This window comes from Micromonospora sp. NPDC049151, from assembly GCF_040648395.1.
Taxonomy (GTDB): Bacteria; Actinomycetota; Actinomycetes; order Mycobacteriales; family Micromonosporaceae; genus Micromonospora.
On the sequence record NZ_JBEZDP010000014.1, the window covers coordinates 56,082 to 112,369 of the forward strand.

Genomic DNA, 56,288 nt, shown 5'->3' on the forward strand with positions numbered 1-56,288 from the left:
TGACGAAGTTGCGGTCGGGGCTGGAGACGATGACGTCCGCGGCGACGATCTTCATGCCGATGCCTTTCTCAGGGGTGATGTCAGCGCAGCGTGCTGCCGGGCTGCACGTCGTTCAGGAGAGACAGTTCGTCGCGGCGGGGCAGCGACTCCCAGTCGCCGTTGCCGCCGACGGCGAAGGCGCCCAGGGTGACCGCGCGGCGCAGCCGCCCGGCCAGGTCGAGACCGTCGAGGTGGCCGGAGAGGTAGCCGGCGGTGAAGGCGTCCCCCGCGCCGACGGTGTCCACCGCCGTCACGGGCACCGCCGCCGCGTGCCGCACGCCCTCCCGGGTGTACGCGCGGGCGCCGTCGCCGCCGAGCTTCACCAGCACCGTCGACACGCCCCGGTCCAGCAACTCGGCGACCGCCGTCGGCTCGTCCGCGCCCGGCGTGCCGACCAGGTCCAGTTCGTCGGCGGAGGCGACCACGACCGTGGCGTGGCCGACGATGTCGGCGAGCGCGGCCCGCGCCGCGTCCCGGCTCCACAGTTTCGTCCGGTGGTTGACGTCGAGGCAGACCAGCGTCCCGGCCCGGGCGGCGGTCTCGGCCGCCCACCGGGTGGCCTCCCGGGCGCCGTCGGAGAGCGCCGCGGTGATCCCGGTCAGGTGCAGCACCCGGGCGCCGGCGGCCAGGGCGGGCCGCAGGTCCTCGACGGTCACCGCCGAGCCGGCCGAGCCGGCCCGCTGGTAGATCACCCGGGTCAGGTCGGCGGTCCGCCGTTCCAGGAACATCAGTCCGGCCGGGCGGTCCGGGTCGCGGACCACGTGCTCGAGGCGTACCCCCTCGGCGCGCAGCTGCCGGAGCAGGAACTCGCCGAGTTCGTCGGCGCTGACCCGCCCGGCGAAGGCCGCGCGGTGGCCGAGCCGGGCCACCCCGACGGCCACGTTGGCCTCCGCCCCGGCCAGGTGCGGGGTGAGCGCGCCACCGGTGACGATGGGCCCGGCCGTGCGCAGCGACACCAGGGCCTCGCCGAAGGTGAGCAGGTCGACGGCGGTCATGACGCGGTGGCCGGGTAGCCGCCGGCGCGCGGACGCGTGGCGGACGGGCGGGTGCCGCGCGGCCGCGCGGCGGGCAGGCCGGCGGCGCTCATGCGACGGCGGCGAGGTAGGCGCGGGCGCGCTGGCGCAGGGCGTCGAGGTCGCCGCCGGAGGCGGCGTCACCGACCAGCGGGCCGCCGACGCCGACCGCGATCGCGCCGGCGGCGAAGTAGCCGGGCAGGTCGGCCAGGCCGACACCGCCGACCGCCACGAACGGGATGTCCGGGAACGGGTCGCGCACCGCCTTGAGGTACGCGGGGCCACCCACCGACGCCGGGAACAGCTTGATCGCCGACGCGCCCAGCCGCATCGCCGTGTACGCCTCGGTCGGGGTGAACGCCCCGGCGGCGACGGGCAGGCCGAGCCGCGCCGCCTCGGCGATCGACTCGACCACAGCGGGCGTCACCACGAACTGCGCGCCGGCCGCCGCCACCTCGGCGACGTCCGCGGCGGTGAGCACCGTGCCGGCGCCGACCAGGGAGCCGGCCGGCGCGACAGCGCGCAGCGCCTCGACGGCCCGAGCCGCGTCCGGCGTGGTGAGGGCCACCTCCACGACCCGTACGCCCTCCTCCAGCAGGGCGGTGCCGGCGGCGATCGCGCCGGCGGTGTCGGTGCCCCGGATGACCGCGAGGATCCGGGCGGCGGCGAGTTCGGTGACGAGATCGACAGTCATGTTCTTCACCATTCCGCGTAGGAGCCGTCGGCGTGCCGCCAGGTGGGGCTGCGCCAGGCGTGGCCGCGCTTGTCCGCCGTCCGCACCGCGTGTTCGTCGATCTCGATGCCGAGGCCGGGCGCGGTGAGGCGCTCGACATACCCGTCGACGAAGGTCAGTGGGGTCTTGTCGAGGCAGTAGTCGAGCACCTCGGCGCCGAGGTTGTAGTGGATGCCGATGCTCTGTTCCTGGATCAGGTAGTTGGGCGTGGCGAAACCGACCTGCAGGCAGGACGCCAGGGCGATCGGGCCGAGCGGGCAGTGCGGGGCGAGCTGGACGTCGTACACCTCGGCCAGCGCGGCGATCTTGCGAACCTCGGTGATGCCGCCGGCGTGCGACAGGTCCGGCTGGGCGACCGCGATGCCGGCCTGCAGCACCGGCAGGAACTCCTGCCGGTTGTAGAGCCGTTCCCCGGTGGACACCGGGGTGGTCGTGGCGCGCACGAACTCGCCGATCAGGTGCGAGTTCTCCGGCACCACCGGCTCCTCCAGGAAGAACGGCCGATACGGCTCGAGCAGCGGGGCGACCCGCCGGGCGGTGGCCAGGCTGAACCGGCCGTGGAAGTCGACGGCGACGTCCCGCTCGTCGCCGAGCACCTCCCGGGCGGCGGCCACCCGCTGGACCACGCCGTCGAGCTCGGCGACCGAGGCGACCGGGCTCATCCGCCCGGACGCGTTCATCTTCACAGCGGTCAGGCCCGTCTCGACGGCGGCGCTGATCTGGTCGCGCACCTCGGCGGGCTCGTCGCCGCCGACCCAGCCGTAGACCCGGATCCGGTCGCGGACCGGTCCGCCGAGCAGCTGGTGCACCGGGGCGCCGAAGTGCTTGCCGGCGATGTCCCACAGTGCCTGGTCGAGCCCGGCGACGGCGCTGGCCAGGATCGGTCCGCCCCGGTAGAACGAGGACTTCGTCAGCACCTGCCAGTGGTCCTCGATCCGCAGCGCGTCCCGGCCGACCAGCAGCTCGCTGAGCTGCTCGACGGCGGTGCGGACGGTCTCGGAGCGGCCCTCGCAGGTCGCCTCGCCCCAGCCGACGATCCCGTCGACCGTTTCGACCCGGACGAACAGCCACCGCGGCGCGACGAGGAACGTCTCCACCCGTGCGATCGTTGTCATGGCGTCCTCAGCCCTTCGTGGCGCCGGCGGTGAGACCGGAGACGATGTACTTCTGCACGAACAGGGCGATCACCATGATCGGCAGAGTGACCACGGTGGCCGCGGCCATCAGGCCGCCCCAGTCGATGCTGGCGTAGCCGACGAAGTCGAAGATCGCCACGGGCAGGGTCTTCGTGTCCGCACCGGAGAGCACCAGGGCGAACATGAAGTTGTTCCAGGAGAAGATGAAGGACAGGATGCCGGCGGTGGCGACGCCGGGCACGGACAGCGGCAGGGTGATCCGCCGGAACGCGCCGATGTGGGTCAGCCCGTCGACAAGCGCTGCCTCTTCCAGGTCCTCCGGCAGGCTGTCGAAGAAGCCCATCATGATGTAGACGATCAGCGGCAGCGACACGAACATGTGGCTGAGGATCAGCACGGTGTACCCGCCGACCATCTGCAGGTTCGAGAAGACGTAGTACCAGGGCACCAGGAGCGACACGCCCGGGATGATCCGGGCCATGAGCACCACGAGCGCGGACTTCTTCATGTTGAACCGGCTCATCGAGTAGGCGGCCGGCACCCCGAGGACGAGCGAGAGCAGCGTGGCGGCGAACGCCACCCACAGGCTGTTGCCGATGAACTGCACGTAGTTGGCCTGCTGGAGCACGTTGTCGTAGTTGTCCAGGGTGGGCGAGAAGACGAAGGCCTTGCCGGTGTCGTAGATGTCGACGTTGGTCTTGAACGACGCGGCGATCATCCAGAGCAGCGGCGCGATCAGCCCCAGCACCACGACGGTCAGGGCAACCGCCCGGAAGACCTTGAACGGCTTGCCCGGCTTCATCGGTCCAGCCCCTTCTTGCGGTAGGTCAGGGCCCACATCACCCCGATGATGATCAGGAAGAAGATGATCAGGACCGTCGACGAGAGGCCGTACTCGTTGTAGTCGAAGCTCAGCCCGTACGCGTAGACGTTGAGCGTCTCGACCTCGTGGAACGACCCGCCGCCGCGACCCTTTGTGGCGTAGAGGATGTCGAAGGTCTTCAGCGCGTCGATGCCGCGCAGCAGGATCGCGACGATCACCGTGGGCATCAGCAGCGGCAGCGTGACGTGCCGGAACCGCTGCCAGGTGCTGGCGCCGTCGATGAGGGCGGCCTCCTGCGGCTCGTCCGACAGCGACGTGAGGCCGGCGAGCAGGATCAGCACCACCATCGGGGTCCACTGCCAGATGTCGATGAACATCGTCGTCGGCAGTGCGCTGTTCTGACCGGACAGCCAGGGCTGCGGGCCGATCCCGACCCAGCTGAGCACCTGGTTGGCCATGCCGATGGTGGGGTCGAAGATCAGCCGCCACATCATGCCGACCGCCACCGGGGTGGCGACCAGCGGCAGCAGGATGGCGACCCGGACCCAGCGCTCACCGCGGAACGGCCGCCACAGCAGCAGGGCGATCGCCATGCCGAGCGCCACCTCGACGGCGAGCACGACGCCGGTGAACAGGACGGTGCGCCACACCGCCGGCCAGAACCGGTCGGTGTCGGCGAGCACGTCCAGGTAGTTCTGGAACCCGATGAACTCGCTCTCGGCGCGGACCGAACCCTCGGCGTCGGTGAGGCTGAGGTATCCGGTCCACGCCACCGGAAAGATGATCAGCACGGCGACGAACGCCATGGCGGGAGCCGCGAAGAGCCATTTGCGGTGCGCGTTGGCCCAGCGCGACCAGCCCGACTCCGCCGGGGCCGCGCCGGCGTTCGACGGACTGGTGACTGGTGTGGTGACGGCTGACATGAGGTCTCCGAGTGCTCAGGGCCGGGACCCGGCGCGGGGACGGCGGAGCCGGTGGGCCCCGCCGTCCCGCGGTCGGGTTACTTCGCCTCGTCGTCGAGGAACTTCTGGAACGCCTCGTTCGCCGCGTCCGCCGAGGCGGCCGGATCCTTGCCGGTGATCGCGTCGACGATCGGCTGGCCGACGATCTCGCGGGCCTGGGCGACCTTCACGACGAGCGGACGGTCGTGGCCGACGCCGTTGTCAGTGCTGGCCGTGGTGGCCTCGGCGAGGTCCTTCGGGTAGGTGGCGATGGCCTGCGGGTTGGCCCAGACCGAGGCGCGGGCGCCGGGGACGCCGGCCTCCTGCTGCGCCAGCGACTGCTCCTTGCCGGCCGCCCACTCGATGAACTTCCAGGCGTTGTCCTTGTTCTTCGACTGGTCGTTGATGCCCAGCGCCCAGGACGGGATGTTGTAGGGCTTCGAGCCGGCCGGGCCGGCCGGGAAGGGCGCGAAGCCGACGGTGTCGGAGACCTTCGACTTGGCCGGGTCGGTGGCGTTCTTGTAGAGCGAGTTGGCCTCGGTGTAGAAGGCCGCCTTGCCCTGGGTGAAGATCGCCATGGCCTCGGACCAGCTCATGTCGGTGCTGACGTTGTCCGGGCCGTGCTCGCGCAGCAGCCCGCCGTAGTAGGCGTACGCCTGCTTGGCCTGGTCGGTGTTGACCGCGGCCTTGCCGTTGGCGTCGACGAAGTCACCGCCGAAGCTGAACAGGAAGCTGGAGAACTGGGTGACGGCGGCGGCCTTGCCGGTGCGGGAGACGAAGCCCGCAACGCCCGGGTTGTCGGCCTCGACCTTGGCGGCCTGCGCCTTGAGCTCGTCCAGGCTCTTCGGCGGGGCGTCGAAGCCGGACTTCTTCAGCAGGTCCTTGCGGTAGTACAGCACCTCCGACTCGGTGATGATCGGCACGCCGACCACCTTGTCGTCGTAGGTGGTGGCCTGCACCGGGCCGGCCTGGAAGTCGCTGAAGTCGAAGGCGCTGTCCGCCTTGGACCGCTCGGTCAGGTCGGCCAGGTACTTGTTCTTGCCGAACTGCTTGCCCTCCTGCAGCGGCCGGTACATCATCACGTCGAGGTCGCTGGATCCCGCGTTCAGCTTGACGTTGTACTGGTCGGACAGCTGGTCCTCACCGAGCTGGGTGACCTCGACCTTCAGGCCGGTCTGCTTCTCGAACTCCGGCAGCGCCTTCTTGACGTTCTCCGTCCAGACGTGGTTCACCAGCGTCACGCGCACGGTCTTCGAACCGCCGCTGTCCTCTCCACCGCCGCAGGCGGCCAGGCCCATGGCGACCACCACGGCCAGAGACGTACCGATTATCGATCGACGTCGCACGCCATCTCTCCATTTCTCGTGGTCGCCGCCCCGGGGGAAGAGCGCCACAACGCTGTAACGTCCGCTTAACTACGGGATGCTAGGTCGAAAAAGCTGATTTATTCAAGGGGTTGACCGAACTGATATGATCGTTGGCGTGGAACCGTACTCCTCCGGGGGCGTCGGCACCCAGCCCGCTCCGGCCGAGGTCGGGTTGCACGCCCGCGTCCTCGAGCACCTCGGCACCGCCATCTGCGGCGGAGAGTTCGCCCCCGGGGCGGTCCTCAACATCGACGACCTGGTCGACCGGTACGAGGTCTCCCGCTCGGTGGTCCGCGAGGTGCTGCGTGTCCTGGCGTCGATCGGGTTCATCGAGACCCGCCGACGGGTAGGGGTGACGATCCGGCCCGCGCACGACTGGAACGTCTTCGATCCGCAGGTGATCCGGTGGCGGCTGGCCTCGGCCAGCCGGCTCGCCCAGCTCCGGTCCATCACCGAGCTGCGCACCGCCATCGAGCCGCACGCCGCCCTGCTGGCCGCCGAGCGGGCCGGTCACGACGAGGCCAGCGACCTCGTCGGCCTGGCGGCGAAGATGTGGGCCGCCGGCAAGGCCGGCGACGAGGAGCGCTTCCTGCGCCTGGACATCGAGTTCCACCGGCGGGTGCTGCTCGCCTCCGGCAACGAGATGTTCGTCCGGCTGCAGGACCTGGTCGCCGAGGTGCTCACCGGCCGGCACAAGCACCACCTCATGCCGCACCACCCGCACGAGCAGGCGCTGCGCCTGCACGCCGAGGTGGCCCAGGCGATCCAGCGGCACGAGGGCGAGCGCGCCAGGCTGGCGATGGTGCAGCTCATGGAACAGGCGTTCGAGGAGATGCGGTCCCTCTGGGAGCAGACCGCCGAGCCCCGCGCGATGAGCTGACCCGCCCCGGCGGGTTCAAGCTCGGAGAACCGGCCCGTGCCGACAGGCCTACTACGCCAGGCCGGGCACACATGGTGTCTCTCCGTGGCGGGGCGACGCTCTCAGCGCAGGCCGCCCGGTCCGACCAGGCCCGTCTCGTAGGCGACGATGACCAGTTGCGCCCGATCACGTACCGCCAGTTTGGTCAGCAACCGCCCGACGTGCGTCTTCACGGTGGCCAGGCTGAGACCGAGGTGCCCGGCCAACTCCGCGTTGGACAGGCCCCGGCCGATCAGTGTGAGTACTTCCCGTTCCCGTTCGGTAACCCCCTCCAGCTGTCGTGGCAGCGGCCGGGCCGGCTCCGGCCGACGCGCGAACTCGTCGATGAGCCGGCGGGTCACAGTCGGTGCGAGCAGTCCTTCGCCGGCGGCCACCACCCGGATGCCGGCAAGCAGGTCCGCCGGTGGGGTGTCCTTGAGCAGGAAGCCGCTGGCTCCGGCGCGTAGGGCTCCGTAGACGTATTCGTCCAGGTCGAACGTGGTCAGGATGACGACCCGGGTGCCGGCCGTGGCGGGGTTGCCACAGATCCGCCGGGTCGCCTCGATACCGTCCATCTCTGGCATCCGCACGTCCATCAGCACCACGTCCGGCCGGTGTTCGGCGGTCAGAGCCACAGCCTCGACGCCGGTGCCGGCCTCACCGACCGTGGTGAGGTCCGGGGCCGAATCGACCAACAGCCGAAAACTGCCGCGTAGCAGCGCCTGGTCGTCGGCGATCAGCACCCGGGTCACGCGGTCGCCCGGTAGGGCAGGCTGGCCGTCACCGCGAAGCCGCCGCCGGAGCGTGGCCCGGCACGGAACTCGCCCCCGTGCAACGTCACCCGTTCCCGCATGCCGATCAGTCCGTGTCCCTCCCCGCCGATCAGGACCGGACGGTCGCCGTCGTCCATGACCTCGACCCTGACCTCGCCGGGCGTGACGGTCACCGTCGCCCGGCAGACGGCCGGTGCCGCGTGCTTCACCACGTTTGTCACCGCCTCCTGCACGATCCGGTACACCGCCAGGCCCACTGACTCCGGCACCACGCCGGGCGAATCCTCCCGACGTACGTCGAGCCGTACGTCGACACCGCCCATCGCCGCCTGCTGCGCGAGTACGGGCAGCGCGTCCAGCCCGGGCGGCGGGGCGTACGGGGTGTCCTCGCGCAGCGCGCCGAGCACCCGGCGTACGTCGGTCAGGGCGTTGCGGCCGGTCTCCTCGATCACCCGCAGGGCGGCCCCCGCCTCGCGGGGATCGGTGTCGGCGACGTGGTTGGCGACGGCCGCCTTCACCACGATGAGGCTCAGCGTGTGCGCGACCACATCGTGCAGCTCGCGGGCCACCCGCAACCGCTCCTCGGCGGCGGCTCGGCGGACCAGGTGCTCGCCCTGGCGGGCGGCGACGCCCCGTCGCTCGCGGACCAGCCAGCCGATCATCCAGGCGGGCGCGATCATGGCGGCGGCGTAGACGACCCCACCGGTTCGCGACCAGAGGTCGCTCTCGGTCAGCGCCAGGGCGACGCTCACCAGCGCGAGGCAACCGGCGGCGCAGAGCATCGACCGGGGCGTACGTGTCGACACGGCCATCGTGTAGAGGGACAGACCGATGGCGAGCCCCGGAGCGGCAGCGGCGTAGCCCGGGATCACACCCGTGATCAGTGCGACTGCGGCGACGGAGCTGATCACGACGGCGACGGTGATCGGCCACCGCCGCCGGACGGCCAACGGCAACCCGAGGGCCATCCCGACGAGCACCGACACCCAGAGCGGTTCGCGCACCCCACCGTGCAGCGGTGACTCCAGTGCCGCGTACGGGCCGAGCAGCGTGCCGATCGCCAGGGCGAGTACGGCGTCCACGGCGGCCAGTTCCGCCGGTCGCAGCCGCCGGATCGGCAGGATGGCGGTCACCTGCCGAAGCGTATCGGCCGGCCGGCCGGGCCGCGTCCACCTGCGGTCGGTCATCCTCGGGTACGACGTCTGACGCTTTCCGATCCCCGGATCCCCTCAGGGGCGGGTCGAAGAGTGTCCACACCGGCACGACGCGCCGCACCCGCCGTGACCGGCACCCTGGCGGTCATGACCACACAAACGGTGATCCTCACCGGGCTGCGCGCGGTGTACGGCACCGGAGCCCGCCGGGTGGCGGCGCTCGACGGCGTGACGACCAGCTTCGCCAGCGGCACCTTCACTGCGGTGATGGGCCCGTCGGGCTCGGGGAAATCCACCCTGCTGCATTGTGCGGCCGGGTTGGACAAACCGACAGTGGGGACCGTCGAGATCGACGGCAGGCGCCTCGACGATCTGGGGGAGGACGAGCTGACCCGGCTGCGCCGCGACCGGATCGGCTTCGTGTTCCAGGGGTTCAACCTGGTGTCCACGTTGACCGCGGCGCAGAACGTCGAGTTGCCGCTGCGGCTGGCCGGGCGCCGTCCCCCGGTCCGGGACGTCGTCGCCGCGCTCGACGCCGTGGGACTGGCCGGCCGGTCCGGGCACCGGCCGAGCGAACTGTCCGGCGGTGAACAGCAACGCGTCGCCGTGGCCCGGGCGTTGATCACCCGCCCCGCGGTGGTCTTCGCCGACGAACCGACAGGGGCCCTGGACAGCGCGGCATCCCGGCAGGTCCTCCGGCTGCTTCGCGCACTCGTCGACGATCACCGGCAGACGGTCGTGATGGTGACCCACGATCCCACCGCCGCCGCGTTCGCCGATCGGGTCCTCCTGCTCGCCGACGGTCGCGTCGTGGACGAGATGACCGGCGGGATCACCGCTGCGGCCATCGCCGCGCGGATCGCCGAGGCGGAGATCACGGCGGGAAGCGCCGTGGAGCCGTCGTGCTGAGCGTCCGGCGGTCGGCCGGCGCGTTTGCGGCCGTCGCCATCGGCGTCACACTGGTCGCGGCGGCCACCCTGCTGCTCGCCTCCGGCCGCCCGCGGGTGCCCGACCGGCTGGCGAACGCGGCGGTCGTGGTGCAGAGCCCCGAGGCCGGTGCGCCGGCCGACTCGTTCGCGCCCACCCGGCCATGGTCCGCCGCCAGGTCGGCGGAACTCACCAGCAGGCTGGCCGAGGTGCCGGGCGTCACGGCGGCGGTGCCCGACCGGACCTTCTACGCTCAGGCGCTCGTCGACGGCCGGCCCCCGGGCACCGATGCACAGCGGGAGGACGCCCATCAGGGGCACGGCTGGTCCAGTGCCCGGTTGGGCGGACTCCGTCCCACCGCCGGCGAGCCGCCCCGGCGGGCCGGCGAGGTGGTCGTCGACCGCACGCTCGGGCTGCGTCCCGGCGGGCCGGTCACCCTGCTCACGGCGGCGGGTGCGCAGCCGTACACCGTCACGGGTCTGGTCGATGCGCCCGGCCTCTACGTCGCGGACGAGGTCGCGGCCGTGCTCGCGCCCGGAGTCCGGGCCATCGGCCTGCTCGTCGCACCGGGCGCCGACCCCGAGGTGGTTGCCGATACGGCTCGCGGTCTCCTCGGCCGCGACGGGCGGGCGCTGACCGGGGACGACCGTGCCGCGCTGGAACCCCGGGGGGATGCCCGTACCCGCTGGATCGGCATGCAGGTGCTTACCGCCACGGCGGCTCTCGCCGGCTTCGTCACGGTCTTCGTGGTCGCCTCCACCTTCGCGTTCACCGTCGCGCAGCGCCGCCGTGAGCTGGGCCTGCTGCGCGCCGTCGGCGCCACCCCGCATCAGGTCCGCCGCATGGTGTACGCCGAGGCGCTCGTCGTCGGCGCCTCGGGCGGGACTGTCGGACTGCTGGTCGGCGGTGGGCTTGCGCCGCTGCTGGGCCCGCTTCTCGTCGACGCCGGCTTCGAACCGTCGAGCTTCCGGGTCGGGTACGAGCCCTGGCCGGTCGCGCTCTCGCTTGTCGCCGGGCCGGTGATCTCGCTGCTGGCTGTCTGGTCGGCCTCGCGCCGGGCGGCGCGGGTTCGACCGCTTGAGGCGTTGCGCGATGCGGCGGCGGAGCAGCGACCGATCGGGCGGCTGCGCATCGCCACCGGCGCGCTGCTCGTCGCGGTGGGGGGCGCGCTCAGCGTCGGGACGGCGACCGCCGACGAGGCCCGCGTCGCGGCGCAGTACGCCCTGTACGCGGTGATGGCCTTGGTGGCCGGTGCCACCGTGCTGGCGCCGGCGGCAGTCGGCCCGGTGGTGCGGATGCTGCGGTCGCCGGTGCGCCGACCGGGTGGCGCGATCGGGATGCTGGTCCGGGCCGGGGCGTTGACCGCGACCCGGCGGACAGCCTCGATCGCCGCCCCGGTGCTGCTCACTGTCGCGTTCGCGGTGCTGGTCTCTGGAATGGTGCGCACCACCACTGCTGCCTACGCGGCGGGCCGGGCCGACAACGTCAACGCCGGCTGGGTCGTCGTGCCCGACCGCGCGCCGGGCCTGTCGGACCAGGCCGTCGCGACGACCGGGGGTGCCGCCCTGCTACCGACGACGGTCTTCGATGCCAACCCGGACTCGTCGCCGGAGAACCGGCCACTGACCGCGCTCGGCGTGGACCCGGCGGGCTTCACCGCCGCGAACCGGGCGCTCACCGTCGTTGCCGGCTCACTGGATGACCTGAGCGGTGGTGACACGGTGGTCCTCCCCGCCTCGGCGAACCGGCAGCCGTCCGAGCCGTACGCGCTTGTCTTCGCCGATGGCGAGCGCGTGTCGCTGCGCGTCGTCGCGGTCGTCACCGACGACTCGATCCCCGGCGACCTGCTACTGCCCCGGTCGCTGGTGCGGGCGCACGACCCCTCGGCGCTCACCTCCGCCGTGTACGTCCAGGACCGGGTCGATCCTCCGGTCGGAGCGCGGATCGTCGACGTTTCGGCGTGGGCGGCCGAGGCGGACCGCGCCGAGGATCGCCTCGTCTGGCTCTTCACCCTGCTGCTGATCGGTGTGTCGGCCGGCTACGGGGCGGTTGCGGTGGCGAACACGCTGCTGATGGCCGCTGCCGGCCGGGTGGCTGATCTGCGGCTGATCCGGTTGGCCGGTGCGACCCGGAAGCAGGTCATGTGGCTGGTCACTGCCGAGTCAACCCTGGTGGTCCTGATCGGCGCGCTGCTCGGCGGGGCTGTCGCCCTCGTCGGTCTGCTGAGCATCCGTGCCGGCCTGGCCGAGCAGGTCGGCGTACCGGTCGACCTGGTGGTGCCGTGGCCAGTGGTCAGCGGGGTGGTGGGGCTCTGCCTGCTCCTGGCGGTGCTGGCGAGCGCACTGCCGACCTGGCGGTCACTGCGTCACCGTCCCGCGCGGTCCCCCGTCGGCGTCTTGGGGTAAACCCTGTACATCGTCCTTCGGATGGCGGTCGGGCCGCTACCCGCCCCCTGACGCGAACCGGGTTCGTATGCTCCGGGTGTGCTCCTGGGCTGGGAGAACGGCGGTCCGGGCAACGTGGGTGAACGCCTGTCGCTCCCTGCCACCCCAGGTGAACCCCCAGGTCGCTAGACTGGGCCCTCGCGCCCTCGTAGCTCAGGGGATAGAGCATCGGTTTCCTAACCCGACGCTCCGTGTGTAGCCGCAGGCCGATGACCTGCGGCTTCTCTCTTTCCAGGCTTTCTGCGCCGGTCGCACCCGCGCGCCGTTGTGATCGCCTGCTGAAGCCCAGCAGAAGTGCATAAGCGCTGCTCAGTGCCACTTTCCCGTGGGCCGCGGTGTCGGTCTCGCGCGACGTGCTGCGCCCCGACTGTACGTCCGGCCTCATCGCGGCTTGGCTCGTCTTTATTGCCAAAGCTTGGCAACTACGTAATCCTGGCAGCAGTGGGTCGGCGCTCCGGCAACGCGATGATCTGCACCACCGCCGGGGCGCCCGCCCAACTCTGCGCCGACGATGGTGCGAGGAGCTGCTGGTGGCCGTCTACTCTCTGCCCGACATGCCGTACGACTACGGTGCGCTGGAGCCGGCGATGTCCGGCGAGATCCTGGAGCTGCACCACAGCAAGCACCACGCCGCGTACGTCAGGGCAGCAACGAAGCCCTAGAGCAGCTGGCCGAGGCCCGGGACAAGGGTGACTTCGCGGCGCTGGTCGGGTTGGAGAAGACGTTCGCGTTCAACCTCTCCGGGCACGTGCTGCACTCGATCTTCTGGAACAACCTGTCCCCGCACGGCGGCGACCGCCCCGACGGTGAGCTGGCTGCCGCGATCGACGAGCACTTCGGCTCCTTCGACGGCTTCGCTGGCCAACTGTCGGCGGCGACGAAGGGCGTGCAGGGCTCCGGCTGGGGTGTCCTCGCCTGGGAGCCGCTGGGGCAGCGGCTGATCGTGGAGCAGGTCTACGACCACCACGGCAACGTCGGGCAGGGCTCCACGCCGCTGTTGGTGTTCGACGCGTGGGAGCACGCCTACTACTTGCAGTACCGCAACGTGCGCCCGGACTACGTCGACCGGCTGTGGAATCTCGTCGACTGGGCCGACGTGACCGCCCGGTTCGAGGCCGCCCGCGCCGCCGCGCCGAAGCTCTGACCGGCGTGACCGGTCCGTCGCCGCCGACCTCGTGCAGCGCGCCGCCGGGGTCATCGCCGCCCGCCACCGCGGTGATCTCGCCGGCGCGGAGGCGCTGCTGGCCTCGTTCGACACCGACCAGGCCCGCACGCTCGGCTTCTACCTCCTCGCTGACCTCGCCCTCGGACTGGTCCGCGCGCAGACCGGTCAGTCCTGGACGACCTGGTCCGGGAACTCACCCTGCTCGTCGCCACCACACCACCGCCCTCGCCCGGTTGAGGGCATGCCCACTCCCCTGACGGCTGGGGAGCGGCCTGCGAGCGAGGTCAATCTGCTGTCGAGGCGGAAACCTGCCATAGGGCGCTGACCGGCATGGCGCGGAGTCTGTCGCCGAACGGCAGCGTGGCGGTTCCGGTATAGAGGACGATGCCGACGATGAAGTCGTCGCCGAGGCGGTCGGCGAGTCGGCGTAGGCCGCGGAAGTCGTCGGGTCCGACGGTGCTGGCTGCTTTGACCTCGATCCCGACCACCTGACCAGCTCGGTTCTCGAGCACCGCGTCGACTTCGTACCTGCTCTGGTCGCGGTAGTGAGACAGGTCGACGAACTGCTCGGACCAGGTGAGCTGCCGGGACAGCTCGGACAGCACAAATGACTCGAGCAGCGGCCCGAACGGTGCGCCCGGCCGGAGCAGTGCCCGGGCGTCGGTCGCGATTTCGTTGGCGGCGATGCCCGAGTCGACGAAGATCAGCTTTGGCGCGGCGGTGGCACGGGTGCCGAGGTTGCGGGACCAGCCGGGAATCCGTTTGATCAGGAAGATCTCTTCCAGGGCTTGGAGGTAGCGGACGATCGTCGGCCGGCTCAGTCCGAGGGCGGATTCGAGGGAGTTCGCGGCGATGATGGTCGCGGACCTGGCCGCGAGGAGGCGTACCAGCCTGCGTAGCTCGCCCTTGTGCTGGATGTCGGACAGCTGCCGGACGTCGCGGTCGATGAGCGCCTGGACATAGGCGTCGAGGAACCGTTGGCGGCGGCGCGGGTCGGTGCGGGCGGTGGCCTCGGGTAGGCCGCCTCGCACGATCCTAGCCGCGTAGTCGGCGCGGGTCACGTCCGACTCGTGTCGCAGGTTCGGGCCGAGCGCGAAGACGGCGTCGATAAATCCGTCCAGGGCTCCGTCGAGTTCGCCTTGGGAAAATGGCCAGAGCTCGACGGTTTCCATCCGACCAGGCAGCGCGTCCGGCGCAGCCACCATGCCGAACAGCCGAGACGATCCGGTGAGCAGGTACCGGCCAGGACGGGGATCCTCGTCGACGGCAGCCTTGATGGCCAACAGGAGCTCCGGAGCGCGCTGGATCTCGTCGATGACCAGGAGTTCGGAGGAGTCCACGAACCCGACCGGATCGGCGATCGCCGCCGCCCGGTCCTGAGCCCGATCAAGATCGCGGCGCTCGGCCAGACGATCGCCGGCAACGAGGCGGACCAGGGTGCTCTTGCCCGCTTGGCGTGCCCCGCTGATCAAGACGACGCGGGTGTCCGCCAGAGCAGCGTTGACCTGCGCGGCAGCGTGGCGGGGGACTAGATGCGGTGTGGGCACGGCGTCATCATAACCGCCGCATTTTCGATCTGCGAGGGCGGTTGCTTTCGATTTGCGGCACCCGAAGCGTTCGATACGCGGTCATTCGATGTTCGATTTGCGGGCCAGGCGAACGGGGCGGTTCGTGGAAGGGGTCCACCGCTACGTCGCGTTGCTGCGAGTCGGGGCTAGTTCGGGGAAGGCGTCTTCCCAGTGCTGGCGGAGCTGGGGTGGCAGCCACAGGGTGGGCCAGAGCCGCCGCAGCAGGTCGGCATTGAGCCAGGTGTGCAAATCCTCGACCGTACTGGCTTCGGTGAGCACCACCTTGTACATGCTGGCCAGGCGCGTGGGCCGGTTCAGGTCGTACTCGGCGTGCCCGGACCAGTCGAGGTGACGCGGAAGCGTCACCGCGCCGTCGGTGGGGCCGTGCAGCGCGGCAAGGGTTTCGGCCACCACGTAGGGCTTCCGGTTTCCGTAGGGCTGGTAGTCCGCCCGCAGCTGTTCGTCCCGCTCGGTCAACCCGGCCGCCCGCGTCGCCTCGTACCGGGAGACAACCGCCTGCAGCTCATCCTCCGAGAACCGGCCCATGGCCGTTAGCCTGCCATGTTAGGCCCAGCGCGCTTGGCTTCTGTCAATCTCTTTAACCGGCAGGCCAGTGATGGTGATCGCTATGGGATGCGCTCATGTTCTGGTGAAGCCGAGGGCCCGGTATCCGGGCATGCGGCGTGGGAGTGAGGCGGCGAGGATGGGTGTGGCCGGGTCGTGGTAGTCGTGGACCTCGGCAAGGTCCTTGCCGGGCGCGGCGCGGATGACGCGGCCGGCGCATTGGACGAGTAGGCCGTCGTAGGAGATCGGGCCGGCGAGGAAGAGGGTGTCGAGGGCGGGGGCGTCGAAGCCTTCACCGATGAACGGTGTGGTGCCGATGACGAGCAGGCCGTCGCCGGCCTTCGCGCCGTCGAGCCGGTCAACGATGGCCCGCCGGTCGCGGGTGCTCACCGCGCCTTGGAGCACAAGCGCCTGATGTCCGCGTGCGGCGAGCAGAGCGGTGAGTGCCTCGACCTGGGCGACCCGTCGGGTCAGCACGAGACAGTTGCGACCGCGGGTCAGGGCCGCGGCGACGTCGTCGGCGATCTGGGTGTTGCGGGGTTCGTCGAGGGCCAGCCTTCGGTGCACCTCGGCGAGCGCGCCGGGCGCGTCAAGGTCGACGTCGCCGGGTTGGAAAGTGGTCTCGTGGATGAACAGCGCTCGACGGGGGCCGGCATCGGTGTGCATCGCAGCCGCGAGGGTGCCCTGTTCCTCGTCGGTCAGGGTGTGGCGGACGGGGCCGAGTTGCCAGGTGACGAGTTGGCCGAGGCCGTCGCGTCGGGTAGGGGTGGCGGTGAGGCCGAGCCAGAACTGCGCGGCGATCCGTTTGACCGAGTGCTCGTACGCGGCGGCGCCGAGGTGGTGGCATTCGTCGACGATGACGTGCCCGTACCCCTGGGTCAGGGTGGCGACGTCGTCGCGCCGGGCGAGGGAGGGCAGCAGTGCGATGTCCACCGTGCCGGTGAGCTTGCGTCGGCCGCCACCGAGTTGGCCAGGCTTGATGTCGAGGAACTGTTGGATGCGGGTGCGCCACTGGTCGGCGAGAGCTTTGCGGTCGACGAGGACGAGGGTGGAGGTGTTGCGTTCGGCGATCACGGCGCAGGCCATGACGGTCTTGCCGGAGCCCGGTGGGGCGACCAGGATTCCGTCGTCGTGGGCGAGGAGTGCGCCGACCGCGACGGCCTGCTGGCCAGTGAGTTCGGCGGTGAACGCGGTGTCGATCTCGGTCCCGGAGTTTCGTACGTCGGCGACGGCCAGCCGTGACCCGGTGCGCTCGACGATCGTGGTGATGGTGTGCCGTAGGCCCCGCGGAAGGATCAGGCGACCATCGAGGGTGAGGTCATAGCCCTGGATGAAGCGTGGCGTATCCCAGGTGGACTTGCGGAGTCGTTGCAGCTCGTAGAACTTCGGGTTGGCCATGGCGGCGGCGTGTTTGAACGTGGCGAGTGCGGCGGGGGTGAGCTGTCCGGCGTCGATGCTCAGCCCGGCACCGGCCTCCGCGTGGACCACCGGAGGCAGTGGAGGGTGGACCTGCGTCGCGGCGGACCGGCTGATCGTTGCGATGTCGGCACCGGTGACGGATTGTTTGGCCTGCCGGGCGATCTGTTCGGCGTCGCCGGGGCTGAGCCGGTCCAGTGTCGACAGGAATGCCCACTGGTCGGCGTACGGCTCGAGGGTGCCGAGGTCGAGGAAGGTGGTCAGTCCGTCCTTGCGGCGGCGGCCCTGTAGCGGCGCGGCGATGAGGTTGCCGAAGCCACCCTCAGGAAGGACGTCCTGGTTGGGGAAGAGACGGTCGTACGACCGCAGATCCATCGACCCGCGCAGCACCATCGCCTCGCGCAGCAGGACCGTACCCACGGCCCGCGCGGTGGCCGCGGGAACAGCGCCGGTGAAGAAGACCCACACGTGGGCTCCGCGGCCCGACTGGGAGATCTCCAACGCGGCGGGCACCGCGCTGGCCCGTGCCGCCTTCACGTATGCGAGGGCGTCGAGCATCGCCGTCGGGCCGTCGAAGTCGGCCACGACGAAGTGGCAGGTGTTGCCGGGCATCAGCGGGTACAGGCCCATGAACACGTCGCCGACCAGATGTGCCGCGACGACCTCCGTCGTGCGGGGCAGGTAGGTGGCACCCCGCCGGTCCATACCCTTGCGCCAGCCGCCCGCGACCGCGGGCATCCATCCGGCTGCGCTGGTACGGGCGTTGTCCCACCGCACGGCGTACACGTCGGCCCGGGCCCGGAACCGGTCGGTGAACAACGTCAGCTTGTCCCGGGTCGGCGAAGCCATGGTGACCAGCCCTGGCGGCTCAACCGGAGCGGACAACTGCTCCGGCGCCGCAGTCGTGTCCTGGCCGCGCAGCTCCAGCAGACGCCCCAGCCGGGCGTTCTCCGCCCGTAACCGCTCCACCTCCCGCCGAAGATCGACGAAATCGGCCACCGAACCCATGCCGACCATCCTCGCGCATCGGGCTCCGAACACCCCGACACCGGTCCGCTATCCTCCGCCGATGGCATCGAAGGGGACCGCCGCGTTGGAGGCGATGATCGAGGAAGCCACCGTCGACACGGACGGTCACGAGGACCAGCGTGCCGGCCTGTTCGCCATGATCGAGGAGCATCTGGCGGTGCCGTTCACCACCACCGTCCTCGGCGTCGAGGTCACCATAGGCAAGATCGAGCTGGCCGCGGACAGCATCGTCGCGGTCTGCGCCCGAGGCCGCCACCGGCAACGGGTCGGTCTTCTCGACCTTCCGCTACCCACCCCTATGCCGGACGGTGCCGCGTGGATCGACGCCTACCGGCACTGGGCCGGGAGGTAGGCCACGATGAGCGAGTACCAGTACTACGAATTCACCGCCGTCGACCGTCCCCTCACCGTCCGCGAGCGGGCCGAGCTGCGGTCGCTGTCCACCCGGGCCGACATCACTGCCACCAGCTTCGTCAACACCTACGAGTGGGGCAACTTCAAGGGCAACCCGCGCACGCTGATGGAACGGTACTTCGACGCGCACCTGTACCTGGCGAACTGGGGCACCCGCCAGCTCATGCTGCGACTACCGAAACACGTGCTCGACCCCGCCACCGTCTCCCAGTACTGCCAAGGTGACAGTGCATCCGCGTGGACCGCCGGCAAGCACGTCATCATCGACCTCCACGACGAGGACGAGGACGGCACCGATGAGTGGGACCTCGACGGTCACGGCCTCCTCGCCTCCATCATCCCGGTCCGGGCCCGCCTCGCCGCCGGCGACCTGCGCCTGCTCTACCTGGCCTGGCTGCGCTGCGTACAGTCCGCCGAGATCGCCGACGACGAGCCTGAACCGCCCGTCCCCGCCCGGCTGGGGACCCTCGACGCGTCCCTCACCGCCGTCGCCGAGTTCCTACGCATCGACCCCGACCTGATCGCGGCCGCGGCGGCCGGATCGGCGCCGGCCACCTCCGGCGAACCGACCGCTGCGCAACTACGCACCTGGGTCGTCGGGCTGTCCGCGCGGGACAAGGACGCCATCTTGACCGACCTGATCACCGGCGGCGACAGCCAACTGCGCAACCGGCTGCTGCGCCGCTACCGCGACGCACACCGCACTGATACGCCCACCCCGGCAGCCGCCCGTACCGCCGGGGAACTGCTCGCCACCGCCGCGGAGTTGCGCGCCGAACGGGAACGACGGGACGCCGAGCAACGCGAACGCGACCGGATTCGCCGCGAACGGTCCGCCGCAGCAGCCCGGCAACGGCACCTCGACACCCTCGCAGTCGACCAACCCGCCGCCTGGCAGCGAGTCGACGAGCTCATCGCCACGAAGAAACCCCGCGAGTACGACACCGCCGTGCAACTCCTCGTCGACCTGCGCGAACTCAGCGAACGCGACGGGGACAGTTCGTCGTTCCAGCACCAGCTGGCCGAGCTACGGGTGGCGCACGCCCGCAAGCCCAGTTTGCTCGAACGCCTCAACCTCGCAGGCCTCGACAGCTGACGCATGGTTCCCCGCTGACCGTCGCCAAGGTGTGGCGAGGATCGTGGATGGCCGGTGCGGCGTGCCAGCGTGACGCCCCAGACAGTCGACGCCGGCGGCGGTCCGCTCCCCGACGCGACCCCATCGCGCCGGACACTTCATTCTGCCCGCCAAGATCAACCGGGGTCACCTGGAGACTCCTCCAGCGGATGCCGACCGGGGTGAACCGGTGCCAACGTGGGTCACCATGGCCGACCGCCGGTCGCGAACCGGGGTTCGTGTGCGCCGGGTGTGGTCCTGGGCTGGGAGAACGGCGGTCCGGGTGACGTGGGTGAACGGGGGCCACTCCCTGCCACCCCAGGTGAACCCCCACGTCGCTAGACTAGGCGCTCGCGCCCTCGTAGCTCAGGGGATAGAGCATCGGTTTCCTAAGACCGTCATCTATGCATGTCGGTAGGCCGACTGCCTGCGATTCAGCCGTTCATTACCTCTGTTTGTTGGTCGCATTGGATAGCTGCTGCGCTCCGTTGCTGGCGGTTACAGTAGCAAACCGGCCGCCTCTGTTGCTTTTTGTGTCAACTTTCTCGATTCTAAATCCTCGTCACGGCATTTTGCGACTTGACGTAGCGAGGATGCTGTCCGGGGAAGCACGTGCGATCCTCGCCCAACCCGCTCCTTTACGCCGCACGCCGAGTTACGCCTGGGCACCGGAGTCGGAAGTGGGCGCAAACGCGTTGCCAGGCTGATGCGCCAGGCCGGGCTGCAGGGCTTCTGCCGGCGCTGCCGTCAGGGCTGCAAGGTGCGCGAGTTGGACGCGTGAGTGGATGCCGAGCTTCCGGTAGACGCGGGTGAGGTTTGCTTCGACTGTTTTGACACTGATGGTGAGGGCGGTGGCGATGTCGCGGTTGGTCGCTCCGCTGGCGGCGAGCTCGACGCAGCGCTGTTCGGCGGAGGTGAGGCAGGGGAGCGTACTGCTGTGCGCGGGGACGGGCTCCAGTTGGTGGAGGGTGCGGGTGGCGGCTTCGATCCAGGGGTGTGCCTGGTGCGTGCTGAAGAGGTCGGCGGCGCTCTGCGCCGCGGTGCGGGCGCTGGCGCGTCGGCGTCCGCGTCGTTCGGTGTGGCTGAGGGCCAGGAGGGTTCGACCGTGTTCGATGGGCAGGTGGCGGAGGTGGTCGGCTGCTGCGGTGAGGAGGTCGGCGGCCGCATCGTAGTTGCCCAGGGTGGCTTCCAGGAGTGCCTGGGAGCGGTCGAGCACGGGGAGGACGCAGCTTCTATCTAGATCAGTCGCGGTGCGACGGGTATCGGTCAGCAGTTTGCGGGCTTGGTCGAGGTAGCCGAGGGAGATGAGGGCTTGGGCGAGGTCGGCGTGCCAGCGCAGGACGGACGGGTCGCGGACCTGCTGGCGCTTCTCAAGCGTACGGACCTCTTCCAGCGCCTCCAGGGCTTCTTTCGGACGCCCGGTGACCAGGAGAAGATGTCCGAGGACGAAGAGGTTTCGGGAGAGGAAGACTTTGTTGTCCTCCCGGCGGGAGGTGTCCGCCCCGCGGCGTGCGTGAGCGAGGGCGGAGTCGGTGCACGAGGCGGTGCCCTCGACCAGGGCGGAGGTGTAGCACGTTGGTGCGGGGTCCAAGGCGGCTCTGTCGGTAAGCGACAGGGCGCGGCCGGCGTAGTCGAGGGCCAGTCCGCACCGTCCGGCGCGGATCTCGACTTCGGCGAGGCTACGCAGGACATCCACGGTGGCTTCGGCGTCTCCGGTCCGCTCGGCTTCGACGAGCAGAGGCAGCAGTGCGCTGCGGGCTTCGTCCAGACGGTCGTCGAAGATGGCGTGCCGGGCGGAGAGCTGTTCGGGCCTGGCGTTGACGGGGATGTGAGTGCTGCGTGGCAGGGACAGGGCGTGGCCGAGCGTGGTCTCGGCTTGGGGGCGGCCGAGGATGCGTTGGATGCGGGCCTGCATCGTGAGGGCCATGGCGGTGGTGGCGGTGTCGCCAGCGCTCCGGGCGAGGCTGGCGGCCCGGGCAGCCTGGGCGCACGCCCGGTCGGGATCGCCGTTGACGTTGGCCCAGATCGCCTGGCGGACGAGGATCTGCGCGGTCAGGTCCGGATGTCCGGCCGCTTCGTGAAGTGCGTCGGCGAACAGCTTGTCGCCGTTGTACAGGTGCTGTCCGCCTGAGTCGATCAGGGCGATGAGGGCGTTGACGCGGTTGGCGGGGCTGCTGTCGTGGTTCAGGACGAGGCGGACGGCAGCCTGGCCGCGGGGCAGGTCGCCGTTGTGGGCGGCGTCGCGTACGGCGGTCAGCGCCCGTTCGGTGAGCAGGTCGGCGTCGGTCTCCGGGGTACGTTCGGCGGCGAGCAGGGAGAGCTCGGCCGCTAGTGCGGGTTCTCCGCGCAGCCGGGCGCGGGCGGCGGCGCGGTCGGCGCAGTCGGCCGACTGCGGGTCGTTGGTGTCGGCCGCCAGCGTGGTGTGACGGTCGCGGCGGATGCTGTCGCGGCTGGCTTCGGCCAGGCGGGCGTGCAGGAGCCTGCGTGTGGCGACCGGCGGTCGGGCCGCGAGTTCGGCACCGATCGCGGCGGCGGCGAACCGGATCTTCCCGTCGACCTGCCCGATGTTGATCAGTCCGGCTGCCTCGGCCTCTGCGAGAAGGTTTTCGGCGGGCGGGCCGGCGAGGCGGCTCAGCAGTTCGCGGTCGGGCCGGTCGTCGAGTGCGGCGACCGTCAACAGTTCCTGAACTTCGGCCGACACAGTGCCCAGCCATTCGTTCACCAGTCGGCGGGCGGCCGGCGGCAGGACCAGGTCGTCTACGAGACCCTGAGCGGCCGGCAGGTCGGTGGCGCGGCTGCGGGCCCCGGCGAATGCGAGGGCTAGGGCCGGGTTCCCTCCGCTGCGGATGTGGGTCTGCGTGACCTCGTAGGGGGTTAGCCGGTACGGCGACAGCAGGGTTGCGACCTGATCGGGTGTCAGCGCCGGGATGCGTACCGCACAGGGGTCCTCGCCGCACCAGTGGCCTTCGCTCCCCGGGCGCCAGATTCGCTCTGCGGCTATGACGGGAAGGTCGGGAGCCAGGCGCAGTGCCCAACGCAAGACGGCCGCGCTGGCCGTATCCAGCCACTGGGCGTTGTCCACCACCAGTGTCAGAGGCGGGGTGTCCAGCAGCAGGGTGGCGGTCAACCGGCGCAGCCGTAGAGCGGTCCCGGCGGGATCGGCAGAGCCCGGCACTCCGACGGCCTTGTCGATTCCGGTCGCGAGTTCCCGCGCGGCCGGCAGCGGTTGGAGGGCCAGTGCGAGTTCGAGCAGTCCGGTGTAGGGGACCTGGGCGTCCTGTGGGCTCGGAGCCAGCCTTAGGACAGGCATGCCCAGCTGCTGCCCGAGTACACCGGCCGCAGCGGTCTTGCCGATCCCGGGCGGACCGAACAGCACCACCCGACGGGCGCCGCGCACGACGCCCGGTACCACCGGCAGCATGGTGCCGGTGGCCCCCTGATGCGCATTCACTGCCGTCGCAGAATCTGGCACCGGATCATAGTGCGCCCGACGGTCCTTCGCGCACCAGAGCAAGGGGTTGCCCTGATTTCGGCCAGCCTCCGCCGTTCCTAGTGTCATCGCCAAAGCCGAGCTGTCACCGGTTGCCGGAGATCCCATCAACACGGGCCCTGCTGCCACACCCCTCAACCCATCTCGGCGGGAGGATTGCGATGTATCGAAGAACTGCCATGGCGGCCGCTGTCGCGGTTGCGCTTACCCTGGGCACCGTGACCGGGGTGGCCACCCAGTCGACCGCAGCCACCCCGCCCCCTACACCCACGGTTGCGCAGAGCCCGCTGTCGCTGGCGATCTCTGCAGCCGACCGCGCTGCCGACGGCGGTCACGACGCGCTGGCGAAAGGCCCCTTCGAGCAGTACGACCGTCGCATGGTGATCCCGTGGGTGGACGGCCTGTTCTCCATTGCCTACGAGCGCACCTACCGGGGCCTGCCGGTGGTCGGCGGCGACGCCGCCGTACTCGCCGACGGCCGGGGCGCCATCCGGGCGATCTCGGCCGCCACCAAGACGAAGATCAACGTCTCCGTCGTGCCGACGGTCGCCGCCGACCGCGCCGAGCAGACCGCCAAGGGCCTGCTCACCAAGGTCGACCAGGTCGAGTCGCGCACCCTCGTGGTGCACGTCAAGGACAGCACCGCGCGACTCGCGTGGGAGGTCGTCGTCGCCGGGCGCACCGCCTCGGCGCCCAGCCACCTGCATGTCTTCGTGGACGCGCGCAACGGCCAGGTGCTGGCCAAGCAGGAGGACGCCGCGGCCGGTTCCGGCACCGGCAAGTGGAACGGGCCCAGCCCACTGTCGATCACCACGTCGCAGTCGGGCAGCACGTACTACCTGCGCGACACCACGCGCACCGGCCTGAACTGCCAGGACTACAGCACCAGCACCGTCTTCTCCGGCGCCGACGACAGCTGGGGCAACGGAGTGGGCACAAGCAAGGAGACCGGCTGCGTCGACGCACTGTACTCGGCGCAGAAGGAATGGGACATGCTGTCGGCCTGGCTGGGCCGCAACGGGCACAACGGCAACGGCGGCAGCTGGCCGATCAAGGTCGGCCTGAACGAGCAGAACGCCTACTGGGACGGCTCGACGATCACGATCGGCAAGAACTCGGCAGGCAACTGGATCTCCTCGATGGATGTGGTGGGTCACGAGTTCGGCCACGGCATGGACCAGAACACCCCCGGCGGCACCAGCTCCGAAGCCGGCCTCGGCGAAGCCACCGGCGACATCTTCGGCGCCCTGACCGAGGCATACGCCAACCAGTCCAGCGCCTACGACGAACCCGACTACCTGGTCGGTGAGGAGATCGACCTCGTCGGCGACGGCCCGATCCGCAACATGTACAACCCCTCGCTGGTCGGCGGCCACCCGAACTGCTACTCCTCGTCGATCCCGAACACGGAGGTACACGCGGCCGCAGGTCCGCTCAACCACTGGTTCTACCTGCTCGCCGAGGGCAGCGCGCCGGGCGGCGGCAAGCCGAACAGCCCCATCTGCTCGGGCGGCCCGTCGTCGGTCACCGGCGTGGGCATCCAGTCCGCCGGAAAGATCTTCTACGGCGGCATGCTGCTGAAGACCTCCGGCATGACCCACAAGAAGTACCGCACCGCGACCCTGACCGCCGCGAAGAACCTGGACTCCTCGTGCGTCCTGTTCAACCGGACCAAGGACGCGTGGAACGCGGTCGCGGTCCCGGCCCAGACCGGCGACCCGACCTGCACCGGTTCCAGCACCGACTTCTCCGTCTCGGTCAGCCCCACCTCGGGCAGCGTCAACGCGGGCTCCTCGGTCACCGCGACGGTCAACACCGCGACCGTCTCCGGCAGCGCGCAGACCGTGTCGCTGACCTCCTCGGGTGCCCCGTCGGGGGTCACCGTGTCGTTCAGCCCGACGTCGGTGACGTCGGGCAACAGCTCCACGATGACGGTGGCGACCACCTCCAGTGCGGCTGCGGGCACGTACACCATCACCGTGACCGGCACCGGTTCGATCACCCACACCGCGCAGTACACGCTCACGGTCAACGGCGGCACCCCCGGTGGCACCGCGCCGGACATCGACGTCGCCAACGTGCAGGCGCACCTGACACAGCTCAGCACCATCGCCACCAATAACGGCGGCACCCGCCGCTCGACCGGCCAGGGCTACCTGCAGTCGGTGGCGTACGTCAAGGGCAAGCTGCAGGCCGCCGGCTTCACCGTCACCGAGCAGCCCTGCACCTCCGGCTGCACCAGCGGTGCAGGCCCGAACCTGATCGCCGAGTGGCCGGGCGGTAACGCGAGCAACGTCTACATGTTCGGCGCCCACCTGGACGGCGTCTCGGTCGGTCCGGGCATCAACGACAACGGCTCCGGCTCGGCGGCGCTGCTCGAGGTCGCCCTCGCGCTGGCCGCGCAGAACCCGACCATGCTGAACAAGGTCCGCTTCGGCTGGTGGACCGACGAGGAACAGGGCCTCAACGGCTCCAAGTTCTACGTCAACTCGCTGACCAGTACCCAGCGAACGGCGATCAAGGCCTACTACAACTTCGACATGATCGCGTCGAAGAACGGCGGCTACTTCATCAACAACATCACCTCGACCGCGTCGCAGCCGATGAAGGCGTACTGGGACTCCCTCAGCCTGCAGCCGGAGGAGAACGTCGAGGGCCAGGGCCGTTCCGACGACTACTCGTTCCAGAACGCGGGCATCCCGACCTCCGGTTACGCGATGGGCGCCAGCGCCACCAAGACGTCGGCCCAGGCGTCGAAGTGGGGCGGCACGGCCGGTCAGTCCTACGACTCCTGCTACCACTCCTCGTGCGACACCCTCAGCAACATCGACGCCACCGCGCTGAACCGGGCTGCCGACGGCATCGCCTACACGCTGTGGAACCGGGCGGTCGGCACCTCGACGCCGACCAACGACTTCTCGATCTCGGCCAGCCCCTCGTCGGGCACCGTGAACGCGGGGTCCAGCACCACGACCACCGTCGGCACCGCCACCACCTCGGGCAGCGCCCAGACGGTGACCCTGACCGCCAGCGGCGCCCCCACGGGCGTAACGGTCTCGTTCAGCCCGTCGTCGGTCACCTCCGGCAGCTCGTCGACCGCCACCATCGCGGTCGGCTCGTCGGTGGCCGGCGGCACCTACACCATCACCATCACCGGCACGGGGTCGGTGTCGCACAGCACCACGTACACGCTGACCGTGACCGGCGGACCGGGCGGCTGCACCGCCGCCCAGCTGATCCTCAACGGCGGGTTCGAAAGCGGCACCTCGCCGTGGACCGGCTCCACCGGCGCGATCGGCACCTCTATCGGGCAGGTGCCGCGCAGCGGCACCCGGTACGCGTGGCTCGGCGGATACGGCTACACCGCGACCGAGGCCATCAGCCAGACCGTCACCATCCCGTCGGGCTGCACCAGTGCGGTACTGACCTACTGGCTGCACATCGACACGAGCGAGTACGGGGCGCTCGCCTACGACGTGTTCACGATCAAGGCCAACGGCACCACCGTGGCGTCGCTGTCCAACATGAACGCTGCCACGGGCTACACGCAGCGCACCGTCAACCTCGGCGCGTACGCCGGCCAGACGGTCACGCTGACCTTCACCGGCACCGAGGACGCCTACCTGCAGACCAGCTTCGTGCTGGACGACGTGACCCTGCAGATCGGCTGAGTTCAACGGCAGGGTGGGGCGCTCGCCCCACCCTGCCGCAGGTCCTGCGCCCCTGTTCCGCTGCCGGACCGGACCTTAGCCTGAATCCGTGGATTGGATTCTGGGTGCGTTGTCGGGTTGATCTAGCCGATTGGGGGTGTGATGGATCCGCTGGCCCTGGTCTCCGTAGAACGCCAAGTAACCCGGCTCCGCCTTGACCTGGCGAGAGGCGAAGTCCATCGCCTCCGGGCGCAGATCTGCCCAACCTCGCGGGAAGCGGCCGTACCGGTCGTAGAACCTCCGCAACAGCGCGAACCCGGCCGTATCTCGCCATGCTTGGACGCAACCAGGTCCAGCTCAGCAGGGACAAGGGTCCAGTGCTCGACCAGCTCGCCGATGCTCAGAGGAGATCGACTCACAGCGGTCAACCACCGTGGCAGCGATCAGGGACCGCGCAGACCCCCAAAAAGATCAACTATTTGGCCCCTGGTCGCAAGATCGGCGTGGTTGGTCGTGAAGGGCCCGTCGGCGTGTGACCAGGTCCAGCGAAGCCGTCGGTGGGTCAGCCACGCACTAGCCTGGCCGGCGAGGTCGCGGTGCCGGCGCTGGGTCCTGTTGGTGTCGCCGCCGTCGGTGGTGAAGGCGAGCAGGGCGTAGCCGCCGGGGATGCCGGCGTGGGGCTCGCCGGGGTGCCGGCTGCCGTCGACGGGGAGGTGCACGCTGGCCAGGGCCGGTGCGCCCTGTCCGGGCAGGGTTTGCAGCATGTGGACGCGGCCGTGGTCGACCAGGTGCCATCGGCCGTCCAGGGGCAGCCTGAGCACGGTGCGGGCGTGGGCGAACAGTTCGTAGGCGTCGACGGGGTCCTGCACGACGAGGGTGGTGGTCGCGGTCATCGTGGTCACCGGGCCCAGATCGCCAGGGCTGCGGTGGTGGCGGCGCCGGCGTACCCGGCGAGCAGCAGCGGCACGGCGCGGGAGATGGCGGTGTACTTGGCCCGTACGGCGCGGGAGAGCCACCACAACTCGCGGGCGCGTGCGAGGGGGGCGGTCTGGGCTCCCGGGTCGGTGTCGCCACCGACAACGCGGACCAGGACGTCCTGGGCGGTGTCGGTGTCGGCGTAGGCGACGAACCCGAAGTCCCCACCCCGAAATCCCGGTACGCGAAACCCGCGTCCGGCACCGGTGGGGCTACTGAACCGCCGAAAGCCCTTGCGGCAGGGCTGGCGCCGCGCGCCCTTTATGGGCATCACCGCACGCTCTTCCGCGCTCGTCGAAGAGGGCCGATGCCCACCGAACTCGCACATCGTGTCCGGGGTGTCTGTCGGTGACGGCGGCAGGCTGAGGTTGCCGTGCCCGTTGGGCCGGGAGTGGGGATGGCTGAAGTGTGTTCCGCCGTGATCGTGGCTGACGTTCGAGGTGCCAACCCCGCTCCCCCCCCCCGGTTTTCGACACAGGCGCCCTCTCTGCCAGGCCAGCACGCCATTCGCACCAGCTCCACGCCCAGGTCGCGTGCGATCCGCTAACGTCGAATCGCCGTGCGTCGGGGCGCCGCAACAGTCGGCTCGACGCAGGTCGATGCGAACGGAAAGGCGAGCCCATGATTGATCGCCAGGATCTTCAACAGGCCAGGGACGATCTCGGCCGTAAGCTCGCCGCCCTGCGTAGGTCGAGGGGACTCATTCAGGAAGCCCTCGCACGCCAGGTGCACACGACGCGCAGCACCCTGGGAATGGTCGAGCGGGGCCGGCAGGTCGTGGACCGGATCTTCTGGCTGCAGTGCGACACCCTGCTGGACGCCCAGGGCGAGCTACTCGCCGCCTACGACGCCTACCGACACCTCCAGTCCCGGTTCCAGGCACAGCAGGCCGAGGCGGCACAGCGGGCGCGGTGGGGAGCGGTACCCGAGGCGGTGATGGCAGCCGGCGAGGCCACAGGCGAAAGGTACGGCGAAGTCGGCGACAATCGACGCCCGCCGGACCGGTTCCACGGCGAGCGCCCGGAGGCGGGCCGCACCACACGAACCGGGCAGGTCTCAGTCGTCAACGCGGTAGCAGGCCGTGGCGAGGAAGCCGACCACGATGCCAGGTCGCGACTGCTGGCCGAGCTGCGCCGGCACCTGCTCGCACCTGCCGCACCGAAACAGCCGGTCGAGCCTCTCACGCTTTCGGAGGTCCGTCAGCGGGTGGCCCATCTCCATAGCCTTTACCAGCGTGGCAACTATGCCGAGGCGGTCCGGGCGTTGCCCGACACGTTCGAGCAGGCGAACCTGTTGACCCGGACCTGCACCGGCACGCAGCGCGCCCTGGCCGTCGGGTCGCTGGCGGCGGCGAATCTCGCCGCCGCCAAACTCACCGTGAAACTCGGCGATCCCAGCCTTGCCTGGGTGGCGGCGGACCGTGCCGCTCGTGTCGCCGCCGAGCAGGCCGAGGATGTTGCGCTCGTCGCTGCGGCGGCGTTCTCGGTGGGTACTGCGCTGCTGGCGATGCCGGACCGCGTCGGCGATGCCGAGGAGGTGGTGCTGGCCGCTCTCGATGGTGTGACGGACACGAGGGACTCCGCGTCGACGGGTCCGCGTGTCCTGTCGGCCCACGGGGCGTTGACTCTGCTCGCGGCGCTGATCGCCGCCCGGCAGGCCCAGCCCGCCGCTGTCGAGCGGCACCTCGACGACGCGAACGCCCTGGCCCGGCGGCTCGGCGCCGATCGTAACGACCTGTGGACCGGGTTCGGTCCGACGAACGTGATGATCCACCGCATCAGCATCGCCGCCCGAACGGACCAGCCTCAGCTGGCGATCCACCTTGGAGAACAGCTCGACACCTCGTCGCTGCCGGCGGCCCTGGTGAGCCGCCGCGCCCGGGTCCACCTCGACCTCGCCGCCGCCTACGCCTGCTCGCCCGGCAACGATCCCGCAGCCGTGCTGCACCTGCTCGAAGCCGAACGCATCGCGCCGCAGACGGTGCACGTGCACGGCCGGACGCGCCATCTGATCGGCGACCTGCTCACCCGTGAGCGGCGCGCCGTCACCCCCGGCCTGCGGGCACTCGCCGAACGCGCCGGAATCGCCGCGTGACGTCCGGATCCGCGAATGCCCGTCTGCTCTACCTGGTGGTCTGTGCCGCGCCACCGGCCCGCCGCATCGTCGAGCTGGTCGAGGCGGTGCGGCGCGACGGCTGGGATGTGTACGTCATCGCGACCGAAACCGCGCACACCTGGCTTCCCAACGATCGGCTGGCCGCCGTTACGGGCAGGCCCGTCAGCTACCGGCAGCGGCATCCTGACGAACCGAGCGTCCTGCCACGCGCCGATGCCGTCGCGGTCGTTCCGGCGACGTTCAACACCATCAACAAGTGGGCCACCGGCATCAACGACAGTCTGGCCCTCGGCATCCTCAACGAAGCTCTCGGCGCAGGCATGCCGATCATCGTCTCCCCGTACGTCAAACCCACCCTCGCCCGCCACCCCGCGTTCGACGCCCACCTGCGGCTCCTCGCCGACCACGGCGTACGCCTCACCGCCACCGAGGCGCTGCGACCAGCTCACGACGATCAGCCCTTCCGCTGGAACGTGATCCTCGACGAACTCCACAGGCTGTCCGCCCGCCTGTCGTAGTCGGCCCCCGAGAGGCGCTGGGGCCGGTCTGACCGTGTCGAAATCCCGTGTCGAGGGTGTTCGACACGGTCAGACCGGCGTTGAGTGGTGGACATGACCGCTCGGCGCCCGCCGCTCAGGGGTCCCCGGCACCGCCCAACCCGAGGGGAGTTGATCCGTGTGACCCTGTACCGCAGTTTCTCGCCGCTGCCGAGGAATCCGGGACCGCTGGTGGCCGGGACGGCTCGGACCTCACGTTGACTGCGGCTTGATCGAATCCGGGCCGCCTTGCGTCGCCTTGCCGGTTGGGCACCCGGTGAGTTCGGCCTGCGTCCTGCCCAGCAGGGGAACAGTCCTCGGGCGTCTGAGGCCGTGTTCGTCCTTGGCGGATAACGGAAAGTGCGGGCCGTCCGCAACGGCGGCGGTCCTGACGAACAGGAGAGTGACGCGCACATGAGCGTCGACACGATGAGCAGCGACGACCTCCGTGACGCGATGGTCGACCAGCTGGTCGCTGACCATGCGGCCAAGGGGCTGACGATGCGGCCCGAGGTCGAGGCGGCACTGCGGGTGGTTCCCCGCGAGCTGTACACGCCGGGTGTCCCGATGGAGGAGGCGTACCGCAGCGACACCGCGGTCGTCACCAAGCGGCTCGGTGATGAGACCGTCAGTTCGGTGTCCGCGCCGTGGCTGATCGCGGAGATGCTCGGGCAGGCGGCTGACGCCCTCACCGGTGGCCTGCACGGCCGGCACGTGCTGGAGATCGGATCGGGCGGCTACAACGCGTCGCTGCTGCGCGAGCTGGTCGGGCCGTCGGGTTCGGTCACGACCGTGGACATCGACCCGGAGGTGACCGAGCGGGCGGTGGCGTGTCTGGCGGTGGCAGGTTACGGCGATGTCAGCGTGGTGTGCGCGGACGCGGAGCAGCCGATCGACCTGGGGCGCTGCTACGACCTGATCATCGTGACGGCCGGGGCGTGGGACATCCCCGCGGCGTGGATCGCGCAGCTCGCCGAGGACGGCGTGCTGGTGGTGCCGCTACGGACGTTCGGGATGACCCGGTCGTGGGCGCTGCGCCGGGTCGGTGACCGGCTGGTCAGCCACAGCCAGCGCCTCTGCGGGTTCGTGGCGATGCGGGGCACCGGAGCCCACGAGATGCGGTATGTCGACATCGCCGCCGGTGTCCACCTGCGGCTGGATGAGGGCCAGCAGGTCGACCCGGAATCGGTCGGTGGGCTGCTGTCGCAGCCGCAGGAGCAGGCATGGGCAGGGGTGGGCCTGCCGCCTCGTAGCGTCCTGGCCGACCTGGACCTGTGGCTGGCGGCCCGCCTCGCCGATGAGGTCGACCAGTTCGTGGTGCTCTCGGCGCAGCAGGAGGCCGTCGACGCCGGCATCGTCGCCCCTGCCTGGCGGTTCGGTACGCCCGCCGCCCTGCACGAGGGGACGTTCTCCTACCGGTCGACGCTGCGCTGGACCGACGACACGTTCGACCTCGGCGCCTGCGCTCACGGGCCCGACGCCGCCGCGGCGGCGGGACGGATGGCCGGGCACATGCGCGCGTGGGTGGACGCTGGCGAGCCCTCTCCGGTGCTGCACGTCCTACCCGCAGGTACTCCCGACGGCGCCCTGCCGGCCGGGACGGTGCTGGACAAGCGACACAGTCGCCTCGTCCTCACCTTCACCTCCGCATAGGAAGGAACACGCGAGTGGAGACCATGGAACTCGAGGAGTTCGACCTGGACATCACCCTGGTGGACGCCGGCCCCGCTGCCAGCGGGTACGCCACCAGCACCGACGACGGCTGCGGCTCGGGCAACACGGGCTCGAACGCCTGTTCCGGCGGCAGCAAGTAACCGTCCCTGACGATCCACCCCGGGCCCGGCGTCTCCAGCGCCGGGCCCCCGTCTTCGAGGGTGCGTTCATGTTCCCCACGGCCGGTGCGGCGCTGATCAGAGTTGCCGCCTACCCCAGCGGTCTGACCCTGCCCGCGTGGCCCGACCTGACGACGGATCAGCCCGAGCAGTGGCGGCAGTGGCTGGCCGCAGTGTGGGCGCTGCCGGGATTCGCCACCGCCGTCGCCGCTGCCACACCCCAGTTGGCCGAACAGATCACCCGGACCGTGGCCAGTGCGCCGACCACCGACCGCCGGTTCGGGCGCATGGTCGACTCGACGGTCCGGTACCTGCTGAGGTGGACCACCCGGGCGACACCGTTCGGCACCTTCGCCGGGGTGGCTCCGGTCGAGTTCGGCGCCCGCGCATCGGTTCGGTGGGGCGAGGCGCATCAGGTGGTGACCCGCCCTGACGGGACGTTCGTCGCCGAGCACACCGGGCGCGCCGAGCAGGACCTGGCGGCGCTGCGCGACGTCGCGGTGGTGACGAACTCGGTGGGGTACCAGCGCGGTCAGGACGTACGCCCAGAACTCCTGATCGTCGGCTTCCTGCGCCATGCTTCCCGCGCGGTCCAGCCAGCGGTCGCCCGCGGCCCGGTCGCCGAGATCGTCGCTGAGCCAACCCGCGAACTCGCTCCACCGTGCCTCGGTGCTGAGAAGCCGGTTACGAAGCTGTCCACGTGTCTGCCGACGCAGGGCGGCGATCAGCGCGATCTGCTGTTCGACGGTCGACAGGATGGTGAGGCCACCCAGCAGGTCGTCCGCTTGTACGAGGAGCGCGCGAAGCTCCGCGAAGTGATCGACAACGGCAGGGTCGACGGACCGTGGGTGAGAAACGCCTGTGGTGGTGACAACCGGCACGGCGGTGAGGCCAGCGGCCAGTTCCAGCAGAGCCCTCCGGCTTACCCGCAATGACATCGCCTGCCCATCGGACATGACCGCAAGCGTAACCGCGTCACCATCGTGAAAGTCCGTCTCACCTGCCACCGCGGCACCGGCGACCCGCGCGAGTGGTGCCGTCAGGCCGTTCGGACCACCGGCCGTCAGATCCGTGGCGGCGAGGTCGCGCAACGACTCCCGTGCCGGATCCGTCACCGGGACACCGTGAGTGCCAGCCGGTAGTGAGCGGTCCTCGACTTCGCCCCACCGCATGCGTTGTGCCGCTTCGACTTTCTCCTGATCAAGCTGCTGCTTCAGGCGCCGATAGTCGTCGTAGTCGGCCAGCAACTCTCCACCAGCGGCTAGGGCCGCTTCACAGCGCTGCCAGAAGATCCGGTCCGGGCATTGCTGCCCGCGCTCGACGCCCGCGATCGTGGTCCGGGAAACCGGCACCCGCCTCGCCAATGCCAACTGGGTCAGCCCACGCACGTTGCGCCAGGCGGCAAGCCTTGCACCCAGTGCCCGCTTCGCATCGTCTACCCGCTGCGGATCGATCATGACGCCCGTCCCTTCACAACCCCGTACGGACACGACGGCTGCATTGACGCAAAGCGACGTTACCGTAACCGATCTCCGCCAGAACCGGCCAGCGCCTCAACAACCCCGGCGCCGACGTCCTTGTCCGCGCCGAGCAACGTCTATCGGCGGGCGACCCGAGACCCGACTCCGGACCTTCGATGATGTGCGCGGTGTGTGCTCGAGAGCGGATGCCACCGTGGGGCAACCGGTGCCACCGGATGCCACGGCGGGTCAACGGGCCGGGTCGCTGCCGGGGTCCGTGTGCTCGGGGTGTGGTCATCGGTCGGCCCTGACCAGGGCGACGACGTGGGTGAACGTGGGCCACTCCCTGCCACCCCGGGTGAACCGGCAGGCCGCTAGACTGGGCACTCGCGCCCTCGTAGCTCAGGGGATAGAGCATCGGTTTCCTAAACCGTGTGTCGCAGGTTCGAATCCTGCCGGGGGCACCTCGATACACCGCCGAAACGCCGCCTGTATCCGGCCCTGTCGGCTACCTCGGTTGCCGGCAGCGGGGGCCTGCCCGTGACGCTCGCGCCGCATCCTCACCACGGACTCGTCGGTTGCCCGGCGCCGTGCTCCTACCCGTCCCGCGTCAAGACGAGGTTGACCCCGCGATCGTCCAGGCCATCCTCGTCCTACATCACGTCCAGACCAGCCCAGCCTCAGGATGAATGGGATCGTCGCTACACCGACGGGTCCCAGGCGATGAGCTGGTCGAAGATGCGACGGTCGCCGTCCAGCTCCAGCTTCGGAGAATCCAGCGGTACGCGGCCGTAAAAGAACAAGACCAGGTCACTGGCCGTGCCCCGGGCGGAGACGTCGGCCGTGTCCGGGTCCTCGCTGGCAGCCGACGTGCCGAGACGGGCGGCCCGTGCGCCCTCGCGGGACAGCCGAAGGCGCCAAGAGCGGCCCTCGGTGGCGTGGTATTCGACGACCGCGGGGGCGTGCGGCCAGGCGACATCCGTCGAGCAGAGGGTGAACTGGCAGTCGTCGAAACCCTCGAGGGCGACCTCCTCCGGTAGCGGTGCCGGGTTCCCCACGGTGAGCTGGGCATCGTAGGTGTGCACCGCGATCTCGGGCACCTGGCGCCGAGCCCATGCGCCGGAGGTTTCCGGTGACTGCGAGTCACCCCAGAACGTCCAACAACCGCGGTCCGGGCCGGCCTCACGCAGCGCGCTCGTCAGTCGCTCGACGGACTCGGTCCACCAGGCCAGCAGAGCCTCGCGTTCCCGAGGCGCACCCGCGCCGTCGTCCCAAGCGGACTTCTCCGGGGGAGCGTCGGCTGGCCCGGCGGCGACGATGGCGGCCGACCTGCGACGGCCCATGCCCAGGTGCTGCACGAGATCGAACAGCGTCCACTCCGGACAGGTCGGCACCGGCACGTCGAGGCTGGGCGCCGCAGCGACCGCGGCACGGAAGGCGGTCGACCGTTCGTCGATCAGCCGCAGATGATCAGCGAACGTCAAAGTCTTTTGCATCCCGGCTTTCTACCAGTGTGTTCCGATAGCGGGACAGCGATTTTCGCAGCTGGCGCGACCGCGGCATTGGCGCGCCACGGTTCCACCTGTCGTGACTCGCACCGTTTCCGTGCCGAGGCCGCTGCGGGCCTGTCGACCGATTCCCGTGGCACACCTGCGCGGCTAGCGTCCGTGTATGCCCCCCTCTCATCCGCCTCGACCGTCGAGTCAGCCCGGTGGTCCCGCCGGGACGCACCTCCCGATGCCGGAGGGTGGCCGTTCTGCCCCCGTTTCCTATCGAGCGGTGTACGTGTTGGCGATCCTGGCGACGTTGTGTTGGGGAGGCGCGGCATACGGCGGTTGGCTGATCTTTTCCGGCCGCGACATGGTCGAGGGCCTGCTGAGCTTCATCGGACTCCTCTGGCTCGCCGCGTTCGAGATGTTCGCGTTGCTGTTCACTGTCACCGCGGCTTTCGAGCTGCGTCGGCGCCACTCGCCTCGTGCGGCCCTGGTGACCGGTCTGGTCGCAGTCGCCGGGGTGGTCGTGACGATCGTGTTCGTGCTCTGGGTCTCGACGGGGACAAGTCAGACGGGCCTGTAGCGAGGGTCGAGGTGAAGCTCGGGGATGGCATCGCCCCGACGACGGGCCCGATGGGACGGGACCCGAGGGTCGACGGCGGTCAGCTCCTGGAGGTGGGAGCCGCGCGGGTCCAGCGAGGTAACCGCCGTGCCGCTCTCGGCCGTGTCCACACGTGTTGAACCGCGTGCGGCAGGTTCGAATCCTGCCGGGGCACCAGATTCGCCTACGGGCTGACCGTCCCCGACATGTTGCTGACACGCCCCATCGCGTCGAAGTCGACGCGCAGGACGGAGCCGTCCTGACTCTGTGCCGTCACCGACATCGGTGCCCGGTCCAGGCGCCATCCCTGCTGGTGCAGGAACGCCTCGACGGTGACGCGGTGTTCCACCGGGAAGGACTGGAGGACCTGGGCCAGGACGGTCGGCACCCGCTCCGGCCGGACCGGCGCGGTGATCTGCGGCGGGGCGTCGTCGAGGTGGAAGAAGACCGCGCCGCCGTCGTACGGCCCGCGGTAGTAGCAGCGGCCGGTCAGGCCGGACGCCAGCAGGGCGAGCCGGTGTCCGTCGGCGCGCCGGAGCGGGAACGTGGGTTCGGTGAGTTCGGCGACCTGCTGGCGGTGCCCGTACTCGCGGAGCCAGCCGGCCAGGTGCAGCAGCGCCGGTGGGAGGTTGCTGGCCTCGTTCGCCCAGGCCCACAGCCAGGTGCCGTCGTCGTGACTTTCGGTGCCGAGGAGCTGGACGCGGTATCGCAGGTCGTTCCCGAACGTCACGGTGCCGTCGGGCACGTCGAGCTGCCAGTCGCGTTCGCCGAGGAGATCTGCCAGCGCCAACTGACGGGCCAGCCCGGTGCCGACGTGTTCGGCGAAGAGGCGATCGAAGGTCGGCATCGCCGCAGTGTGCCAGATCCTTGGGGAACGGGACGGCCCCGCGTCCGGCCGGAGCCGGAGCGCGGGGCCGGCGGGTCAGCGGACCAGCGCTGCCACCAGCGTCCCGATGCAGGCGACGACGGCGGCGATGATCGGACTGAGCGTCTTGATGTACGCCAGGATGATGCGGTGCCGGCCTGTCAGTTCGGCAACGGCTTCGTCCTCGTCCTCTGGTGTCTCGAAGTCTGACCCGTGAGGGATTACAGTCAACGTGACTCCTTCCGTTGCAGCGGTGGAGTCGAATGCGGCGTCCGGTGGCAGCCGGGCGCCGCCCTCTGTGTGAGGCGACGCTGTGCCGTTCGACGGTTCGAGCATGCTCCCGGCGGACGGCTAGCACAAGAGTCGGCATTTCACTGTCGGGTACCTGACAAGCAGATGCATCGCATCGAGAAAATTCCGGTGCCAGCTCTTGCCAAATGCAATTTTCCGTGAAGCAGTTCAACCGAGCGTGACTGGGTCGAAGCGCATGGTGAGCAGGCGTGTTGTCAGGCCCGGCGGAGCTGGAGCACCGCCACGCGGGCGTCGTGGCCGTCGACGTGCATGGGCACCGTCTTGCGGTTGCGCAACTGGATCTGGACTCCGTTCGACCCCTGGAGCCAGCCGATCTGGTCGATGCCGGCGTCGAAGGCGCGGGTCTCCTTCGCGGGGAACAGCTTCGGCATCGGGTTGCGGTTGGTGTCACCGGTCCAGATCACCGGGTGGCCACGGGCCTGCCAACTGGAGATCCGTTCCCGGAGGACGTCGAAGTGGTGCGCCCACTTGGTCCTGCGCCACTCCTCGTGCGGATCTTCCTGGCCGTTGAACGCGCCGGCCACGAAGTGCGTGTTGAGGAACGCGAACTGAAGCGCCGCGTCGTCGTTGGCGGCCAGCAGGACCTCGGAGATGACGCGGTTCACCGAGACGCCCGCCAGACCCTCGTGTACGGGTGTGACGTGCTTGTCGAGCACGTCGTACGCCTTGGGCACGGAGATCGGGACGTAGTGCCCGCCGTCGTCGAGGTGCACGTTGCGGTAGCGCTCGCCGAACAGCTCGTTGATCCAGCCCTTCTCCTTCGTGTCACCGTCACCCCCGCCGATCTCCTGCCAGCCGACGAGCGGACGGTCCTCGGGGCCGGTCATGTCGAGGGCGTTGCGGACCGCCGTGATCGCGGCCTTGCGCTTGTCGAGGTTCGCCCGGCCGATGTTGGCGGTGACGACGCCCAGGTTCCGCCAGGCGGTCGCCGCCCCGGCGGGTGCGGGGAACCCCAGGGCGCCGGCGAGCGCGACGCCGCCCGCGAGGCCGAGTGCCTGTCGTCTGCTGACGCGTTCCATGCGACTCCTTACTGGTCGGCTGCTACGTGGACGGCCGGCTACGAGACGAGGAAGCCGGTGGAGGGGCGGGTCAGGACGCCTGTCATCGGGAAGCGGGTGGTGCCGTTCCACCAGTGCCACACCACGCGCTCGCTGCCGTCGGCGGCGGCGAAGACGTCCATTCCGCCGGGGCCCTGGTGGTTGCCGGGCAGGTCGCGGATCGGGTTGAGGCCGGCGGCGCCGGTGAAGCCGAAGAACGGGCGGGACACGCCCTCGCGGATCGGGGTGCAGCGGGAGCCGGGTAGCGGAGTGGCGCCGCAGCGGGCGATGCCGGTGGAGTAGCGCGCGCTGTCCCAGTTGTTGCCCGAGTACATCAGGTACCAGTCGCCGTCGGCGGCCTTCCACATCGACGGGTTCTCGACCACGTGCGTACCGCCGCTGGTCTTGGCGGTGTCCCAGGTGATGTCGGTGCTCTTGAGCATGTCCCGGCGGGTGTCCCAGATGGCGCGGCCCTCACCGTCGGTGCGGACCGTGGAGATGCCGGTCTCGGCGCCGGAGGCGATGGCGTCGTCCCGGTAGGTGACGTACAGGTTCCCGCCAGCCACGAACGGGTTGGCGTCCAGTGCCCACCGGCCGGCGTCCGGGCAGGCCCACTCGCCCTGGTTCTGGAACGGGCCGCGGGCACTGTCGGAGACGGCCCGTCCGATGCACTTCTGCCCGGAGCCCTTGCGGGAGGCGGTGTAGAACATGAAGAACCGGCCGTCGAAGCGTGCGACGCCGGGGGCCCAGACCGCGCCGCCGGGTTCGGCCCAGGCGCCGGGACCGGACGGCAGGGCGTCGTGGGAGGCGCAGTCGGCCATGCCGACGCTGTTGCCGGAGCCGTGGACGAGGACCGGTACGTACAGCCTGCCGGTCGCGCCGCAGCGCGCGCCGGTCCCGGCGCCGACTGTGGTGCCGTAGGTGACGTAGGAGCCGTCCTTCGCCAGCAAGGTGTCCGGGTCGGCCAGCGGGAAGGTGGACGAGCTCGCCAGCGTGGACATGTCGCCGGCGGGCGCGGCGGTGGCGGGAACCACGCCCGCTGTGGTGGCCGTCAGGGCGGTCGCGGCGAGGGCAACGAGGCATCCGCGCATTCGAAGGAATCTCACCGGCGCACCTCCATCGATGAAAGTAATTATCGGCCGAACGCTATCGATGTTCGACGATCCCGTCAACGGGGGAGCGTCGAACGTCGGGAGCGGGAAGCGGGGCCCGCCCGGAGGCCTGCCGCGTTACTCTCCGTCAAGAGGGCGTGCCGCCTGCCGGGTCCTCAGGCCGGTGCCAGGACCCGTCGGTACCCTGGCATGTCCTGGCCTGTCCGCGACGACATGAGGTATTCGTGAACGATCTTCGAGTGGTGGCGTTCGATCTCGACGACACCCTGGCGATTTCCAAGTCCCAGATCGATCGTCGGATGGCGGAGTTGCTCGGCCACCTGCTCACCGAGGTGGACGTACTGGTCATCTCCGGTGGCCGGTTCGAGCAGTTCCAGTCGCAGGTGCTCGCCCACCTCGAACTCACCGAGGAGCAGCGCCGCCGGCTGCACCTGATGCCGACCTGCGGCACCCGCTACTACCGGTGGTCCGACGGGGACTGGCGGCAGGTCTACGCCGAGGACCTCACCGAGGCCGACAAGGCCCGCGTCGTCGCCGCGCTCACCGAGTCGGCGCAGGCGCTGGGCCTGTGGGAGACGAAGACCTGGGGCGACATCATCGAGGACCGGGGCAGCCAGATCACGTTCTCCGCGCTGGGGCAGTCCGCCCCGCCGGCCGAGAAGTACGGCTGGGATCCGGACGGCGACAAGAAGCGGCGGCTGCGCGACGCGGTCGCGGCGAAGCTGCCCGACCTGGAGGTGCGCGGCGGTGGCTCGACCTCGATCGACGTCACCCGCAAGGGCGTGGACAAGGCGTACGGCATGCGCAAGCTGCTGGAGCACCTGGATCTGAAGATCGACAACGTGCTCTTCGTGGGTGACCGCCTGGATGTGGGTGGCAACGACTACCCGGTCAAGGCGATGGGCATCCGCTGTGCGGCGGTCACCCGCTGGGAGGAGACCGCCGACTACGTCGAGAAGCTCGTCGACGACCTGGTGAAGCGGCGCGCCGAGCGCGCCTGAGCACGGACCGCAGCAGGGCCCGCCGGTTTCGGAACCGGCGGGCCCTGGCGGTATCGACGGCGATGGGGTAGGAACAGCGAGAGAGCGCTCTCCCGTCCCATCACCGAACAGGCAGGCAGATGCGATCACCCGACCCCTCCCGCCGCCGTTTCCTCACCCTCACCGCCTCCGCGGCCTCGCTCACCGCCCTCGGCCTCCCGGCCGGCGCCGCAGCCGCGTCCCCGGCCGCGCGCCCGGCCCGCGAGCCCGACTTCGGACCGAACGTCTTCGTGTACGACCAGGACACGCCGGTCGAGGAGATCCAGTCCACGCTGGACCGGCTCTTCACCGCCCAGGAGCGCAACGAGATGGGCTTCGACAGGTACGCCGTGCTGTTCAAGCCCGGCCGCTACGAGGTGGACGCCCGGCTCGGCTACTACACGACTGTCGCCGGTCTCGGTACCCACCCGGACGACGTGGAGATCCACGGCGCGGTCCGGGTGGTCGGCCAGCCGGACCCGAACTCGCCCGCCGGCATCTCCGCGCTCACCAACTTCTGGCGTTCGGCGGAGAACCTCGCCGTCACCCCGACCGACTGGTCGAACCAATGGGCCGTCTCGCAGGCGTCACCGATGCGCCGGGTGCACGTCAAGGGCGTGCTGTGGCTGGAACCCGGCAACGGCGGCTACTCCAGCGGCGGCTACATCGCCGACTCCAAGGTGGACGGCATCACGATCAACGGCTCACAGCAGCAGTGGCTCACCCGCGACAGCGAACTCGGCGGCGAGTGGACCAACGGCGTGTGGAACCAGGTCTTCTCCGGCGTGATCGGCGCGCCCGCGCAGGGCTTCCCCGACCCGCCGTACACCACGCTGCCGAGCAGCCCGGTGACCCGGGAGAAGCCGTACCTGTTCGTCGACGCCCGGGGCGCCTGGCGGGTCGCCGTACCGCGCCTGCGCCGGAACACCGCCGGCACCACCTGGGCCGCCGGTGGCGCTCCGGTGCCGTCGCTGCCGCTGTCCGCGTTCTTCCTGGCCCGGCCCACCGACTCGGCGAAGCGGATCAACGCGGAACTCGCTCGCGGCCGGCACCTGCTGCTCACCCCCGGCGTCTACCACCTCGACCGGGCGCTGCGGGTACGCCGCCCGGACACCGTCGTGCTCGGCCTCGGCATGCCGAGCCTGGTGCCGGACCGGGGGGACGCGGCGCTGCGGATCGAGGACGTGGACGGGGTCCGCGTCGCCGGGGTGCTCGTGGACGCCGGGCCGGTCGAGTCACCGGTGCTGGTCGAGGTCGGCACGCGGCACTGCCACCGGTCCCACGCCACGAACCCGATCTCGCTCCAGGACGTCTTCTTCCGCATCGGCGGCCCGTACGCCGGGCGGGCGGCTACCAGCCTGGTGGTGCACAGCCGGCACACGCTCATCGACAACATCTGGGCCTGGCGCGGCGACCACGGCCGGGCGGGCACGATCGGCTGGACGGTGAACACCGCCGCCACCGGCGTGATCGTCAACGGCGACGACGTGACCGCGTACGGGCTGTTCGTCGAGCACTACCAGCGCTGGCAGACGATCTGGAACGGTGAGCGCGGCCGGACCGTGTTCTACCAGAGCGAGCTGCCCTACGACCCGCCGAGCCAGGCGGCCTGGCGCAGCCCGACCGGCAACGGCTGGGCCTCGTACAAGGTGGCCGACCACGTCCGCACGCACGAGGCGTGGGGACTCGGCGTGTACTCGTACTTCAACCAGGGCGTGGACATCCGCTGCGACCGGGCGATCGAGGCGCCGCGCCGGGCGGGCGTGCGGTTCCACGACGCGATCACCGTGTTCCTGGACGGCAGCGGCGGCATCGAGCGCACGATCAACGAGGCCGGCACTCCCGTCGTCGGCTCGTACGGCACCAGCCCGGTGGTCAGCTACCCCTGACCGGCGTCGGGACGGCCCGGCCGGATCATCGGCCGGGCCGTCCCGGCTCACCCGGCGAGCTGGTCGACGCGGGTGAGCACCTGGTCGACGAGGCCGTACTCGCGGGCCTGCTCGGCGGTAAACCAGCGGTCGCGGTCCCAGTCGCGCTGGATTTCCTCCAGCGTGCGCCCGCTGTGCTGGGCGATCAGCTCCTGCATGGTGCGCTTGACGTGCAGCATGTTCTCGGCCTGGATGGTGATGTCCGCGGCGGTGCCGCCCATTCCGCCGGACGGCTGGTGCATCATGATCCGCGAGTGCGGCAGCGCGAACCGCTTGCCGGCCGCCCCGGCGCAGAGCAGGAACTGCCCCATCGACCCGGCCATGCCGAGCGCCAGCGTCGCCACGTCGTTCTTGACGTACCGCATGGTGTCGTAGACGGCCATGCCGGCGCTGACCGAGCCGCCCGGCGAGTTGATGTAGAGGAAGATGTCGCGCTCCGCGTCCTCGGCCGCGAGGAGCAGGATCTGCGCGCAGATCTGGTTGGCCGACGCGTCGGTGACCTCGGTGCCGAGGAAGATGATCCGTTCCTTCAGCAGCCGCTCGAAGACCCGGTCACCGAACGCCGGCTGTCCCTCGTCGAGCATCCAGATGCCACCCATCGCCGCCCACCTCCGTGCCGCCGGTGGGCGGGGGACCGCCCGGGAACCGGCGGTCTCCAGCGTCCGCCGGACGCACCCGCGCGGCCCAGGCTTTCTGCCCCGGGCAGATTCGCCCTGGGCAGAAGCTACGCGGCGACCGGCCGCCGCCGGCCGGCGCGGGCCCGTCGCCGGGCCACCGCCGATGAGATACGCGGACGGGGGCGGACGGCCGGGGCGGAGGGAGCCGGCCAGATCCGGATGCCGCCGGAGAACCCGATCGGCGTGGCGGCGTCGAACGCCGGACCGAGCGGCGCCGGCCCGAGCCCGACGGGCCGCAGCGCGCCGCCCAGCAGCGGCGTGGCGGTGACCGGCCGGCGGGCGACGTGCGGCCGGAGCGAGACGGCGGGCCGGCGGGACACGGGCGGCCGGGGCGACACGACCGGGCGGCGCGTGACGGACAGCCGCGGCGGGCCGACCCGCAGCTGTGGCCCGGTGCGCGCGGCCGGCACCCGGTCGAACCGGGCCGCCGAGATCCCGGGGCCGACCGGCGTCGGCCGCTCCCGGCGCAGCTCGTCGCGGGCCTCTTCGAGCAGGTCGGCGAGGTGGATCCCGAGCGCGCGGCAGATCGCGGCCAGCACCTCGGAGGAGGCCTCCTTGCGCCCGCGTTCGACCTCGGACAGATAGGGCAGGGAGACGCCGGCGGCCTGGGCCACCTCGCGCAGCGTGCGGCCCTGGCGCAGGCGGATGCGCCGCAGCACCCCGCCGATCACGCGTCGCAGCAACGACATGCCGGCCTCCTCGCGGTCGCCGTCCGGACGTCCCCATCATGCCCCGTCCACGCCCCCGGCACCTGCCCGGTCAGCCCCCGTGTACCGACCGGGCAGGTGTGGATCAACGCGGGACGACCGGTCGGTCATCAGTCTCACCCGTGACGGCGCCGATGGATGTGACGAAATCCTTACCGCTCGCGGCGACGGACCGGCCCCTGCCCGACCAGCCGGCTCGGGGCGTACCCGCTATCTTGAGGGCGTGCAGGCGACGGTGGCGGAGCGGGACCGACGGTGATCCATTTTCCCGCGCAGCGGCGGGGGCCGCTGAGCGCGCTGAGTCTGCGCCTGCTCGCCGCCCTCGGCCTGGTCTTCGCCACGGTGTTCGTGGTGTGGCTCGACCGCGACGGCTACCGCGACGTCGACGAGAGCGGCCTGACCCTGCTCGACTGCTTCTACTACGTGGTGGTCTCGCTCTCCACCACCGGGTACGGCGACATCACCCCGGTCAGCCCGTCCGCCCGCCTGGCCAACGTCCTGTTCATCACCCCCGCCCGGGTGCTGTTCCTGATCATCCTGGTCGGCACCACCCTGGAAGTCCTGACCGAGCAGTACCGCACCGGGCGTCGCCTGTCGCGGTGGAGGAGAACCGTGAAGGACCACGTCATCATCTGCGGCTACGGCACCAAGGGCCGCAGCGCGGTCTCCGCCCTGCTGGAGAACGGCACGGACAAGTCCAAGATCGTGGTGGTCGAGCGGAGCGGGCCCGCACTGCGGCAGGCCACCTCCAACGGGCTGGTGACGATCGAGGGTTCGGCTACCCGGTCGTCGGTGCTGGAGCAGGCGCACGTGCGTACCGCGAAGTCGGTCATCATCGCGACCGACAGCGACGACGCGTCGGTGCTGGTGGCGCTCACGGTCCGGCAGCTCACCGCCGGCCAGGTCCGGATCATCGCGGCGGTACGCGAGGCGGAGAACGCGCCGCTGCTCAAGCAGAGCGGCGCCCACCACGTGATCGTCTCGTCGGCCACCGCGGGCCGGCTGCTCGGCCTGTCCACCTCGGCCCCGCCCCTGATCGACGTGGTGGAGGACCTGCTCACCCCGGGTCAGGGCATGGCGCTGGCCATGCGGTCGGCCGAGCGTGACGAGGTGGGCCGCTCACCCCGTGAGCTGGAGTCGCTCGTCATCGCGCTGGTCCGCCGGGGCAAGGTGGTCACGCTCAACGACCGTGCGGGCGCGGTGATCGAGACCGGCGACATGCTCGTCCACGTCCGGGACGACCGGCCGCAGGCCACCACCGCGCTCTGACCGCGCCCCGCTGAGCGCGACGTTCAGCAGGTGCCCGGGCCGCCCTCCGCGAGCACTTCGCCGCACGTCGACGACCGGCCCTGGGTGGCCCGTCGTAGCAGGTCGTAGAGCAGGTCCCGCTCGCCGGGAGCCAGCGCGCCGAGGACCTCCTCCTCGGCTCCGGCGAGCGCGCACTCGGCCTCGCGGAGCCGCCTGGTGCCCGCCTCGGTGAGGCGTACCTCGTGCCGTCGGCGGTCCTCCGGGGAGCGGCGGCGCTCGGCCAGGCCGTCCGCCTCCAGGTCGTTCAGCAGCCCGACCACGTTCGTGCTGTCGATCTGAAGCGTGCCGGCGAGCGCCTGCTGGCTGATGCCGCCGGAGTCGCGCAGCACTGTGAGCGCCACCAGGTGGCGTGGGCGCAGGCCCAGCGGGGTCAGCACCGACTCGGAGCGCAGCCGCATCCGCCGGGCCAGATGGTCGAGCAGGGGCCCGGAGCGGCGCTCGGACTCCTCGACCGGTGCGGCGGACATGTGACCCAGTTTACGCGCCCCGGGAAACATCGACCTGCTATAAATAGTTTGTTCTACACAAACGATCGATGGAGGAGAAAGAAATGGCTCACCTGCTGCACATCGACTCCAGCATCACGGGGGAGCGGTCGATCAGCCGACGGCTCACCGCCCGTGCCGCCGCCGCCTGGCGCGCCGCCCACCCGGACGGCACCGTCACCTACCGCGACCTGGGCCAGAACCCGCTGCCACACCTGGACACGGCGAGCGGTCTCGCGCGCATGGTGCCGCCGGATCAGCACACCCCCGAGCAGGCGGCGTCCTGGCGGCGGACCCAGGAGGTGGTGGCCGAGGTGAAGCAGGCCGACACGGTCCTGCTCGGGCTGCCGCTCTACAACTACGGGCCGCCCAGCAGCGTGAAGTCCTGGGTCGACCACCTGATCGCCCCCGGCATCGCGTACGACCCGGTGACGAACGCCGGGCTGCTCGGCGACCGCCAGTTCGTCGTCCTGGTCAGCCGCGGCGGCGGGTACGGCGCGGGCACCCCGCGGGAGGGCTGGGACCACGCCGAGCCGTGGCTGCCGCACGGCCTCTCCCTGACCGGGCTGGAGCCGCGGTTCATCTGCGCCGAGCTGACCCTGGCCCCGGTCAACCCGGCGATGGCCGAGCTGATCCCGCTGTTCGAGCAGAGCCTCGCCGCTGCCGAGCGGGCCGTCGACGAGCTGTGGGTGCCCGCCTCGGCGGCCGCCTGACCAGGCTGCGCCACACGCGAAGGGCGGGCCGTTCCGCGGGGGAACGGCCCGCCCTCTCGCGTGACGGGTCAGCGGCGGATCAGAGGATCGTCCAGGTGTCGCCGCTGCCGAGCAGGGCGGCGAGCTGCTGCTCCGGGGTCTGGTCGACGCTAGCCCTGGCGGCCGCGACCTGCTCCTGCACGGTGCTGTCGTAGGAGGGGCGGCCCACCGAGCGGAACACTCCGATCGGGGTGTTGCTCAGGTCCAGGCCGGGCAGCCGGGACAGCGCGAACGCGTACGCCGGGTCGGCCACCGTGGCATCGTGCACGACGATCTCCTCGGCCGGGGTGTTCGCGGTCTCCCGCACCTCCAGCCCGAAGCCACCCGGCGGGTGCACCACGCAGAACTGCCCGTCCTTGCCGAACGTGATCGGCTGCCCGTGCTCCAGCCGGATCAGGAAGTCGTCCCGGGTGGCCGGCTCCTTCAGTGGGTCGAACGCGCCGTCGTTGAAGATGTTGCAGTTCTGGTAGATCTCCACGAACGCCGAACCCTCGTGCTGGGCGGCGGCCCGCAGCACCGACTGGAGGTGCTTGCGGTCCGAGTCGATCGTCCGGGCCACGAACGTGGCCTCCGCGCCGAGTGCCAGCGACAGCGGGTTGAACGGGGCGTCCGCCGACCCGACCGGCGTCGACTTGGTGATCTTGCCGACCTCGGAGGTCGGCGAGTACTGGCCCTTCGTGAGCCCGTAGATCCGGTTGTTGAACAGCAGGATCTTCAGGTTCACGTTGCGGCGCAGCGCGTGGATCAGGTGGTTGCCGCCGATGGAGAGCGCGTCGCCGTCACCGGTGACCACCCAGACCGACAGGTCCGGCCGGGACACCGACAGGCCGGTGGCGATCGCCGGGGCGCGGCCGTGGATCGAGTGCATGCCGTACGTGTTCATGTAGTACGGGAAACGCGACGAGCAGCCGATGCCCGAGACGAAGACGATGTTCTCCCGGGGGATGTTCAGCTCCGGCATGAAGCCCTGCACGGCGGCCAGGATGGCGTAGTCGCCGCAACCGGGGCACCAGCGCACCTCCTGGTCGGACTTGAAGTCCTTGGCGGTGAGCTTCAGGGCGACGGGCTCAGACATTCTTCAGGACCTCTTCCAGCATCGTCTCCAGCTCGGCGGCGGTGAACGGCAGGCCGCGGACCTGGTTGTAGCCGATCGCGTCGACCAGGTACTTCGCCCGGATCACGTGGGCGAGCTGGCCGAGGTTCATCTCCGGCACGACCACCCTGTCGTAGCGGCTCAGCACCTCGCCGAGGTTCGCCGGCATCGGGGCCAGGTGCCGCAGGTGGGCCTGGGCCACCGAGAGCCCGCGCTGGCGCAGGCCACGGCAGGCGGCGCCGATCGGGCCGTACGTCGAGCCCCAGCCCAGCACCAGCACCCGGGCGTCGCCGTCCGGGTCCTCCACCTCGACGTCCGGCACCGGGATGGTCTCGATGCGGGCCGCCCGGGTCCGCACCATGAAGTCGTGGTTGGCCGGGTCGTACGAGATGTCGCCGGTCTTGTCGGCCTTCTCCAGGCCGCCGATCCGGTGCTCCAGGCCGGCCGTGCCGGGCACCGCCCACGGGCGGGCCAGCGTCTGCGGATCCCGCAGGTACGGCAGGAAGGTCGTGCCGTCCTCGCCGTTGGGCTCGGTGGCGAACTCGACCCGCAGGTCGGGCAGCGACTCCACGTCCGGCAGCAGCCACGGCTCGGAGCCGTTCGCGACGTAGTTGTCGGAGAGCAGGATCACCGGGGTGCGGTAGGTCAGCGCGATCCGGGCCGCCTCCAGCGCCGCGTGGAAGCAGTCCGACGGGGACTTCGGCGCGATCACCGCGACCGGCGCCTCGCCGTGCCGGCCGTACAGGGCCATGTTCAGGTCGGCCTGCTCGGTCTTGGTGGGCATGCCGGTGGACGGCCCGGCCCGCTGCACGTCGACGATGACCAGGGGCAGCTCCAGGGCCACCGCCAGGGAGATCGTCTCGCTCTTGAGCGCCACGCCCGGACCGCTCGTGGTGGTCACGCCGAGCGAGCCGCCGTACGACGCGCCGAGCGCCGCCCCGACCGCGGCGATCTCGTCCTCGGCCTGCATGGTGACCACGCCGAACCTCTTGTGCTTGCTCAGCTCGTGCAGGATGTCCGAGGCCGGCGTGATCGGGTACGCGCCGAGGAACACCGGCAGCCCGGAGCGCACCCCGGCGGCCACCAGACCCAGCGACAGCGCCGCGTTGCCGGTGATGTTCCGGTAGGTGCCCGGCAGCATCCTGGCGGGCTTGACCTCGTACCGGACGGAGAAGTCCTCGGTCGTCTCGCCGAAGTTCCAGCCGGCCCGGAACGCGGCCACGTTCGCCGCCACCAGCTCGGGGCGGGCCGCGAACTTGCGCTCCAGGAACCGCAGGGTCGACTCGTACGGGCGGGAGTACATCCAGCTCAGCAGCCCGAGCGCGAACATGTTCTTTGCCCGCTCGGCGTCCTTCTTGGACACGTCGTGCTCGGCCAGCGCGCCCACGGTCATCGAGGTGAGCGCCACCGGGTGCACCGCGTATCCGGCGAGCGAGTCGTCGTCGAGCGGACTCGTCGCGTAGCCGACCTTGGCCAGGTTGCGCCGGGTGAACTCGTCGGTGTTGACGATGATGTCCGCCCCGCGCGGCAGGTCCGCCAGGTTGGCCTTCAGCGCCGCCGGGTTCATCGCCACCAGCACGTTCGGCGCGTCACCCGGGGTCAGGATGTCGTAGTCGGCGAAGTGCACCTGGAAGCTCGACACGCCGGGCAGGGTGCCGGCGGGAGCGCGGATCTCGGCGGGGAAGTTCGGCAACGTGGAGATGTCGTTGCCCAACTGCGCCGTCTCCGAGGTGAACCGGTCGCCGGTGAGCTGCATGCCGTCGCCGGAGTCACCGGCGAACCGGATGACCACCCGGTCCAGTTGACGGATCTGCTTGGTCACACCCGCACCTCGCTTAACTGAGCGCCGTCACCCTCGCCGGTCCGGCCCGCTCCGATTCTCACGTCAGAGCCTACGTCGCCACGTTAGGGCCACCTTGGTCGAGGTCCGACGTATGGGACTGGATCGGGCTGCTGTATGCCCTGCTTTGCAGCGTTTAGTACCTGGGCCCGTAACCCAGATCACCACATATCCATGATCACCTGTCGGCGACCGGCCGCTCCGGCGCGGTGATGTCGCTGCGGCGGCGCAGCGAGCGGGTCGCCAGAGCCAGCGCGAGCACGACGAGGAGACCGGACACGGCGATCAACGCGATGGCGGCCCCCCGGACCGAGGTGCCGTCACCGTCGCGTTCGCCGGCGGCGACGAGCACGCCCTGCGAACCGGTCGGGGCCGGCGCGGCGACCGGCGGCGTGGCGTCCGCCGCGGCGGCGCTGATCCGGAAGCTCATCTGCACCTGCCGGTCCCGCCCGCTGCGCGGGTCCAGCCGGCCGATCACCGCGCCGGACAGCGGTGCCAGCCGCTGGGCCTCCGCCGAGGCGGCGAGCGTCAGCCGTACGCCGCCGGTCCGCCCCGCCGCCAGCACGCCCAGATCGCAGCGGGTCCGGTCGGCCGAGACCGGGGCACAGCCGGGCTCGCTGCCGGCGACTGTCACCCCGGCGGGCAGGAGAACGTCGATCCGGCCGGCCGCGTCGACCCGGCCGGTGTTACCGAGCCGGACGGTGAGCGTCGCGGGAGCGCCGCTGATGTCGAACAGCACCTCGTCGGCGCGGAGCGAGATGCCGGGTACCGGCGGCCCGGGCGGGAACAGCACGGCGAAGCCCTCGTCGTCGTACGCCGCGCCGCTGACCCCGGGTGCGACGGCGGTGACCTGGACCGACCCGGCCAGCGGCATGGTCCGCCAGGCGTCGCCGTCGACCCGGACCCGGATGGTGGCGCTGAACCGGGCGCCCGGCTCCGCGTCCCACCCGGCGCAGCGGTGGTTGCCGCCACCGGCCGGCTCGCAACCAGGGGTGCCCGCGTCGGACAGCCCGGGCGGCAGCGTGTAGCCCAGGCTGATCCGCTCCGCCCGCCCACCGGTGTTCGTCACCGTCACCCGTAGCGCGGCCACCGTGGCGTCGGCGTTCCAGTAGGCCGGCGGCAGCACCACGTCGCCGGTGTTCACGCGTACCCCCAGAGGGCCGCCGGCCGGCTGCGCCGGCGGGGGCGGTGGTGCCTTGACCGGCGGCACGACGGGCGGCGGCACGGGCGCCGTGGTGGCCGGCGCGGCGGTGGTCGGCGCCGGATCGGCGGGCGCGCTGGCCGGCGGCGCGGCCGGCGAGGTGGGGGCCGGCGCCGGGGGCGTGGTCGGTGGCGGCGGCGCCTCGGTCGGCGGCGGGGCCGTCGCCGTGGGCGCCGGGTCGCCGCTGGGCGCCGGACCGGACGGCTCGCCGCCGGGGTCGCCGCCCGGCTCCACCGGCTCGATCGCCCGGAGCACGGCCGCCGGGCCCGGGTGCGCGACCGCCCCGGCGGGCACCACCGCCACCATCGCCGCGACGAGCACGGGCGCCAGCACCGCGAGGGTACGGCGGAACGCGGCCCGCCGATCGGGCGCAACGCTGAGGCGGGGCATCTGTCCTCCGGACGATCAACGGGATCCCATTATTCGGTGATACTTGCCATCAGGCACTAGTCCTGCCAGGAAACAAATTCGTAACGTGTCCGGGACATCTGGACGAGACCGGTACGCTCCGGTCGTGACCGGATACCTCGGCTCGTACGCCACGCTCGGTCTGCTGCTGCTCGCCGCCGTGCTCTTCTTCGTGACGGCGTTCTCGGCGAACCGGGTGTTACGTCCGAGCCGGCCGGCCGAGCCGTGGGGCAAGCGGGCCACGTACGAGTGCGGCATCGACCCGGTCGGCGGCGACTGGGCGCAGATGCAGATCAGGTACTACGTCTACGCGTATCTCTACGTGCTCTTCGCGGTCGAGGCGGTCTTCCTGTTCCCCTGGGCGCTGGTCTTCGACCGGCCCGGATTCGGCGCCACCACGGTCGTGGAGATGGGCGTCTTCGTGGCGATCGTCGCGCTCGGCATCCTCTACGCGTGGCGGCGCGGCGTCCTGCGCTGGACCTGACCAGCGGCCCGGCACCGGGCCCGGCCCGCTAGGCCAGCCCGCGCCGGGTCGCCGCCGGCGGCCGGTCGCCCCGGATCGACGCCACCATGTCCAGCACCCGGCGGGTCTCGCGGACCTGGTGGGCACGGAACACCCGGGCGCCGAGCCAGGCCGAGACCGCCGTGGCGGCGAGCGTCCCCTCCAGCCGCTCGGGCACCGGCAGGTCGAGCGTCTCGCCGATGAAGTCCTTGTTCGACAGCGCCACCAGCAGCGGCCAGCCCGTGTCGGTCAGCTCCGACAGCCGCCTGGTGATCTCCAGCGAGTGCCGGGTGTTCTTGCCGAAGTCGTGCGCCGGGTCGATCAGGATGCCGTCCCGGCGCACACCCAGCCCGACCGCGCGTTCGGCCAGGCCGGTCACCGTGCCGAGCACGTCGGCCACCACGTCGTCGAAGGCGGCCCGGTGCGGCCGGGTACGCGGGGCGAGCCCGCCCGCGTGCGAGCAGACCAGGCCGGCGCCGGTCGCCGCGGCGACCCGGGCCAGCGCCGGGTCCGCCCCCGACCAGGTGTCGTTCAGCAGGTCCGCGCCGGCCACTACCGCCTCCACCGCCACCTCGGCACGCCAGGTGTCGATGGAGACGACCACGTCCGGGAAGGCGGACCGGACCGCGGCGATGGTGTCCACCGTCCGCCGGATCTCCTCGGCCACGTCCACCTCGTCGCCCGGCCCGGCCTTCACCCCGCCGATGTCGATGATCTCGGCGCCCTCGTCCACCGCGCGTTCCACCGCGCGCAGCGCGCTGTCCTGGGCGAAGGTGGCGCCCCGGTCGAAGAACGAGTCGGGCGTGCGGTTGACGATAGCCATCACCACCAGCTCACCGGGGCCGAACGTCCGTCCGCCCAGCCGCAACGCCCCGGTCATGCCCGCCTCCTCGCCGCCGGACCGCACCGGCCGGTCCGACGCTATCCGGTCCCGCCCGCGTCGCCCGCGCCGCCCGTGCCGGTACCGCGCGGCGGACGCATTCGCGGAACGGACGCCTCAGAGGGCTCGCCCGATCCCGCCCCGCATGCCACGATCTGTGCATGGGTGAGGTTCTGCTCCTCTTGGTCGTCGCGCTGACAGTCGCGGCTGTGGTGTTCGGGGTGACGGTGCTGGTCTCCGGCAAGGATCCGGGCCTCACACCGGCCGAGCCGGACGGCCGGGCCGTGCCACTGCCCGGCAGCCGTCCGCTCGACGAGTCGGACGTGTCAGGCGTCCGCTTCGACACGGCGCTGCGCGGTTACCGGATGAGTCAGGTCGACGCGGCACTGCGCCGGGCGGCGTACGACATCGGCTACAAGACCGAGCTGATCGGCGTCCTGGAGGCGGAGAACGCGGCCCTGCGGGACGGGCGTACCGAGGACGCCGACGCGCTGCGCCGGGCGCGCGAGGAGGCCGCCGCGACCCGCCCCGAGACGGAGCCGGCGCCCGGCCCGTCCGCCCCCGAGCCGGTGGTGATCGACCTGTCCGGGCCGGAGCCGTCGAGCCGGATCGACGGCGACGGGCAGCCGGACCGGCCCGACGCCGGCGGGCAGCCGGGACGCGCGCCGGCCGAGGCGGGTGTGGCGGAGGCCCCGGCCGCCGCGGCCACCGAGGACACCGTCTCCCCGGCGGACGGGAGCGCCGACGGTGACCGGGAGCGCGGTTCGGTGGTCCGATCGGAGTCGGCGTGACCGGCGCCGGCCGGCCGGCTGACGACTTCACCGAGGCGTCCCGGCGCGGTGCCGCCGAGGTCACCGCCACGGTGATCGTCGAGGCGCCGGCGGAGCGGGTGTTCGCCGCGCTCACCGCGTGGGAGCGGCAGTCGGACTGGATCCCGCTGACCCGGGTCCGGGTGGTCGAGGGCGACGGCGGCGAGGGCAGCCTGGTCGAGGCGGTCACCGCGCTCGGTCCGGCCGTGCTCCGCGACGAGATGCGGGTGGTCCGGGTCGACGCGCCGTACGAGGTCGGTGTGGTGCACTGCGGCAGGCTGCTGCGCGGCCCCGGCGTGCTGCGCTGCACCCCGATGGACCGCGACCGCACACAGGTGATCTGGCACGAGTGGTTCCACCTGCCGGGCGGGCGGGCCGGCCGGGTCGCCTGGCCGGTGCTCTGGCCCGGCTCGAAGTTCAGCCTCACCCAGGCGCTGAAGAAGTTCGCCCGGCTGGTCGAGCAGGGCCGCCTGCCCTGAGCCGGGTTGTCGGTGGGCTGACCTACCGTGGACGCCGTGACTGACCTGGTGACCGGCGCGGACGGGCTGCCGCGCTGCGCATGGGGGGCGAGCACCCCCGACTACGCCGTCTACCACGACGAGGAGTGGGGCCGGCCGCTGCGCGGCGACGACGCGCTCTACGAGCGGCTGACGCTGGAGGCGTTCCAGTCCGGCCTGTCCTGGCTGACCATCCTGCGCAAACGGCAGGCGTTCCGGGACGCCTTCGCCGGCTTCCGGATCGACGCGGTGGCCCGCTTCGGTGAGGCCGACGTGACCCGGCTGCTGGCCGACGCCGGGATCGTCCGCAACCGAGCCAAGATCGAGGCGGCGATCGCCAACGCCCGGGCGGCGTCGGAGCTGCCCGAGGGCCTCTCCGCGCTGCTCTGGTCGTTCGCGCCCCCGCCCCGGGCGGCGCGACCCCGGTCCTTCGCCGAGGTGCCGGCCACCAGCCCGGAGTCCGTGGCGATGGCCAAGGCGCTCAAGAAGCAGGGTTTCCGGTTCGTCGGCCCCACCACCGCCTACGCGCTGATGCAGGCCACCGGCATGGTCGACGACCACCTGGCCGACTGCCACGTGAGCGGTGACCGGGCCGGGGTGTGACGGAGCGCGCCACCTCCGGCGTGATGGGATTGGGGCATGACCGACACCGAGCCGCGTACGAGCGGGACGACAGACGGTGCGACCACCACCGGCGCCTGGGCGGTGCTGCTGCCCGCCGAGCGCTTCGAGGCCGAACGGCTGGTGCACCACGACCTGCTGGAGCTGACCGGGCTGGCCGAGGCGGCCCGCCCCCGGCCCGGCGACCAGGTGGCGGTGCTCGTCGACGAGCCGCTGCGTCTGGTCGCGCTCGGCAAGGTCGCGCCCGCGGTGTCCGGGCCCCGGGAGGACCCGGACGATCCGCAGTCCGACCCGGTGGACGCGCCGCTCGTGGTCACGTACACCCGGCGGGTGCTCGACGAGCCGGTGCCGGTCGACGGCCCGGCGCCGGACGGCCCGGTCGTGGCGCTCGACCCGGCCCGCTGGCGGTCGCTGGCCGACCGGCTCGGCCCGCCGCCGGCCCGCAGCACCTGGCTGGTCAGCCTGGACCTGCCGATCGAGGCCGCGTCGCGCGCCGAGGCGGTGCGGATCTTCTGGTCCTACGTGCAGGAGCTGGGCCCTCGGGAGCTGCCGGCGTTCGTCTCGCCGTACGGCGACGAGCTGGCCATGCAGGCGTTCGTGCTGGGCGTCGAGGCCAACCAGGATCCGGAAGAGGACGACTGACAGCCGGGGCCGGCCGGCGCGGTCAGCGGCCCTGGAAGACCGGCTTCTGCTTCTCGACGAACGCCATCGTGGCGGCCCGGTGGTCGGCGGTGGCGCCGCAGATCGCCTGTGCCTGCGCCTCGGCCGCCAGCGCGTCGGCGAGCGTGCCCGCGTCGGCGATGGAGAGCTGGCGCTTGATCGCCCCGTATGCGACGGTCGGGCCGGCGGCGAGCCGTGCGGCCAGTTCCTGCGCGGCCGGGAGCACCTGCTCGTCGTCGTCCACCAGCCTGGTCAGCAGGCCCAGCCGGCACGCGTCGTCGGCGCCGACCGGCTCGGCGAGCATCAGCAGCTCGACGGCCTTGGCGTGGCCGACCAGCCGGGGCAGCGTCCAGGAGGCGCCGGTGTCGGCGGCGAGCCCCACCCCGGCGAACGCCATCAGGAACCGGGTCTTCGGACCGCCGATGCGGAAGTCGGCGAGGAACGCCAGCGAGGCGCCCGCCCCGGCGGCCATCCCGCGCACCGCGGCGACCACCGGCTTGGGCAGGTTGGCCAGCCGGGCGGCGATCGGGTTGTAGTGCGCCCGCACCGTGCCCAGCGGGTCCGCGTCCGCTGTCTCGAGCGTCCGCACGTGCTCGCGCAGGTCCTGCCCGGCGCTGAACGAGCCGCCCGCGCCGGCGAGCACCACCGCCCGGCAGGACCGGTCGGTCTCCAGCTCGGCCAGGGTGTCCCGGAGCGCCTCCTTGAGCGCCACGTCGAGCGAGTTCATCGCCGTCGGGCGGTTCAGCGTCAGGGTGACGACGGCGTCGGTGCGGTCGACGAGCAGCGGCTCGGTCACGTTCTAACGACCCTTCTGTCGGGCGAGGCGGTTGCTGGCGTCGAGGCACTGCTCGACGTACCGGTCGGCGGCCGGCCGGAGCCGGGCCGCGTGCCGGTCGAAGAACGCGGCCGCGCTGGTGCCCGGCCAGCGCTCGGGCAGCAGTGCCGGGGGCAGTTGCGGATCCCGGAACAGGAACGTACGCCACGCGTGCACGAGCCGGAACCGGGCCGCGTACGCGTCCTCGTCGTTGCTGCGCACCGTGATGCCGGAGAGCAGCGGCTTCTGCTCGGCGACGAAGCGTTCGTACGCCCGGCCGATCTCGGCCAGGTCCCAGGCGCGGCGGACCACGCCCATCGCACCTGGTGTGCCCGCCGCGTGCGCGGCGGTGAACCGCTCGAAGCGCACACCCGCCTCGTCGAGCAGCAGGTCGACGTCCTCCGCCGGGCGGGTGGCCACCCAGGTGCAGTCGTCGAGCGTGCCGTAGCCGAGGAAGGAGAGGTTCGCGGCGAGCCGCTGCCGGTCCCGTCGGGAGGAGGGCGCGGTGAGCACCAGGAGATCGAACCGTCCGTCCCAATTGTGCCGCCCGGTCCGGTAGATCCGGGACGCCGCCTCGTCGAGTCGACGAGCCGCCTTCGGGGTGATCGAATATCCCGGTCCGGACGCGAGCCGGAGCGGTTCCAGCCAGCCCTGGCGGACCATCCGGGAGACCGCGGTGCGTACCGCCGGTGGGGCGATCCCCAGCGGGGCGAGCAGCTTGACCAGGGCGGCGACCGGTGCGCGGCCACCCCGGGCCCGGAGGTGGTCGCCGTACAGGTCGAAGAGTGCCGACCGTGCCTGCATGACCGCACATTGTGACAGGCCTATCCAAGATAAGCTAGATGCTGTTACATCAATGCTGCCTCGGTTTGGGTCCGGCGGTGTTCATCAGGGAAAATCGTTTGTCGAGCCTTCCGTGATGGCTGCGGACGGCGATGGCGAAGTGGCTGTGGGGCAACTCACCGACCCTGGTGTAGGTCTGAGGGGAGACAACATGGCGGCGATGAAGCCGCGGACGGGCGACGGTCCGCTGGAAGTCACCAAGGAGGGCCGGGGCATCGTCATGCGAGTCCCGCTGGAGGGTGGTGGCC

At 71.1% G+C, this 56,288-nt stretch carries 50 protein-coding genes, 1 tRNA gene and 4 pseudogenes (2 of these 55 cut by a window edge); 25 read left to right on the forward strand and 30 right to left on the reverse strand.

Going from position 1 to position 56,288, the window contains the following annotated elements:
• The 7 genes from manD to AB0B20_RS17845 form a co-directional block, all read right to left on the reverse strand.
• Nucleotides 1-55 carry the 5' end (the start) of a D-mannonate dehydratase ManD gene (gene manD, locus AB0B20_RS17815; protein WP_357390658.1) on the reverse strand. 1,175 nt of this gene lie to the left of the window's left edge, so 55 of the gene's 1,230 nt are visible here — the first part of the coding sequence; its start codon is at nt 53-55; its stop codon lies off the left edge, out of view.
• A gap of 25 nt (nt 56-80) precedes the next feature.
• On the reverse strand, nt 81-1,034 hold the full coding sequence (locus AB0B20_RS17820) for a sugar kinase (protein ID WP_357390660.1): 954 nt from the start codon (nt 1,032-1,034) through the stop codon (nt 81-83).
• An 88-nt stretch (nt 1,035-1,122) separates the two neighbouring features.
• Complete coding sequence (locus tag AB0B20_RS17825; RefSeq protein ID WP_357471795.1) at nt 1,123-1,746, reverse strand: bifunctional 4-hydroxy-2-oxoglutarate aldolase/2-dehydro-3-deoxy-phosphogluconate aldolase; 624 nt, start codon at nt 1,744-1,746, stop codon at nt 1,123-1,125.
• A gap of 5 nt (nt 1,747-1,751) precedes the next feature.
• On the reverse strand, nt 1,752-2,900 hold the full coding sequence (gene dgoD, locus AB0B20_RS17830) for a galactonate dehydratase (RefSeq protein ID WP_357390664.1): 1,149 nt from the start codon (nt 2,898-2,900) through the stop codon (nt 1,752-1,754).
• 7 nt (nt 2,901-2,907) lie between these two features.
• A complete protein-coding gene (locus AB0B20_RS17835) occupies nt 2,908-3,723 on the reverse strand; it encodes a carbohydrate ABC transporter permease (RefSeq protein ID WP_357390666.1) in 816 nt (271 codons plus the stop codon).
• Nucleotides 3,720-4,667, reverse strand: coding sequence for a sugar ABC transporter permease (locus AB0B20_RS17840; RefSeq protein ID WP_357390668.1), 948 nt, complete (start codon nt 4,665-4,667; stop codon nt 3,720-3,722). The genes AB0B20_RS17835 and AB0B20_RS17840 overlap by 4 nt, the downstream gene beginning before the upstream one ends.
• A 77-nt stretch (nt 4,668-4,744) precedes the next feature.
• Entirely contained in the window at nt 4,745-5,995 is a 1,251-nt protein-coding gene (locus AB0B20_RS17845) for a sugar ABC transporter substrate-binding protein (protein WP_357390670.1), read from the reverse strand.
• 172 nt (nt 5,996-6,167) lie between these two features.
• On the opposite strand from AB0B20_RS17845, the gene AB0B20_RS17850 reads away from it, so the two are divergent.
• Nucleotides 6,168-6,932 (forward strand): FCD domain-containing protein, encoded by a 765-nt coding sequence (locus tag AB0B20_RS17850; RefSeq protein ID WP_357390672.1) that lies wholly within the window; start codon nt 6,168-6,170, stop codon nt 6,930-6,932.
• Between the two features lie 101 nt (nt 6,933-7,033).
• On the opposite strand, the gene AB0B20_RS17855 is transcribed toward AB0B20_RS17850, so the two are convergent.
• Both AB0B20_RS17855 and AB0B20_RS17860 read right to left on the reverse strand, forming a co-directional pair.
• The gene (locus AB0B20_RS17855) at nt 7,034-7,702 is read right to left on the reverse strand and encodes a response regulator transcription factor (RefSeq protein WP_357390674.1); all 669 of its coding nucleotides are present in this window, start codon (nt 7,700-7,702) and stop codon (nt 7,034-7,036) included.
• Nucleotides 7,699-8,856 (reverse strand): sensor histidine kinase, encoded by a 1,158-nt coding sequence (locus AB0B20_RS17860; RefSeq protein WP_357471800.1) that lies wholly within the window; start codon nt 8,854-8,856, stop codon nt 7,699-7,701. Before AB0B20_RS17860 ends, AB0B20_RS17855 begins: the two co-directional genes overlap by 4 nt.
• Nucleotides 8,857-9,024: 168 nt before the next feature.
• Between AB0B20_RS17860 and AB0B20_RS17865 the strand changes: the two genes are divergently transcribed.
• From AB0B20_RS17865 to AB0B20_RS17875, 3 genes and pseudogenes are all read left to right on the forward strand, one after another.
• Nucleotides 9,025-9,786: an ABC transporter ATP-binding protein gene (locus tag AB0B20_RS17865; RefSeq protein WP_357471803.1), complete on the forward strand. Its 762-nt coding sequence runs from the start codon at nt 9,025-9,027 to the stop codon at nt 9,784-9,786.
• Nucleotides 9,780-12,209, forward strand: coding sequence for an FtsX-like permease family protein (locus tag AB0B20_RS17870; RefSeq protein ID WP_357471806.1), 2,430 nt, complete (start codon nt 9,780-9,782; stop codon nt 12,207-12,209). The genes AB0B20_RS17865 and AB0B20_RS17870 overlap by 7 nt, the downstream gene beginning before the upstream one ends.
• Nucleotides 12,210-12,778: 569 nt before the next feature.
• Nucleotides 12,779-13,392 (forward strand): annotated as a pseudogene (locus AB0B20_RS17875) (superoxide dismutase).
• Nucleotides 13,393-13,697: 305 nt separating this feature from the next.
• On the opposite strand, the gene AB0B20_RS17880 reads toward AB0B20_RS17875, so the two are convergent.
• The 3 genes from AB0B20_RS17880 to AB0B20_RS17890 form a co-directional block, all read right to left on the reverse strand.
• Nucleotides 13,698-14,960 carry an ATP-binding protein gene (locus AB0B20_RS17880; RefSeq protein ID WP_174533515.1) on the reverse strand — a complete coding sequence of 421 codons (1,263 nt, stop codon included), beginning with the start codon at nt 14,958-14,960 and terminating at the stop codon, nt 13,698-13,700.
• A gap of 141 nt (nt 14,961-15,101) precedes the next feature.
• Entirely contained in the window at nt 15,102-15,527 is a 426-nt protein-coding gene (locus AB0B20_RS17885; RefSeq protein ID WP_174533516.1) for a hypothetical protein, read from the reverse strand.
• A gap of 93 nt (nt 15,528-15,620) precedes the next feature.
• Nucleotides 15,621-17,969: a DEAD/DEAH box helicase family protein gene (locus AB0B20_RS17890; protein ID WP_356958350.1), complete on the reverse strand. Its 2,349-nt coding sequence runs from the start codon at nt 17,967-17,969 to the stop codon at nt 15,621-15,623.
• A gap of 61 nt (nt 17,970-18,030) precedes the next feature.
• On the opposite strand from AB0B20_RS17890, the gene AB0B20_RS17895 reads away from it, so the two are divergent.
• The 3 genes from AB0B20_RS17895 (at nt 18,031) to AB0B20_RS17905 (ending at nt 20,299) form a co-directional block, all read left to right on the forward strand.
• Nucleotides 18,031-18,342, forward strand: coding sequence for a hypothetical protein (locus tag AB0B20_RS17895; RefSeq protein WP_262012688.1), 312 nt, complete (start codon nt 18,031-18,033; stop codon nt 18,340-18,342).
• A gap of 6 nt (nt 18,343-18,348) precedes the next feature.
• Complete coding sequence (locus tag AB0B20_RS17900) at nt 18,349-19,500, forward strand: hypothetical protein (protein WP_262012687.1); 1,152 nt, start codon at nt 18,349-18,351, stop codon at nt 19,498-19,500.
• Nucleotides 19,501-20,179: 679 nt separating this feature from the next.
• The gene (locus AB0B20_RS17905) at nt 20,180-20,299 is read left to right on the forward strand and encodes an IS3 family transposase (protein WP_223201434.1); all 120 of its coding nucleotides are present in this window, start codon (nt 20,180-20,182) and stop codon (nt 20,297-20,299) included.
• Here the strand turns inward: AB0B20_RS17905 and AB0B20_RS17910 are convergent.
• Nucleotides 20,285-23,116 (reverse strand): annotated as a pseudogene (locus AB0B20_RS17910) (LuxR family transcriptional regulator); the annotation flags it as partial. The gene AB0B20_RS17905 and the pseudogene AB0B20_RS17910 sit on opposite strands and share 15 nt — an antisense overlap.
• A gap of 119 nt (nt 23,117-23,235) precedes the next feature.
• Here AB0B20_RS17910 and AB0B20_RS17915 point away from each other — a divergent pair.
• Nucleotides 23,236-26,679: a M28 family peptidase gene (locus AB0B20_RS17915; RefSeq protein ID WP_318528071.1), complete on the forward strand. Its 3,444-nt coding sequence runs from the start codon at nt 23,236-23,238 to the stop codon at nt 26,677-26,679.
• A 422-nt stretch (nt 26,680-27,101) separates the two neighbouring features.
• Here AB0B20_RS17915 and AB0B20_RS17920 read toward each other — a convergent pair whose 3' ends face one another.
• Nucleotides 27,102-27,551: a hypothetical protein gene (locus tag AB0B20_RS17920; RefSeq protein ID WP_124778772.1), complete on the reverse strand. Its 450-nt coding sequence runs from the start codon at nt 27,549-27,551 to the stop codon at nt 27,102-27,104.
• Between the two features lie 5 nt (nt 27,552-27,556).
• Nucleotides 27,557-27,904, reverse strand: a complete 348-nt coding sequence (locus tag AB0B20_RS17925; RefSeq protein WP_091113588.1) for a hypothetical protein — start codon at nt 27,902-27,904, stop codon at nt 27,557-27,559.
• A gap of 350 nt (nt 27,905-28,254) precedes the next feature.
• Between AB0B20_RS17925 and AB0B20_RS17930 the strand changes: the two genes are divergently transcribed.
• From AB0B20_RS17930 to AB0B20_RS17950, 5 genes and pseudogenes are all read left to right on the forward strand, one after another.
• Nucleotides 28,255-29,727 carry a helix-turn-helix transcriptional regulator gene (locus tag AB0B20_RS17930; RefSeq protein ID WP_051611166.1) on the forward strand — a complete coding sequence of 491 codons (1,473 nt, stop codon included), beginning with the start codon at nt 28,255-28,257 and terminating at the stop codon, nt 29,725-29,727.
• Nucleotides 29,724-30,266 (forward strand): flavoprotein, encoded by a 543-nt coding sequence (locus AB0B20_RS17935; protein ID WP_046569670.1) that lies wholly within the window; start codon nt 29,724-29,726, stop codon nt 30,264-30,266. Before AB0B20_RS17930 ends, AB0B20_RS17935 begins: the two co-directional genes overlap by 4 nt.
• A gap of 432 nt (nt 30,267-30,698) precedes the next feature.
• Nucleotides 30,699-31,937 carry a methyltransferase, FxLD system gene (gene fxlM / locus AB0B20_RS17940; RefSeq protein ID WP_043330488.1) on the forward strand — a complete coding sequence of 413 codons (1,239 nt, stop codon included), beginning with the start codon at nt 30,699-30,701 and terminating at the stop codon, nt 31,935-31,937.
• Between the two features lie 23 nt (nt 31,938-31,960).
• The gene (locus tag AB0B20_RS17945) at nt 31,961-32,098 is read left to right on the forward strand and encodes an FxLD family lanthipeptide (protein ID WP_082159628.1); all 138 of its coding nucleotides are present in this window, start codon (nt 31,961-31,963) and stop codon (nt 32,096-32,098) included.
• A gap of 68 nt (nt 32,099-32,166) precedes the next feature.
• Nucleotides 32,167-32,664 (forward strand): annotated as a pseudogene (locus AB0B20_RS17950) (lantibiotic dehydratase); the annotation flags it as partial.
• 702 nt (nt 32,665-33,366) lie between these two features.
• On the opposite strand, the pseudogene AB0B20_RS17955 reads toward AB0B20_RS17950, so the two are convergent.
• Nucleotides 33,367-33,573: pseudogene (locus tag AB0B20_RS17955) on the reverse strand (helix-turn-helix transcriptional regulator); the annotation flags it as partial.
• Between the two features lie 394 nt (nt 33,574-33,967).
• Here AB0B20_RS17955 and AB0B20_RS17960 point away from each other — a divergent pair.
• Nucleotides 33,968-34,040, forward strand: a tRNA-Arg gene (locus tag AB0B20_RS17960).
• Nucleotides 34,041-34,277: 237 nt separating this feature from the next.
• On the opposite strand, the gene AB0B20_RS17965 is transcribed toward AB0B20_RS17960, so the two are convergent.
• Nucleotides 34,278-35,072 (reverse strand): maleylpyruvate isomerase N-terminal domain-containing protein, encoded by a 795-nt coding sequence (locus AB0B20_RS17965; RefSeq protein WP_357471813.1) that lies wholly within the window; start codon nt 35,070-35,072, stop codon nt 34,278-34,280.
• Nucleotides 35,073-35,364: 292 nt separating this feature from the next.
• Between AB0B20_RS17965 and AB0B20_RS17970 the strand changes: the two genes are divergently transcribed.
• Complete coding sequence (locus AB0B20_RS17970; protein ID WP_357471816.1) at nt 35,365-35,652, forward strand: hypothetical protein; 288 nt, start codon at nt 35,365-35,367, stop codon at nt 35,650-35,652.
• A gap of 202 nt (nt 35,653-35,854) precedes the next feature.
• On the opposite strand, the gene AB0B20_RS17975 is transcribed toward AB0B20_RS17970, so the two are convergent.
• The 4 genes from AB0B20_RS17975 to AB0B20_RS17990 form a co-directional block, all read right to left on the reverse strand.
• The gene (locus tag AB0B20_RS17975) at nt 35,855-36,517 is read right to left on the reverse strand and encodes a DUF6882 domain-containing protein (protein WP_357471819.1); all 663 of its coding nucleotides are present in this window, start codon (nt 36,515-36,517) and stop codon (nt 35,855-35,857) included.
• A gap of 75 nt (nt 36,518-36,592) precedes the next feature.
• Nucleotides 36,593-36,766 carry a hypothetical protein gene (locus tag AB0B20_RS17980; protein WP_357381221.1) on the reverse strand — a complete coding sequence of 58 codons (174 nt, stop codon included), beginning with the start codon at nt 36,764-36,766 and terminating at the stop codon, nt 36,593-36,595.
• A 275-nt stretch (nt 36,767-37,041) separates the two neighbouring features.
• Nucleotides 37,042-37,866, reverse strand: a complete 825-nt coding sequence (locus AB0B20_RS17985) for a hypothetical protein (RefSeq protein ID WP_357471822.1) — start codon at nt 37,864-37,866, stop codon at nt 37,042-37,044.
• Between the two features lie 38 nt (nt 37,867-37,904).
• Nucleotides 37,905-38,990, reverse strand: a complete 1,086-nt coding sequence (locus AB0B20_RS17990) for a family 43 glycosylhydrolase (RefSeq protein WP_357381225.1) — start codon at nt 38,988-38,990, stop codon at nt 37,905-37,907.
• A gap of 230 nt (nt 38,991-39,220) precedes the next feature.
• On the opposite strand from AB0B20_RS17990, the gene AB0B20_RS17995 reads away from it, so the two are divergent.
• On the forward strand, nt 39,221-39,997 hold the full coding sequence (locus AB0B20_RS17995; RefSeq protein WP_357381227.1) for an HAD-IIB family hydrolase: 777 nt from the start codon (nt 39,221-39,223) through the stop codon (nt 39,995-39,997).
• Nucleotides 39,998-40,116: 119 nt separating this feature from the next.
• Nucleotides 40,117-41,904, forward strand: a complete 1,788-nt coding sequence (locus tag AB0B20_RS18000; RefSeq protein WP_357381229.1) for an adenylyl cyclase — start codon at nt 40,117-40,119, stop codon at nt 41,902-41,904.
• Nucleotides 41,905-41,951: 47 nt separating this feature from the next.
• Here AB0B20_RS18000 and AB0B20_RS18005 read toward each other — a convergent pair whose 3' ends face one another.
• Nucleotides 41,952-42,542 (reverse strand): ATP-dependent Clp protease proteolytic subunit, encoded by a 591-nt coding sequence (locus AB0B20_RS18005; protein WP_357381231.1) that lies wholly within the window; start codon nt 42,540-42,542, stop codon nt 41,952-41,954.
• Nucleotides 42,543-42,667: 125 nt separating this feature from the next.
• On the reverse strand, nt 42,668-43,309 hold the full coding sequence (locus AB0B20_RS18010; protein WP_357381233.1) for a helix-turn-helix transcriptional regulator: 642 nt from the start codon (nt 43,307-43,309) through the stop codon (nt 42,668-42,670).
• Between the two features lie 273 nt (nt 43,310-43,582).
• Between AB0B20_RS18010 and AB0B20_RS18015 the strand changes: the two genes are divergently transcribed.
• Entirely contained in the window at nt 43,583-44,596 is a 1,014-nt protein-coding gene (locus tag AB0B20_RS18015) for a potassium channel family protein (protein ID WP_357381235.1), read from the forward strand.
• A gap of 23 nt (nt 44,597-44,619) precedes the next feature.
• Here AB0B20_RS18015 and AB0B20_RS18020 read toward each other — a convergent pair whose 3' ends face one another.
• Complete coding sequence (locus tag AB0B20_RS18020; RefSeq protein ID WP_357381237.1) at nt 44,620-45,102, reverse strand: MarR family winged helix-turn-helix transcriptional regulator; 483 nt, start codon at nt 45,100-45,102, stop codon at nt 44,620-44,622.
• A gap of 83 nt (nt 45,103-45,185) precedes the next feature.
• Here AB0B20_RS18020 and AB0B20_RS18025 point away from each other — a divergent pair, with 83 nt between their 5' ends.
• Nucleotides 45,186-45,833 carry an NAD(P)H-dependent oxidoreductase gene (locus AB0B20_RS18025; protein ID WP_357471825.1) on the forward strand — a complete coding sequence of 216 codons (648 nt, stop codon included), beginning with the start codon at nt 45,186-45,188 and terminating at the stop codon, nt 45,831-45,833.
• Nucleotides 45,834-45,912: 79 nt separating this feature from the next.
• Here AB0B20_RS18025 and AB0B20_RS18030 read toward each other — a convergent pair whose 3' ends face one another.
• From AB0B20_RS18030 to AB0B20_RS18040, 3 genes are all read right to left on the reverse strand, one after another.
• Complete coding sequence (locus AB0B20_RS18030; RefSeq protein WP_357381241.1) at nt 45,913-46,947, reverse strand: 2-oxoacid:ferredoxin oxidoreductase subunit beta; 1,035 nt, start codon at nt 46,945-46,947, stop codon at nt 45,913-45,915.
• Nucleotides 46,940-48,787 (reverse strand): 2-oxoacid:acceptor oxidoreductase subunit alpha, encoded by a 1,848-nt coding sequence (locus AB0B20_RS18035; RefSeq protein ID WP_357381243.1) that lies wholly within the window; start codon nt 48,785-48,787, stop codon nt 46,940-46,942. Before AB0B20_RS18035 ends, AB0B20_RS18030 begins: the two co-directional genes overlap by 8 nt.
• 196 nt (nt 48,788-48,983) lie before the next feature.
• Nucleotides 48,984-50,396, reverse strand: coding sequence for a hypothetical protein (locus AB0B20_RS18040; protein WP_357471828.1), 1,413 nt, complete (start codon nt 50,394-50,396; stop codon nt 48,984-48,986).
• A 124-nt stretch (nt 50,397-50,520) separates the two neighbouring features.
• On the opposite strand from AB0B20_RS18040, the gene AB0B20_RS18045 reads away from it, so the two are divergent.
• On the forward strand, nt 50,521-50,898 hold the full coding sequence (locus AB0B20_RS18045; RefSeq protein ID WP_030501070.1) for an NADH-quinone oxidoreductase subunit A: 378 nt from the start codon (nt 50,521-50,523) through the stop codon (nt 50,896-50,898).
• A gap of 28 nt (nt 50,899-50,926) precedes the next feature.
• Here AB0B20_RS18045 and folP read toward each other — a convergent pair whose 3' ends face one another.
• Nucleotides 50,927-51,796 carry a dihydropteroate synthase gene (gene folP, locus AB0B20_RS18050; RefSeq protein WP_357471831.1) on the reverse strand — a complete coding sequence of 290 codons (870 nt, stop codon included), beginning with the start codon at nt 51,794-51,796 and terminating at the stop codon, nt 50,927-50,929.
• A 161-nt stretch (nt 51,797-51,957) separates the two neighbouring features.
• Here folP and AB0B20_RS18055 point away from each other — a divergent pair, with 161 nt between their 5' ends.
• The 4 genes from AB0B20_RS18055 to AB0B20_RS18070 are packed head-to-tail and all read left to right on the forward strand — an operon-like array spanning nt 51,958 to nt 54,365.
• Nucleotides 51,958-52,587: a DivIVA domain-containing protein gene (locus tag AB0B20_RS18055; protein ID WP_357471833.1), complete on the forward strand. Its 630-nt coding sequence runs from the start codon at nt 51,958-51,960 to the stop codon at nt 52,585-52,587.
• The gene (locus AB0B20_RS18060; RefSeq protein WP_355095947.1) at nt 52,584-53,084 is read left to right on the forward strand and encodes an SRPBCC family protein; all 501 of its coding nucleotides are present in this window, start codon (nt 52,584-52,586) and stop codon (nt 53,082-53,084) included. The genes AB0B20_RS18055 and AB0B20_RS18060 overlap by 4 nt, the downstream gene beginning before the upstream one ends.
• Before the next feature lie 36 nt (nt 53,085-53,120).
• The gene (locus AB0B20_RS18065; RefSeq protein ID WP_357381251.1) at nt 53,121-53,705 is read left to right on the forward strand and encodes a DNA-3-methyladenine glycosylase I; all 585 of its coding nucleotides are present in this window, start codon (nt 53,121-53,123) and stop codon (nt 53,703-53,705) included.
• Nucleotides 53,706-53,741: 36 nt separating this feature from the next.
• Entirely contained in the window at nt 53,742-54,365 is a 624-nt protein-coding gene (locus AB0B20_RS18070) for a hypothetical protein (RefSeq protein ID WP_357471836.1), read from the forward strand.
• Nucleotides 54,366-54,387: 22 nt separating this feature from the next.
• Here AB0B20_RS18070 and AB0B20_RS18075 read toward each other — a convergent pair whose 3' ends face one another.
• On the reverse strand, nt 54,388-55,179 hold the full coding sequence (locus AB0B20_RS18075) for an enoyl-CoA hydratase-related protein (RefSeq protein WP_357381255.1): 792 nt from the start codon (nt 55,177-55,179) through the stop codon (nt 54,388-54,390).
• A gap of 3 nt (nt 55,180-55,182) precedes the next feature.
• A complete protein-coding gene (locus AB0B20_RS18080) occupies nt 55,183-56,001 on the reverse strand; it encodes a PaaX family transcriptional regulator C-terminal domain-containing protein (protein WP_357471839.1) in 819 nt (272 codons plus the stop codon).
• A gap of 190 nt (nt 56,002-56,191) precedes the next feature.
• On the opposite strand from AB0B20_RS18080, the gene AB0B20_RS18085 reads away from it, so the two are divergent.
• Nucleotides 56,192-56,288, forward strand: the 5' portion of a protein-coding gene (locus AB0B20_RS18085) for a DUF3117 domain-containing protein (protein ID WP_013283866.1). Its footprint extends 71 nt past the window's final position; the window shows 97 of its 168 coding nt (coding positions 1-97); it begins with the start codon at nt 56,192-56,194; its stop codon lies beyond the right edge, outside the window.

Excerpts from the sequence above, each read along its gene's own strand:
- AB0B20_RS18020 (WP_357381237.1), bottom strand. The coding sequence starts at position 45,102 with ATGTCCGCCGCACCGGTCGAGGAGTCCGAGCGCCGCTCCGGGCCCCTG.
- AB0B20_RS17890 (WP_356958350.1), bottom strand. The coding sequence starts at position 17,969 with ATGGGTTCGGTGGCCGATTTCGTCGATCTTCGGCGGGAGGTGGAGCGG.
- AB0B20_RS18080 (WP_357471839.1), bottom strand. The coding sequence starts at position 56,001 with ATGCAGGCACGGTCGGCACTCTTCGACCTGTACGGCGACCACCTCCGG.
- AB0B20_RS17900 (WP_262012687.1), top strand. The coding sequence starts at position 18,349 with ATGAGCGAGTACCAGTACTACGAATTCACCGCCGTCGACCGTCCCCTC.
- AB0B20_RS18040 (WP_357471828.1), bottom strand. The coding sequence starts at position 50,396 with ATGCCCCGCCTCAGCGTTGCGCCCGATCGGCGGGCCGCGTTCCGCCGT.
- AB0B20_RS18005 (WP_357381231.1), bottom strand. The coding sequence starts at position 42,542 with ATGGGTGGCATCTGGATGCTCGACGAGGGACAGCCGGCGTTCGGTGAC.
- AB0B20_RS17865 (WP_357471803.1), top strand. The coding sequence starts at position 9,025 with ATGACCACACAAACGGTGATCCTCACCGGGCTGCGCGCGGTGTACGGC.
- AB0B20_RS17965 (WP_357471813.1), bottom strand. The coding sequence starts at position 35,072 with ATGCAAAAGACTTTGACGTTCGCTGATCATCTGCGGCTGATCGACGAA.
- AB0B20_RS17985 (WP_357471822.1), bottom strand. The coding sequence starts at position 37,866 with ATGGAACGCGTCAGCAGACGACAGGCACTCGGCCTCGCGGGCGGCGTC.
- AB0B20_RS17920 (WP_124778772.1), bottom strand. The coding sequence starts at position 27,551 with ATGACCGCGACCACCACCCTCGTCGTGCAGGACCCCGTCGACGCCTAC.
- AB0B20_RS17945 (WP_082159628.1), top strand. The coding sequence starts at position 31,961 with ATGGAACTCGAGGAGTTCGACCTGGACATCACCCTGGTGGACGCCGGC.
- AB0B20_RS18025 (WP_357471825.1), top strand. The coding sequence starts at position 45,186 with ATGGCTCACCTGCTGCACATCGACTCCAGCATCACGGGGGAGCGGTCG.
- folP (WP_357471831.1), bottom strand. The coding sequence starts at position 51,796 with ATGACCGGGGCGTTGCGGCTGGGCGGACGGACGTTCGGCCCCGGTGAG.
- AB0B20_RS17925 (WP_091113588.1), bottom strand. The coding sequence starts at position 27,904 with ATGCCCATAAAGGGCGCGCGGCGCCAGCCCTGCCGCAAGGGCTTTCGG.
- AB0B20_RS17885 (WP_174533516.1), bottom strand. The coding sequence starts at position 15,527 with ATGGGCCGGTTCTCGGAGGATGAGCTGCAGGCGGTTGTCTCCCGGTAC.
- AB0B20_RS18055 (WP_357471833.1), top strand. The coding sequence starts at position 51,958 with ATGGGTGAGGTTCTGCTCCTCTTGGTCGTCGCGCTGACAGTCGCGGCT.
- AB0B20_RS17840 (WP_357390668.1), bottom strand. The coding sequence starts at position 4,667 with ATGTCAGCCGTCACCACACCAGTCACCAGTCCGTCGAACGCCGGCGCG.
- AB0B20_RS17825 (WP_357471795.1), bottom strand. The coding sequence starts at position 1,746 with ATGACTGTCGATCTCGTCACCGAACTCGCCGCCGCCCGGATCCTCGCG.
- AB0B20_RS18010 (WP_357381233.1), bottom strand. The coding sequence starts at position 43,309 with ATGTCGTTGCTGCGACGCGTGATCGGCGGGGTGCTGCGGCGCATCCGC.
- AB0B20_RS17975 (WP_357471819.1), bottom strand. The coding sequence starts at position 36,517 with ATGCCGACCTTCGATCGCCTCTTCGCCGAACACGTCGGCACCGGGCTG.
- fxlM (WP_043330488.1), top strand. The coding sequence starts at position 30,699 with ATGAGCGTCGACACGATGAGCAGCGACGACCTCCGTGACGCGATGGTC.
- AB0B20_RS17930 (WP_051611166.1), top strand. The coding sequence starts at position 28,255 with ATGATTGATCGCCAGGATCTTCAACAGGCCAGGGACGATCTCGGCCGT.
- AB0B20_RS18070 (WP_357471836.1), top strand. The coding sequence starts at position 53,742 with ATGACCGACACCGAGCCGCGTACGAGCGGGACGACAGACGGTGCGACC.
- AB0B20_RS17895 (WP_262012688.1), top strand. The coding sequence starts at position 18,031 with ATGGCATCGAAGGGGACCGCCGCGTTGGAGGCGATGATCGAGGAAGCC.
- dgoD (WP_357390664.1), bottom strand. The coding sequence starts at position 2,900 with ATGACAACGATCGCACGGGTGGAGACGTTCCTCGTCGCGCCGCGGTGG.
- AB0B20_RS18030 (WP_357381241.1), bottom strand. The coding sequence starts at position 46,947 with ATGTCTGAGCCCGTCGCCCTGAAGCTCACCGCCAAGGACTTCAAGTCC.
- AB0B20_RS17835 (WP_357390666.1), bottom strand. The coding sequence starts at position 3,723 with ATGAAGCCGGGCAAGCCGTTCAAGGTCTTCCGGGCGGTTGCCCTGACC.
- AB0B20_RS18000 (WP_357381229.1), top strand. The coding sequence starts at position 40,117 with ATGCGATCACCCGACCCCTCCCGCCGCCGTTTCCTCACCCTCACCGCC.
- AB0B20_RS17820 (WP_357390660.1), bottom strand. The coding sequence starts at position 1,034 with ATGACCGCCGTCGACCTGCTCACCTTCGGCGAGGCCCTGGTGTCGCTG.